This window comes from Niveispirillum fermenti, from assembly GCF_048066175.1.
Classification (GTDB): domain Bacteria; phylum Pseudomonadota; class Alphaproteobacteria; order Azospirillales; family Azospirillaceae; genus Niveispirillum; species Niveispirillum fermenti.
The window spans coordinates 282,484-340,154 of the sequence record NZ_JBLTXA010000004.1; the positions used below are offsets into that span (position 1 = coordinate 282,484).

The following is a 57,671-nucleotide window of genomic DNA, read 5'->3' on the forward strand; positions in this document are numbered from 1 at the left end:
ACAGGGTCACGTTGACCATGGTGCCTTCGTTGGCCAGCGTGCGGCACACCTTCAGGCCGGCCGGGGTCAGCGGCACCTTCACGGCCACGTTCGAGGCGATCTGGGCCAGATACCGGCCTTCCTTCAGCATTGTGTCGAAATCGGTGGCGGCAACCTCGGCGCTGACCGGGCCCTGCACCACGTCGCAGATTTCGGCGATCAGTTCGACGAAGTTGCGGCCGGCCTTGGCGACCAGCGACGGGTTGGTGGTCACGCCGTCCAGCAGGCCGGTATCGGCCAGGTCACGGATATCGGCGAGGTCGGCGGTATCGACGAAGAACTTCATGGGTCGGGTCCTAAGGGCGCGATGAGATGGGGTGACCGGGCACAGCACCCGATCCGTGGCGGGGAAAGTAGCAACATCCCGTCCCCGTCGCCAGCGCCGCCGCCGACCATGGCGCGCATGGGTGGGCGGCGATGGGGATTCTGCCAAATCGGCCGCCCCGCTTCAAGCCCCTGCCCCGCCATCGCCGGGTCGTGATACACCCGATGTCCTCTCCCCCTGTCCGTCCGTCCGGGGCTGTCGGGAACCGTCCGGGGCCGGACGACGTTGGGGAGAGATCTTTATCAAGGGGCGTTCCGGGGGAGGGGAGAGATGGCGGAAGGCATGCGGCTGCGCGCGCGGGACGCGGAAGATCTGGCGGTGGTGTCTGCACTTTTGCAGGATGCGATCATTCCCATTGGCGATCTTGCCTTCCTGCCGCAGGAGGGGCTGTTCATCCTGATGGCCAGCCGTTTCCTGTGGGAAGGCGTGCCCGAGGATGGCGGCCCCAGCCCCGACGACGGGGAGGAGCGGTCGTATCGCATCTTGTGCGCCGTGCGTTTCCATAATGTGCGTGGCGTGCGCCGGCGCGGCCTGGACCTGGCCCGCCGGGACCAGTTCCTGTCGCTGCTGTCGGTGGAGGCGGCGGGTGACGGTGTCGTGCTGCTGCACCTTTCGGGCGGGGCCGACATCCGGCTGGAGGGTGAGGCCATCGAATGCCGGCTTGAGGATCGCGGCCAGCCATGGCCCGTCACCCTGCGCCCCGATCACGGGCTATGACGGTATCGGCCGGAGCTTCACGCAACCCGGCCTTTCGCTGCGGCGGGTGGACGAGCGGCATGCGGGCGTGCCATTTAGTCAGCCCCTTCCCCCACCTGGAGCGTCCAGGACATGATGTCGCCCGCCGCCAATGACCTGCTGGTGCTGGCCCTGCCCAAGGGCCGGATTCTGGAAGAGGTGAGGCCGCTTTTGCATCATGCCGGGATCGAGCCGGAAGCCGATTTCGACAACCCGAAATCCCGCGCCCTGCGTTTCGATACCAACCTGCCGCATGTGAAGATCATCCGTGTGCGCAGCTTCGACGTGGCCACCTTCGTGGCTTTCGGCGCGGCCCATCTGGGCGTGTGCGGCAGCGATGTCCTGATGGAATTCGACTATCCGGAGATTTACACGCCGCTGGACCTGGGCATCGGCCGGTGCCGTATCGCCGTGGCCGAGCCGGCGGACCTGTCGGGGAAGGACGATCCGTCGCGCTGGTCGCATGTGCGCGTAGCCACCAAATATCCGGAGATCACCCGGCGCCATTTCGCGGCGCGCGGCGTGCAGGCCGAATGTATCAAGCTGAACGGCGCCATGGAACTGGCCCCGACCCTGGGCCTGTGCAGCCGCATCGTCGACCTTGTGTCCACGGGCAGCACGCTGAAGGCCAACGGGCTGGTGGAGATCGAGCATATCGCCGACATCTCCTCCCGTCTGGTCGTGAACCGGGCCGCCTTCAAGACGCGCCATGGCGAGATCCAGGGCTGGATCGACCGTTTCCAGGAGGGTATCGGCAATGCCGGTTAAGTTCTCCACCCGTGATCCCGATTTCGAGGCCCGGTTCCAGGCGTTGCTGGGTGCCAAGCGGGAAGTGCAGGAAGACCTGAACAACGCCGTCGCCGCCATCCTGGCCGATGTGCGCGCCCGCGGCGATGCGGCCGTGCTGGACTATACAAGGCGTTGGGACCGGCTGGACCTGACACCGGAAGGCATGGTCGTCGGCGATGCGGAGGTGGAGGCGGCGGTCGCCCGCTGTGATGCCCGCACGCTGGACGCGCTGAAGCTGGCTGCCGACCGGATCGAGGCGTTCCATCGTAGGCAGGCCGTGGAGAACAACTTCTACACGGACGCCGCCGGGGTGCGCCTGGGCGCGCGCTGGACGCCCGTGGGGGCTGTCGGCCTCTACGTGCCGGGGGGGACGGCCTCCTACCCCTCGTCGGTGCTGATGAATGCCATCCCGGCCAAGGTGGCGGGCGTACCGCGCATCGCCATGGTCGTGCCCACGCCCGATGGCGTGGTCAATCCCCTGGTCCTGGCGGCCGCGAAGCTTTCCGGCGTCACGGAGATATACCGCATCGGCGGGGCGCAGGCCGTGGCGGCACTGGCCTATGGCACGGCGACCATTTCGCCCGTGGACAAGATCACCGGCCCCGGCAATGCCTTTGTGGCGGCCGCCAAACGTCAGGTATTCGGCACGGTGGGCATCGACATGATCGCCGGACCGTCGGAAATCCTGGTCGTTGCCGATGGCGCCAACGATCCCGCCTGGATCGCGGCCGACCTTCTGTCCCAGGCCGAGCACGACACCTCCGCCCAGAGCATCCTGGTCACCGACGATGCCGGCTTCGCCGACGCCGTCGCGGCGGCTGTGGATGCCCATCTGGCCCGCCTGCCGCGGGCGCGGATCGCGGAGGAAAGCTGGCGCACGCATGGCGCCATCATCCTGGTCGGTGCGATGGACGAGGCGGTGGCCCTGGTGGACCGCATCGCGCCGGAGCATCTGGAACTGGCCGTGGCCGATCCGGACGGTCTGGCAGGAAGGGTGCGCAATGCCGGGGCCATTTTCCTGGGACGCCACACGCCGGAAGCCATCGGTGATTATGTAGCGGGCCCCAACCATGTGCTGCCCACGGCCCGGTCGGCCCGCTTCTCCAGCGGGCTCAACGTGCTGGACTTCATGAAGCGCACGACACTGGTCGGCTGTTCCCCCGACAGCCTGGCGGCCATCGGGCCGGCCGCTGTGGCCCTGGCCGAAGCGGAGGGACTGGGCGCGCACGCATTGTCGGTTGCAATCCGGCTTGCCAATCGCACCGCATGAAAGCAGGCTGGCAGCAAGCCACGACCACGACCGGGGAGGGATGATGACCGCGCCGAACCACCGTATCGCCCATGTCGAGTTGGTGGAGAAGAATGTCATCCGCCGCAACATGGAGGTGGAGCATGAGCGCGCCGTCGCCCTGTTCGACCTTCTGGACGAGAACAGCTTCGCCCTGGTGGAGACGCCGGAGGAAGGGCCGTTCCGCCTGTTCCTGTCGACGGAGGATAATCGTCTGGTCTTCGACCTGCGGCGGGAGGATGATTGTGCGCTAACCCGCATCACCCTGCCGCTGACGCCGTTTCGCACCATCGTGCGCGATTATTTCATGATCTGCGACAGCTATTACAAGGCGATCAAGACGGCGTCGCCCTCGCAGATCGAGGCCATCGACATGGGCCGGCGCGGTCTGCACAACGAGGGGTCGGAACTGCTGCGGGAAAGGCTGGCCGGCAAGGCCGAGATGGACCTGAATACGGCCCGGCGTCTGTTCACGCTCATCTGCGTGCTGCACATCCGTAGCTGACGGCGCCGTCGATGGCAGAGACCAATCCGACCCGTATCTCCAGCGTCCTGTTCGCCTGCACCTACAATTCCATCCGCTCCCCCATGGCCGAGGGGTTGTTGAAGATGCTGATGGGCAAGTCGATCTATGTCGACAGCGCCGGCGTGCGGGAAGGGGAGATCGATCCGTTCGTGACGGCCGTCATGGCGGAACTGGGTGTGGACATGTCCCGTCACCGCTGCAAGACATTCGATCAGTTGGAGGATGACAGCTTCGATCTGGTCGTCTCCCTGTCACCGGAGGCGCAGCACCGTGCCGTGGAAATGACCCGTACCACGGCCTGTGACGTGGAATTCTGGAACACCTTCGACCCCACGCTGGTCGAAGGCAGCCGGGAGGCACGACTCGACGCCTACCGGCAGGTGCGCGATACGCTGCTGAAGCGCCTGAAGAAACGCTTCGCCGCATCGTGAACCGCAGCGATACGCACGGGAACCCACCCGTCCCGCCCCAGCCATGCCCGGCGTGGGAAACGCCCCTGCTTTCTGCTGAAAACACTTGACCGCGGGCCCTGCGGCCATCACCTATGTGCGCGTTTTAGGCTCCCGCAATCAGGAAAACATGGCCAAGGAAGATCTGATCGAGTTTTCTGGCACAGTGACTGAACTGCTGCCCAACGCGATGTTCCGCGTGAAGCTCGACAATGAGCATGAAGTGCTGGCCCACACCTCCGGCAAGATGCGCAAGAACCGCATCCGCGTGCTGGCCGGTGACCGGGTCAATGTCGAAATGACCCCCTACGACCTGACCAAGGGTCGGATCACCTTCCGCTTCAAGTGAGCGGCAGGGATTGGGCATGAATATACGCGCGGCGGCGTCGCCCGATATCTCCGGCAAGGACCGGCCGCGCTTGATTCTGGCTTCCGGGTCGCCCCGGCGGCGGGAATTGCTGGCTCAGATCGGGCTGGTGCCGGACATGATCGATCCGGCCGACATCGATGAAACACCCCTGAAGGATGAACTGCCCCCCGCCCATGCCACGCGGTTGTCGCGGGAGAAGGCGGCCATCGTGGCCGCCCGCCATGCGGGGGCGGTCGTGCTGGCGGCCGACACCGTGGTGGGATTGGGGCGCCGCATCCTGCCCAAGGCCGACGATGCCGACACGGCACGCCGCTGTCTGGCCCTTCTGCAGGGCCGGCGGCACCGGGTCTATACCGGTGTGGCCCTTGTCGGGGCCGACGGGCGGTGCTGGAACCGGGTGGTGGAAAGCCAGGTGATTTTCCGCACCCTGTCGCCCGCCGAGATCGATCAGTATATCGCCACCGGCGACTGGAAGGGCAAGGCCGGCGGCTATGCCATCCAGGGGCTTGCCAGCCTGTTCGTGCGGCAGATGGGCGGCAGCTACAGCAATGTTGTGGGTTTGCCCCTGACCGAGGTGTCGGGGATGTTGCGCGCGGCCGGCATTGATGCGCTTGCCCTGGCCGCCGCCGCGGTCCGGACCAGCGTCGCAGATTGATGCGCCGCCGGCTGCTGATCGACCGGCGCGGCCCCTTGCGGCGCTGTGCGCTGCTGTCCGATGGCGTGCTGACCGATCTGGCCATCGACAATGTCGATCGGCCCGTCTGGCAGGGTGCCATCGTGCAGGGGCGTGTCGGGCGGCTGGTTTCCGGGCTGGACGCCGCCTTTGTGGAGTTCGGGGACAGCCTTGCAGGCTTCCTGGCCGCAGGCGATGTGCGGCCCGGCCGGCGTGATGCACGGATCGGGCAATTGCTGCGCACGGGGCAGACCATTACCGTGCAGGTCAAGGCTGACGCCCATGACGGCAAGGGAGCGGTCCTGACCATGGACCTGTCTTTGCCCGGCCGTTTCCTGGTCTACAACCCGCTTGGCGACGGCCTGCATATCTCCCGACGCCTGGGCAAGGGGCCGGTCGTCGCATCCCTGCGCCAGCGTTTGTCGCAGGACCTGCCCAACGGGGGCGGCTGGATCGTCCGGGCAGAGGCGTTGCACGCCGATCCCGCCCTGGTGCTGGCGGAGGCCGAAACGTTGCTGGCCGATGCGCACCGGGCCCGGCCGGCGGTGTCGGGACAGGCGCCCGCTCTCCTGTTGCCTGCCCCCGATGCCATCCGTCGCGCCCTGGTGGAACTGCCGCGCGACGGGCTGGCAGAGGTGCGGGTGGAAGGGCCGGAGACGCTGGCAGCTGTCAGAACGGCCTGCCTGGGCCTGGCGCCCGACCTGCTGCCCCTGGTGACCTTGCACAAGGGTCCCGATGCGCTGTTCGATCAGGGCGACCTGGACGGCGCCATCGCCGCCCTGGCCGATCGGCATGTGCCCCTGGCACAGGGGGGTTCCCTGGTCATCGACCGGACGGAGGCGCTGACCGTCATCGATGTGAATGGCGGGGAACGCGGCAATCCCCTGGCAACCAACCTGGATGCCTGCCGGGAAATCGCGCGGCAATTGCGCTTGCGCAATATCGGCGGCATCGTGGTGGTCGATTTCGTGAACATGGCGCGGGCTGGTGACCGGGAGGCGGTGATCCAGTGCCTGTCCACGGCGGTGGCGGACGACGCCGTGGCGACCCATGTCTATGGCATGTCGCGTCTGGGCCTGGTGGAGGTGACACGCGCGCGCCGCGGCCCACCCCTGGCCGATCTGGTCGGCGGAAGCCGGGCTGAACAAGGAACAAGACATGAGTGACGACCCTATCGACCTGTCCAGCGCCCGGCGCCCCCGCAAGGCTGCCGGCTGTCCTATATGCGGCAAGCCGCCGGTGCCGGACTTTCGCCCTTTCTGTTCCAAGCGCTGTGCCGACGTGGATCTGTCCCGCTGGCTGGGCGAGGTTTACCGCGTCCCGGTGGAGGACGAGGCGGGGGAGCAGGAACCTTGAGAAAAATTTTCGGGAAAATTTCCCGGGCGCCGTAATTCAATGCTTTACAGCCCCGAACGGCTTGTCTATAAGGCGCTCCACACCGGGCGGCGGTGAACAAAAGACGCTCTGGTGCTTGATGTGCGGTGTGCCCAGGTAGCTCAGTCGGTAGAGCAGGGGATTGAAAATCCCCGTGTCGGCGGTTCGATTCCGTCCCTGGGCACCACTTCAGAAAGTCATATTCTTTAATTTGCCAAACCTCTCCAGTAAAATCGGAGGGGTTTTTTGTTTTCTTAGTTTATTTTTAGCGTCACGTGCCGATTTCCCAGTCCTGGTTACTTGGTAGGGCGGGCCGGCATTGTCATGGCTATGACGGCGGCCAATACGCAGGCCAGACCGATCCAGGCCGTGGGCGATAGGGTTTCGCCCAGCACGATAAGGCTGATACCGACACCGACGGGCACGCGCAGGTAGGCCTGGGCCGTGGTGCCGACAGACCCCAATGTCTGGACCAGCCGGAAATAGATGGTGAAGGCCAGCGCGGTGGAGAAGACAGACAGGCACAAGAGCGCCAGGATCGACTGGCCGGACGGTGTCAGCGTCCAGGGCCTTTCCACCGCCAGGCTGACAGGCACCAGCAGCATGGCCCCGCACAGCATGGACCCCGCTGCCGGAACCAGGGGCGAGAGGCCCTTGAAATTCCGGCTGTAGACAGCGGCCCCGGCATAGCTGACGGTGGCTGCCACGATGGCCAGCTGTGCGCCCAGTTCCCGGCCCAGCCCGTCCAGCGCCTGCACCCCGATGATCAGGCAGATACCCAGCATGCCCGCGGCCACGCCGAACAGCTTGGGCGCTGTCACCGCTTCATGCCGCGTGACGAAGGCTGTCAGCAGGAAGGTGAAGATGGGTGTCGTGGAATTCAGGATGGCCGTCAGGCCGGCATCGGTGCTTTGTTCCGCCCAGGCCACCAGGGTGAAGGGCAGGGCACTGTTCATGCAGGCCTGGAACAGGAAGCGCCGCCAGATCACCGGATCGCGCGGCAGGGTCAGGCGGCGCCAGGCCATGACTGCGACCAGAAGGCCTCCGGCGATCAGGGTGCGCACGGCGATCAGGGTGACGGGCGGAATGGTTTCCACCCCGATCTTGATGAAGGTATAGGATGCCCCCCAAAGGCAGGCCAGGACCAGCAGCAGCCCCAGTTCCACGATCATGTTCGGCCGCGTACCCATCACCCTGTCCTCATCGGTTCGGCGCCCCATTTGCTGCCAACCCAAGGGGCGCCGTCCAGCGGTTTCAATGGGCTGGGGTCTGCCCTGCGGGCCGTTCATATGGCCGGCCCGACCTGTCCTTTCGTATGCTCGTCGCCGATAAGGGGCGATAGGGATGGTGCCGGGGGGTGCGGGCAGGCAATATGGCGGCGTCTGGTCCCTGTTACCGACTGGTCCCATGTCGCGTTCCTGCCTTTCCTGGCTGCTTGCCCTGTGTCTGCTTGTGCCTGCCGGCCCCTCCTGGGCGGAGCGGCCGGCGGCAGCGCGACCGGAGCAGGGCGGCGGGATGGGCAAGCTGCCCTGGCAGAGCTGGATCGATCCGGGCCGCCTGCCGCCGCGGCCCGTGCCGCAGCGCCGCGACCGCATCGTCTATGCGTTCGACCAGGCGGGCCGGACCCAGCTCACCGCCAACCCGGAATTATCGAAACTGTGCCGGGCCGGCCGGTTCATGCAGTTGATCGACCTGCATTACCGTGCGTTCGGCCCGCGGGAACGGGCTTTCGGCGTGGCCTATGGCCGCATGGCCGTCAATCTTTACGACCCGTTGCACAGGCGACAAGACGATACGGTCTATTTTTTCCGCGATCAGGACACGACGCGCTGCGCCGTCTTCACGGCCCGGCAGGAGGATCTGCGCCGCTTCTATATCGGTCCGTGACGGGCCACGTCCCCCCTGCATCCCGCAACACGCATCCCAGCGCCCCAAGCTGGGCACTTCAATTCGGAAGGCGACCTCTCTATATAGGCCCCTCAGCCGGGCGCCCCCCGCACCCATTGTGGAGCGGGGGGCGTTTTGGCGCGACCACATCGCCCTTCCCGCCCGAAAAAGACGGTCCGATTGATCATGCCGAAACGCACCGACATCAAATCCATCTGCATCATCGGCGCGGGTCCGATCATCATCGGACAGGCCTGCGAATTCGATTATTCCGGCGTCCAGGCTTGCAAGGCCCTGAAGGAGGAAGGCTACCGCGTCATCCTCGTCAACTCCAATCCGGCCACCATCATGACCGATCCCGGTCTGGCCGATGCGACCTATATCGAGCCGATCACGCCGGCCATGGTCGCCAAGATCCTGGAAAAGGAGCGGCCTGACGCGCTGCTGCCCACCATGGGCGGGCAGACGGCGCTGAACACGGCCCTGTCGCTGTTCCGCGACGGAACCCTGGACCGGCTGGGGATCGAGATGATCGGCGCCAAGGCCGATGTCATCGAAAAGGCCGAGGACCGGCTGAAGTTCCGCGACGCCATGGACAAGATCGGGCTGGAAAGCCCGCGGTCGCGCGTCGTGAAGAATTATGACGAGGCCCTGGACGCGCTGGCCTTCGTGGGCCTGCCCGCCATCATCCGCCCGTCCTTCACGCTGGCCGGCACCGGCGGCGGCATCGCCTTCAACCGCGCGGAGTTCGAAGACATCGTGCGCGGCGGCCTGCGCGCCAGCCCCGTGAACGAGGTGCTGATCGAGGAGTCGGTCCTGGGCTGGAAAGAGTATGAGATGGAGGTTGTCCGCGACAGCAAGGACAATTGCATCATCATCTGCTCGATCGAGAATATCGATGCCATGGGCGTGCATACGGGCGACAGCATGACGGTCGCCCCGGCCCTGACGCTGACCGACAAAGAATACCAGATCATGCGCAATGCCAGCCTGACGGTGCTGCGCGAGATCGGCGTGGATACGGGCGGGTCGAACGTGCAGTTCGGCATCCATCCCGACACCGGCCGCATGGTCGTGATCGAGATGAACCCCCGGGTCTCCCGTTCCTCCGCGCTGGCATCGAAGGCCACGGGCTTCCCCATCGCCAAGATCGCCGCGAAGCTGGCCGTCGGCTACACGCTGGATGAACTGGACAACGACATCACCGGTTCCACGCCGGCCAGCTTCGAGCCGACGATCGACTATGTCGTCACGAAGATCCCGCGCTTCGCGTTCGAGAAGTTCCCCGGCGCCGACAATACGCTGACCACTTCGATGAAGTCGGTCGGTGAGGTGATGGCCATCGGCCGCACCTTCGCCGAAAGCATGCAGAAGGCCCTGCGCGGGATGGAAACCGGTCTGACCGGCTTCGACGAGATCGACCTGCGCGATGCCAGCGGCAATGTCGACGATGCCCGCCTGCGCCACATGCTGAGTCGCCCGACGCCGGAGCGTCTGCTGATGGTGGCCCAGGCCATGCGCCATGGCTGGACCATCGAGCAGATTTATGAGGAGTGCAAGTACGACCCCTGGTTCATGCGCCAGATCCAGGCGATCGTGCAGGAGGAGGAGGCCATCCGGGCCACGGGCGTGCAAGGCCTGGACGCGCAGGCGATGGCCCGCATCAAGGCCATGGGCTTCAGCGATGCCCGTATCGCCACGCTGACGGGCCAGCCGGAATCGGCCGTGTCGGCCCATCGCCGCGCGCTGGACGTGCGCCCGGTCTTCAAGCGCATCGACACCTGTGCGGCGGAGTTCGCCAGCCGCACGCCCTATATGTATTCCACCTACGAAGGCAACGGCCTGGAGCCGGCGGAATGCGAAAGCGCGCCGACCGACAGGAAGAAGGTCGTCATCCTGGGCGGCGGTCCCAACCGCATCGGTCAGGGCATCGAGTTCGACTATTGCTGCGTCCACGCCGTCTATGCACTCCAGGAGGCGGGCTATGAGACGATCATGGTCAACTGCAACCCGGAAACCGTTTCCACCGACTATGACACGGCCGACCGCCTCTATTTCGAGCCGCTGACGGCGGAGGATGTGATCGAGCTGGTGGAGAAGGAAAACCAGAACGGCGAGGTCAAGGGACTGATCGTGCAGTTCGGCGGCCAGACGCCGCTGAAGCTGGCCACCGCCCTGGAACAGGCCGGCCTGCCCATCCTGGGCACCACGCCCGACGCCATCGACCTGGCCGAGGATCGCGAGCGTTTCCAGCAGCTTCTGCACAAGCTGGAACTGCGCCAGCCCGCCAATGGCCTGGCCCGTTCGCTGGAAGAGGCGGAGAAGGTCGCCGGCCAGATCGGCTTCCCCGTGGTCATCCGCCCGTCCTACGTGCTGGGCGGCCGCGCCATGGAGATCGTGCATGACATGGCCGGCCTGCGCCGTTACATCGCCACCGCGGTGAAGGTGTCGGGCAAGAACCCTGTGCTGATCGACAGCTACCTTCAGGACGCGATCGAGGTGGATGTGGATGCCGTGGCCGATGCCGACGGCCAAGTCTATGTCGCCGGCATCATGGAGCATATCGAGGAGGCCGGCATCCATTCCGGCGACAGCGCCTGTGCCCTGCCACCCTATACGCTGTCCAAGGCCGTGGTGGATGAATTGTCGGTCCAGGCCGTGAAGCTGGCCAAGGGGCTCAACGTTGTCGGCCTGATGAACATCCAGTTCGCGGTCAAGCAGTCGGCCGACGGGTCGGGCACCGACGGTTTCGACATCTACATCCTGGAGGTCAATCCGCGCGCCAGCCGCACGGTGCCCTTCGTGGCCAAGGCGACGGGCACGCCCATCGCCAAGATCGCGGCCCGGATCATGGCCGGCGAGAAGCTTGGCCAGTTCAAGCTGTCCGGTCCGTTCCCGCCGCACACGGCCGTGAAGGAAGCCGTCTTCCCGTTCAACCGTTTCCCCGGCGTGGATATCCTGCTGGGGCCGGAAATGCGGTCGACGGGCGAGGTGATGGGCCTGGACCGCAACTTCGCCATGGCCTTCGCCAAGAGCCAGATGGGCGCCGGCGTCACCCTGCCCAAGGAAGGGACGGTGTTCATTTCCGTGCGCGAGCGCGACAAACCCGCCATGGTGCCGGTGGCCGCCAAGCTGCTGGAACTGGGCTTCAAGGTGGTTGCCACGCGCGGGACGGCCAGGCACCTGGCCGAAAACGGCGTGAAGGTCGCGGCCATCAACAAGGTGGTCGAGGGCCAGCCCCATATCGTCGATGCCATGATCAATGGCGATGTTCAGCTCATCTTCAACACGACCGAAGGGTCGCAGGCGGTGTCCGACAGCTTCAGCTTGCGCCGCACCGCGCTGACCAATAACATCCCCTATTACACCACGGTGGCCGGGGCCGAGGCGGCGGTCGAAGCCATCTCGGCGCTGAAAGCCGGCGGTCTTGACGTGGCTCCGCTCCAGTCCTACTTGAGCGGTTCGTACTGAGGACAGGCGGATCTCGGCGGGGCGGGCGACCGCTCCGGCGGGCTTTTGTTTTTCTGGGCTACCTTACTTGGGATAGGGCACGATGGAAAAAGTTCCCATGACGGCCAGGGGGTATAACCGGCTGCAAGATGAGTTGAAGCATCTGAAGAGCGTCGAGCGTCCGGCCGTGATCAAGGCGATCGCAGAGGCCCGTGAGCATGGCGACCTGTCCGAAAACGCGGAATATCACGCGGCGCGGGAGCGCCAGAGCTTCATCGAAGGCCGTGTGATGGAGCTGGAGGACAAGATCAGCCGGGCCGAGGTGATCGAGCCGACGAAGCTGTCCGGCAATGCCGTCAAGTTCGGTGCCACCATCACCCTGGCTGATGAGGACACCGATGAGGAGGTGACCTATCAGGTCGTCGGCCAGGATGAGAGCGACATCAAGCAGGGCATGATCAGCATCACCAGCCCGCTGGCCCGCGCGCTGATCGGCAAGTCGGTCGGCGACAGCGTCGAGGTGACGACCCCAGGCGGCTCCAAGAGCTATGAGGTCGTGGGCATCGCCTTCAAGTAAACGGTATCGACCAGATGCCGCATGTCCAGAACCCGCCCGGCCCCGGCCGTGGCGGGTTCTGGCTTTTGATGGTGGCGCCCGTGCGGCAATGCTTTCGCCGGGCAGGTACTTCGATCTATAATCATTGGCCCGGCGGGGGCTCCCGTCATTGCGGCCCGGTGCCTTTCCCATGCTGGAAAAACTTGCCCAAGCGGCGATTGCCTTCTTCATCATCGCCGGCATCTCCTATCTGCTGGGCACCGGAATCGCGCATTCGGTCGAAAGCGCCCTGCGCAAGCGCCAGCAGGGCGTCGGCCTTGAAGCGCGCATGCAGCGGCTGGGCGCGCTGTCGCAGCGTCTGCAGGCCCGGCGCCAGACCCTGCTGCCCGTGCTGGTGAAGCTGGACGCCAAGGTGAAATCGGCCCGCCGCCGCCATTACATGGTCAACAAGAAGATCACGGACATGAAGATCGCCCGTTCGCAATTGCTGCGGGTGCAGGGGGAGGAGGATGCTTTCCTGCGGACGGAGCGGCCGGCGCGCAAATTCATCGCCCATGTCGTGAACCGCCATGTTCAGCGCGCGCAGATGGACCAGAAGGAACATCCTTTCCTGTCCAAGGGCTGGGCGCGTACCCAGCAGGTCGTGATCTGGGCCTCCACCATCGGCGATGCCAAGATTCTGGCCGAGCGCGCCTTTCCCCCTGCCACGGGCTTCTTCGTGGCCGAGATTTCCGAGCCGCAGAGCGAGGGGGATGACATGACCGCCCTGGAGAATGCCGAACTGGCCGCGGCCTTGAGCGAGCGGGTGACGGGATGATGGATCGGCTGTTCGATGCGCTGCCCCTGTGGTTCGGCATCCTGGGCGGCGGTGTGGTGGCGCTGCAGGTCATGACCAATGTGCGCCAGCGCCTGCGGCGCGCCGAACGGCAGCACCAGGGCCATCAGGGCCGCGTCCATAACGCCAGCCAGGCCGTGCGAGAGCATGCCAGGGCCACGCTGGCCCTGAAACGCGAGCAGCGGCAGATGGAAGTGGAACTGGCCGAACTGGAGCAGATCATCGAGGAATGCGAACAGCAGGCCGAGCGTGAGAAGGTGGCCGATACGCAGATCTATGTCTTCGATGAACGCAAGAATATCGGTGACACGGCCTTTGTCTCCATGATCACCCACCCCGATTTCAACAACCTGGCCCGCAACGCCCCGGACGAGGTCGTGCAGTCATGGAAGGCCGGTCGGCGCTATCTGATCTGGGCCGCCAGCGACAAGATGGCCCACGCCAAGGTCAGCATGCGCTTCAACCAGGACAAGGGATACCGCGTGGGTCAGCCGGCCCCCTATGAGGGCAATCAGGATAATTTCTAGAATGTGCGTTTCGTAACCGCATTACGAAATCGGCCGGCCTGTTTCTTTTGCCGGATTACGTTCTGCCCGGATGTCAAAATCACTGTTCCCGGTGGATTTGCAGCAGTTTGCGCGCTTGTGGCGCGCGGGCTTCATGCTATCAATCGCATGAAATCCCCTGCATTCCGGCCGGAGAGAGAACCCATGTCCGCCCTGACCCGATCCCCCGCCTGGAAGGCGCTGGCCGCTCATCGTGCCAGCCTGGAAGGCACTGCGCTGCGTGACCTGTTCGCGGCCGATGCCGGCCGGTTCGACCGTTACCGCATCGCGCTGGACGGGATGCTGCTGGACTATGCCAAGAACCGCATCACGGATGAGACGCTGGCGCTGCTGACCGGTCTGGCGCTGCAGCAGAAGCTGGAGCCGATGCGCGATGCGATGTTCGGCGGCCAGCGCATCAATATCACGGAGGACCGGGCCGTCCTGCATGTGGCCCTGCGCAACCGCGTGGACCGGCCCATCCTGGTCGATGGTGAGGATGTGATGCCGGGGGTGCAGGAGGTGCTGGCCCGGATGTACGCCTTCTGCCACAAGGTGCGCGACGGTGAGTGGCGGGGCTATGACGGCCAGCCCATCACCGATATCGTCAATATCGGCATCGGCGGGTCCGACCTGGGCCCCGTCATGGTGACACAGGCGCTGACGCCCTGGCATCACCCACATCTGGCCGCGCATTTCGTCTCCAACGTCGATGGCACCCATATTGCCGAGGTGCTGCGCCGCGTGGACCCCGCCACGACCCTGTTCATCATCGCGTCCAAGACCTTCACCACCCAGGAAACGCTGGCCAACGCCCACACGGCCCGCGACTGGTTCCTGGCCAATGGCGGCACGCCGGAGACGGTGGCGCGGCATTTCGTGGCCGTGTCCACCAACAGCACGGAGGTGGCGAAGTTCGGTATCGATACCAACAATATGTTCGGCTTCTGGGACTGGGTCGGTGGCCGCTACAGCCTCTGGTCGGCCATTGGCCTGCCCATCGCCCTGATGGTGGGGCCGGAACGGTTCGGGGAACTGCTGGCCGGCGCCCACGCGATGGATGAGCATTTCCGCACGGCACCGCTGGACGCCAACATGCCGGTGATCCTGGGCCTGCTGGGCGTGTGGTACGGCAATTTCTGGGGGGCAGCGGCCCATGCCGTGCTGCCCTATGACCAGTATCTGGCCCGCTTGCCGGCCTATCTCCAGCAACTGGACATGGAAAGCAACGGCAAGTCGGTGGACCGTGACGGGGCGCCGGTGGACTATGCCACCGGCCCCATCATCTTCGGGGAACCGGGTACGAACGGCCAGCACGCCTTCTATCAGTTGATCCACCAGGGCACGCACCTGATCCCCTGCGATTTCATCGCCCCCATCACCAGCCAGAACCCCACGGGCCGGCATCATGCCATGCTGCTTTCCAACACGCTGGCCCAGACAGAGGCGCTGATGCGTGGCAAGAACGAGGCGGAGGTGCGTGCCGAACTGGAAAGGGAAGGCAGGTCGGGTGCCGCGCTGGAAGCCCTGCTGCCGCACAAGGTCTTCGCGGGCAACCGCCCGACCAATACCATCCTGGTGGATCAACTGGACCCCTGCCGCCTGGGCATGCTGATCGCGCTTTATGAGCACAAGGTATTCGTCCAGGGCGTGATCTGGAACATTAACAGTTTTGATCAGTGGGGCGTGGAACTGGGCAAGCAGTTGGCCAAGGTGATCCTGCCGGAACTGGAAGGGCAGGGGACGAAGCCCCACGATGCCAGCACGGTCGGGCTGGTCGGGCTGGTGAATGGGGGGAAGGTCGCCTGATCCGCACCCCGTCCGGTCCGTGGCGCTATCCTGATGCGTTGTCGTACGGTGGTGGATTTTAATGAAATTCTCCACCGTGCGGGGCCATGATGGCGTGTCCGCAGATGGGGAGTGCCAGATTGGGCGACAATCGTCCGCATCACAGGATAACGCAGGAACAGCTCGACGCCGTCGTGAAGCGGCATGAGATGTTCCGCAATGCCCGCATGGGCGGTGCGCGCGCCATCCTGACCAATTTCGACCTGACGGGCCTGGACCTGGGCGGTCGCGATCTGGCGCACGCCGACCTGACGGGCAGCGTGCTGCGGCGAGCCAATCTGGCCGGCGCCAATCTGGATTGCTGCACCCTGTTCGCGGCCGATATCAGGGAGGCGAACCTGACCGGTGCCTCGCTGGTGAAGGCCGACCTGCGCGGCGCCAGCCTGCGCGGCGCCGACCTGACCGGGGCCAATCTGGTCAGCGCCGATCTGCGCGACGGGTCGCTGGCCGAACGGGCGTCCGATGGCAGCCTGCGCATTGTGGTCGTGGAAAGCGACGCCAGCCCCGCTGACATGCAGGGCGCCCGGCTGGCCAATGCCAACCTGTCCCAGGCCAAGCTGTCGGGTGCGGTCGCCATGCATACCGACTTTACCGATGCCGTGATGCGGGGCACCAAGCTGGTGCGTGCCAACCTGCGCAACGCCACGCTGGACGGGGCCATCCTGGAAGGCGCCGACATGTCGGGGGCCGATGTGCGCGGCGCCAGCCTGAAGGGGGCGGTGCTGACCGGTGCCGTCCTGGTCCTGACCGAACTGGGCGGAGCCGACATGGACGGGGCGCTGACGGACAAGCCGGCCGGCCGGCCCCTTGCCGATCTGCCGCGCCCGCTGGAAGAGATGGTCAAGCTGCATGCCGATTGGGTGGGCAGCGCCGGACAGGCTGGCATGGCGCTGGATCTGAAGGGATATGACCTGCGCGGGGCGACCTGCCTGTCGCATGCCTGTCTGACGCGGTTGCACGCGCCGGGTGCCATTCTCTATGGCGTGGACCTGTCGGCGGCACAGATGCAGGTGGGCAATCTGGCCGGTGCCGATCTGCGGGGTGCCAATCTGGCCGGTTGCGACCTGCGCGGCATCAACCTGACCGATGCCCAGTTGGGCAATGCCGACCTGTCGGGAGCCAATCTGGGCTATCTGCGAATCGATGACACGCGCATCGTGCGGGCCGAACTGGCGGGTGCCCGGCTGCGCTATGCCCGGTTGACGGGCGCCCGGCTGGTGAAGGTGAATTTCGCTGGCGCCGACCTTTCCTTCGCCAATCTGTCCCAGGCCGATCTGAAAGGGGCCGACATGACGGGGGCGCGCCTGGCCGGCGCCCGGCTGCGCCGTGAACAACTGGCCGAGGTCGAAGGGCTGAAACTGCCCTGATACCATGTGTGGGCGGCGTTCGGAGAATCTGCTTAGGGTCCCATAACTTGTGGCTGGCTTGGCCACAGGCCGCAATCGGTGCTATGACCATGCCATGCCGATCATCCGTCGCCTGCCCGATACGCTCGTCAACCAGATCGCCGCCGGCGAGGTGGTTGAACGCCCTGCCGCCGCCGTCAAGGAACTTGTGGAAAACGCGCTCGATGCCGGTGCGCGTCGCATCGACGTGACCCTGCGTGATGGGGGCAAGGCGCTGCTTGCGGTGGCTGATGATGGCTGCGGCATGGACCCGGACCAGTTGGCGTTGGCGGTGGAACGGCATGCCACCTCCAAGCTGCCCGATGGCGACCTGACCGATATCCGCACCCTGGGGTTCCGGGGCGAAGCGTTGCCCAGCATCGGGGCCGTCAGCCGCCTGGCCATCACCAGCCGCACGGTCGATGCCGATCATGCCAGCGCCATCCTGGTCGAAGGTGGCGCCGTACATCCCGTGGGGCCGGCCCCTGGTGGTCCCGGTACGCGGGTGGAGGTGCGGGACCTGTTCTTCGCCACGCCGGCCCGGCTGAAATTCCTGAAGACCAGCCGCACGGAAAGCCAGCACGCCATCGATATCGTGGAACGTCTGGCCATGGCGCATCCGCATGTCGCCTTCACCGTCACCGACGAGGGGCGGACGCCGCTGCGGCTGGCGGCCAGCACGGGTGGCGATGGCAGCGCGCACCTGTCGCGCCTGGGGGCCGTGCTGGGGCGGGAGTTCCAGGAGAATGCGATCCCGGTGGAGGCCGAGCGGGCCGGCGTGCGCCTGGTGGGCCATATCGGCCTGCCAACCTTCAACAAGCCGACGGCCGCGGGCCAGTACCTGTTCGTGAACGGGCGCCCTGTGAAGGACCGGCTGATGGTTGGCGCCGTGCGCGGCGCCTATGCCGATTTCCTGGCCCGGGATCGTCACGCCGTGCTGGCCCTGTTCCTGACGCTGGATCCGCAGGATGTGGATGTGAATGTCCATCCCGCCAAGACGGAGGTGCGGTTCCGCGATCAGGCCCTGATCCGTGGCCTGATCGTGGGCGCGCTGAAACACGCGCTGGCGGCGGCCGGCCACCGGGCCAGCACGACGGTTGCCGCCGATACGCTGGCCAGCCTGACCCCGCGCGTGGCACCGCAGACGGCACTGTTCTGGGAACCGCAGCCCGCCCCGCCGCTGCCGTCCGTGCAGCAGGCCAACAGCTTCGCCCCGCATCACCAGGCACCGCCCCCCGTGGCGCGTGAAATGGCGGAGGCGGCGTTTCGTTTCCAGGCGCCCCAGCCCGTCGGTGTCCCGCCCGCCGGCTTCGCCCCCGCAGCGCGGAACGAGGCAGGAGAGGCCGGTGCCGCGCCACCGGCCAGCTTCCCCCTGGGTGCGGCGCGGGCGCAGGTCCATGCCACCTATATCGTGGCCCAGACCGGTGACGGTATCGTGATCGTGGATCAGCATGCCGCGCATGAAAGGCTGGTCTATGAGCGCATGAAGCGGGAAATGCTGGGTGAGGGCGTGAAGCGCCAGATGCTGCTGATCCCGGAGGTCGTGGAACTGGACCCCGCCGATGCGGAAAGGGTGGGGGAGCGTTCCGACGAACTGGCTGAAATGGGGCTGGTGCTGGAGACATTCGGGTCGGGTGCCGTGGTGGTGCGCGAGGTGCCGGCCATGCTGGGCGGCCGGGCCGATGTGCGCGGGCTGGTCCGGGATATTGCCGACGAATTGGCGGAACTGGGTGATGCCCTTGCCTTGAAGGAAAGGCTGGAGGCGATCTGTTCCCGCATGGCCTGCCATGGCAGCGTGCGGGCCGGCCGCGCCATGAATGTGGACGAGATGAATGCCCTTCTGCGCCAGATGGAGGCCACGCCCCATAGCGGACAGTGCAACCATGGCCGCCCCACCTATGTCGAATTGAAGCTGGGCGATATCGAACGGCTGTTCGGCCGGCGCTGAAGGCGCATGGGGCGCGGCACGGGCTTTGCTTTGCTGGACTATCCGTTTCTCCGGGAGGGTCCGAATGCAAGACCGATTGAACCGCCCCCATGCCGGCAAATCGCCCGGCAGCCCCGCCCGATTACGGGAACCCAAGGGTTCCGGCGGGTTCGACGGGTTGCCAGCCGGGCTGCGCATCCTGGACGATGCCTCGAACGATGTCGGCCTGTCGGAAATTCTTGCCGCCCTGGCGGCAGAACCTGCCGGGCCGGATATGCGCCTGCGCGAGGTGGAGGACAGCATTCGCCGCCATTGGGCCGTGCTGCGCAATCTGGTGCGCGAGCATGCCGAACTGTCCCGTCAGGCCCGGGAACAGGTCGGAGCTGTGGAGGGGGAAACCGGGGTGGAGGCGCTGCAGGCCGCCCGGCCCCTGCCCAAGGTCGCCATTTTCACCCCGCCCATGCGCCGTGCGGTGGCGGCGGAGTGATGGCGGTCCCATGATCCCAAGTCCCGGTGATCGCAACTCACCGGGATCTGTTATTCTCCGTTGTGACAAGTGATGGCGGCGGGTCGCGGGCCATGGCAAGACCCAGGCGCCGCCCCGCCGCCGCCCGCCCCATGTCCGGCTTTCGCCGTAATCTGCCCCCATCCTTTGATCTATGACCGCGATGGGTGCGGTCGGGATCGAAGGTATCGGTGCGATGACGGCGATGACAAAAATTCTGCTGCTTTCCGGCTTGGCCGCCCTGCTGGGCGCCTGTGCCGGATTGTGGGACCTGACGGCCGACACGCTGACCGGCACCCTGGCGATCCTGGCCGCCTCCGCCTTTCTGCTGGCCCTGTTCGTGCCGCGACTGGCCGCCATCGGCGTGATCGGTCTGGCGGCCGGCGTGCTGTTGGCTCATCTGATGGCGATCCCGCCGCCGGGCAGTTCCATGCCGGGCCTGGAACGTGGTTTGATTGCGGCGGCCGTGGCCACCCTGCCATCCGCGCTTGGGGCGCTGGCCGGTATCCTGGTCGCCCGCACTGCCACCCTCCTGGGCTGGTGGTCGGTGCCGGCGGACGGGACAGGCTATCGAAATGCAGCGCGATCTTCAGTTGCACAATGCAATCATGGTCGTCGTTACGGTCATAATCCCGGTCCGAAAGGCATAGTCCCTTCGACTGGTCTGCGGGATCGTCACATATAATGTCCCAGTGACATGAAATTTTCCCGCGTCGTCTCATCGACCGGCAGGTTCCGTTCAACCACGAGGGCCGCCACGCGGGCCGCGATGCCGTCAAATCCGGTCAACTGGCTTTCGATACTGTGCCGCCGCCGGCCGGCGCGCAGCGTCAGTTGCATCCATCCACCCGACCGGTCTTTCTTCACGGCGTAATAGCGCAGCTTCACATCCGTGATCCGGTCCCAGGCCAGCAGGCCGGCGAACAGCCCGCCTTCCACTGCCAGCCCATCGGGCAACAGTAAATACCGTACCCGTCCGCGCAGCAGCGTGCGGCCACCCAGCCAGATGAACAGGGCGGCCCCCGCCGCCAGCGGCACGGCGACAAGCGGGTGCGCCTGACCACCTGCCAGCGCCAGCGGTCCCGCCGTGGCGGCCAGACCGAGCGCCGTGCGCAGGTAGTCGGCCTTCAGCGTTTCGGGTGGATAGCGGCTGGCGGGAGCGGTCATGCCGGCCCGCCCCGCCGGCCGGCCGTGGGGGTCATTTCGACAGTCCGTGGGCACGCAGGATGAAGGCCTGCGACAGCGCCACCTCCTTCAGCTTGTCGAATCGGCCGGTGGAGCCGCCATGACCGGCGCTCATCTCCGTCTTCAGCAGCAGTACATTGTCGTCGGTCTTGTGGGTGCGCAGCTTTGCCGCCCACTTCGCCGGCTCCCAGTAGGTCACGCGATAATCGTTCAGCCCGGCCGTGATCAGGATCGGCGGATAGGGGCGGCGGGCCACATTGTCATAAGGGCTGTAGGTCTTCATCACCTGATAGATCTCCGGGATATTGGGGTTGCCCCATTCCGGATAATCACCCGTCGTCAAGGGCAGCGTCTCGTCGAACAGGGTGTTCAGCACATCGACGAAGGGTACATGGGCCACGGCGCCGGCGAACATGCCGTCCGGCCCCATGTTCAGCACGGCCCCCATCAGCGTGCCGCCGGCCGAGCCGCCTTCGATGCTGATCTGGCCGGGGCTTGTATATCCCTGGTTGACCAGGAACTGGGCCACATCCAGGAAATCGTTGAAAGTGTTCGGCTTGTTGGTCAGGCGCCCGGCATCGTGCCAGGGGCGGCCCATCTCCTCCCCCCCGCGGATATGGGCGATGGCATAGGCGAAGCCGCGGTCCAGCAGGCCGATGCGGGCCGTGGAGAAGCCGGGTTCCATGGCGATGGAATAGGAACCATAGCCGTAGAGATGCAGCGGTGCCTTGCCGTCCTTCTTGAAATCCTTGCGATAGACGATGGACACGGGGATGGGCGTGCCGTCGCGCGCGGGCGCCATCAGTCGTTCGGAGGTGTAGAGAGACGGGTCGTACCCGCTTGGGATTTCCTGCACCTTGCGTGCGGTCAGGGTGCGCCCGGCAAGGTCGTAATCGAAGACGGTCGGCGGCGTGACCAGCGAATGGTAGCGCACGCGCAAGGTACCCGTCTCATATTCCTCGTTGTTCAGCGGGGAGACGGCGAAGGCGGCGTCGGGGAAGGCGATGGTGTGCGATTGCCCGTCCGTTCCGCGCACCCAGACCTGCTGCGTTCCGTCCTGGCGGCCGAAGACGACCAGCCAGTCTTTCAGCGCCAGCAGGCCCGTCAGATACTGGCGGTCACTGCCGGCCATCACCTCCGTCCAGTTCCCTTCCGACCAGTCGGCCAGCGGCGCCTGGACGAGGCGAAAATTCAGATGCTTGTCGTTGATGAGAATCCAAAGATTCTCGCCCTGGTCGGCCACGGAATAAAGCCGGTCGTCCTGGCGTGGAATGACCACGCGGGCGGCTGCCGTGGGGTCATCGGTGGGGATCAGGCGTGTTTCATTGGCGATCAGCGTGCCGCTGCCGATCTCCACGAAGCGGCCGGACTGGCTTTCACCGATCCCGACCCACCAGGACGGGTCCGCTTCCTCATAGACCAGGGTCGCCGCGGCCGGGGCAGCGCCCAGGCTGTTGCGCATCACCTGCTTGGGCCGCTGGCTTTCATCCTTCAGGACATAGAACAGGGTGCGGTTGTCCGCAGCCCAGACGACGGAACCCGAGGTGCCGGGAATCGGCTCACCGACCAGCTCCCCGCTCTGCATGTCCTTCACGACGATCGTGAAATTCTCCGACCCGTTATCGTCGAAGCTGTAGGCCAGGTAACGGCCGTCAGGGCTGGGTTCCAGCGCCTCCACGTCATAGAAATCCTTGCCCTCGGCCAGGGTGTTGACGTCCAGCACCACTTGCTCGCCGTTGCTGGCACCGTCCTTGGGCCACCGCACGAAGACGGGGTGGTCCTGGCCGGCGGAAAAGCGCGACTGGTAGACATAGGCGCCGCGCGGGTAGGGGACGCCGGTGTCGTCCTCCTTCACCCGTGCCTTCAATTCGGCAAACAGGGCGGCGCGCAGCCCGTCCTCCTCACCGCCCATCACCTGGTCGGTATAGGCGTTCTCCGCCTTCAGATAATCCAGCACGTCGGCATCGTCGACCTTGGGATAATCCTTGTCCCGCAGCCAGTCATAGGGGTCGGTCCAGGTCTCCCCATGGCGGACATGGTCCACGGGCACCTGCCTGGCCACGGGCGGGGCGGCGAACAGGCTTTGCCGCAGGGGGGGCAGGGGCGCTTCGGCGACGGGTTCGGCAGGCTTTTCCACAGGCTTCCTCGGCATCATCACATAGGCCAGCGTCGTGGCACCGACCAGGGCGGCGAACAGGATCAGGATGCCGGGCCGGCGTGGCCCGCCGGCTGGTTTACCGCTACTGGACATTTCCGCCTCTTCGCTGGCCTGGGAATTGCGCAACAGGATAGGCAAGCGCGGGGCGGGCGCCAATGGCGTTTTCTGGCATGGTCATCATTTATAACGGGAATTCAGGCGCAAAAGGGTTTATGATCACACTTAATTGACCGGTTTCGCCGTCCCGCACGTCAAGGGTGGGGCGGTCGTTTTGCTGATATTGTTAGTTTCCTGTCTTTTGCATTATTTGGTTGGATTGGTTGCCCACGTGGCAATCGGGGAAATGGGGTGTCGCTGTGGATCAGGACGATTTCCTGTTTGCGGAGGATGGCACGCTGAAGGGCGCGCCCCAACCGCTGCCGGAACGCCGCCTGCCGGAGGGGCCGCCCTGGCGCATCCTGATCGTCGATGATGATGAGGAGGTGCATTCGGTCACCCGCTATGCCTTGCGCAAGGTGTGCTTCCGCGACCGCCCGCTGGAATTGCTGTCCGCCTATTCCGCGGCCCAGGCGCAGACCATGTTGTCGGCGGAAAAGGATATCGCGCTCGTCCTGCTGGACGTGGTCATGGAAACCGACGATGCCGGCCTGCGGCTGGTCCGCGCCATCCGGGAGGATCTGGCTGATAGTGCCGTGCGCATCATCCTGCGCACGGGCCAGCCGGGTCAGGCACCGGAAGAACGGGTGATCGCCGATTACGACGTGAATGATTACAAGGCGAAGACGGAATTGACGGCGCAGAAGCTGTTCACCACCGTCATCGCGGCGCTGCGCGCCTATGACAGCATCGTCACGATAGAGGCGAACCGGCGCGGCCTGCGCCGCATGATTGCCCTGGATGACCGGCTGCGTCCCGATATGGGGATCGATGCCTACGCCCAGACCATGCTGGAACAGGCCGGCCCCATCCTGGGGGCCAATGCCAGCGGGCTGGTCTGTGTGGTGGATGATCTGGCAGGGGGCGGCGGCGCCGGCGGGCGGTTCCGTCCCCTGGCCGTGACCGGCAGTCTCGCACCCCTGATGCCCCCGGCTCCGGGATCGGCATTGCATGACAGGCTGGAAGCTGCGCTGGCCGTCCGTCGCACCGGTGTATCGGGCCGGTCGGCCACGCTGCATATGCCGGGGCCGGACGGCACCATCTTCCTCGCCCTTCTGGATTGCGACCGCCCGCTGCTGCCGGCCGATGCGGAGATGCTGGGCGTGCTGACGGCGAAGTTCGCCGCCGGCCTTGTCAATCTGGTGCTCTATGAACGGTTGAGCCAGGCCAATACCGACCTGCGCGCCCTGACGCAGACCCTGGAACACCGGGTGGCGGAGCGCACGGCCGCCCTGCTGGATGCCAACGCCAAGCTGGAGCAACTGGCCAGCACGGACGGCCTGACTGGCATTCTCAACCGCCGCTGCTTCATGGAACTGGCCCAGGCGGAGCGGGAACGGGCGGGGCGCTATGGCCGGACCTTCGCCGTCCTGCTGCTGGACATGGACCAGTTCAAGCGCATCAATGACGGGTTCGGCCATGCGGCGGGCGATATGGCCATCCGCAGCGCGGCCAGCCGCACCGCCGCCGCATTGCGCACCAGTGACAGCCTTGCCCGCTATGGCGGGGAGGAATTGGTGGTGCTGCTGCCGGAAACGGACCTTGCCGCGGCGACGCAGGTGGCCGAGCGCGTGCGCAGTGCCATCGCCGCCCATCCCGTGGAGCATGAGGGGCGGTTCATTCCCCTTTCGGCCAGCATCGGCGTGGCCGAATGGCGCGGGGAGAGTGAAAGCCTGGACAAGCTGCTGGACCGGGCCGATCAGGCGCTGTATCTGGCCAAGCAGAATGGGCGCGACCGGGTGGAGGCGTCCGCGCTTCCCCCAACCTGAAGGCCGCCGCGTCCCGTGACCCTCCTGTCCTTTCCCGCTTTTCCCCGCACCGTCCAGGCCGTGATCTTCGACATGGACGGGCTGCTGATCGACACCGAACGGCATGTCCGCGTCGCCACGCTGGGGGCCGCCGACGAGATCGGCCAGCCCATTGATGACGATTTCTATGCCGGCATCATCGGTACGCCCTGGCCGGAAACCTATGCCATGCTGCGGGCTTTTTTCGGCGGTGACGAAGGCTTTGGCCGGTTCCGCACGGCGTTCCAGACCCGGATTGCCCTGTTGCGCACGGCCATCGCCCTGATGCCGGGGGTGGTGGAGATCATCGACCATCTGGAGGTGCTGGGCCTGCCCCTGGCGGTCGCCACCTCCACGGGCCGGGACAAGGCGGAGGAACATCTGCATCAGGCCGGCATCCGCCACCGGTTCGCCGCTCTGGTCACCCGTGACGATGTGGAGCGGGGCAAGCCGCATCCGGAACCCTATCTGACGGCTGCGGCCCGGCTTGATGCCGATCCGTCCCTGTGCGTTGCGCTGGAGGATAGCCATAATGGCATCCGGTCCGCCCATGCCGCCGGACTGATGCCCGTCATGGTGCCGGACCTGCTGCCGGCGACGGCGGAGATGCACCGTCTGGCCTTGCATGTGGCCGATGACCTGCACGGCGTGCGGGCCCTGTTCGCCTGACGCCGCGAACCAGGGGCCGCTTGCGCCGGCGGGTTCAGGTCTGATATGGTCTTCCCTACGGCAAGTAGCTGATTTTAATTGTTTATCGGGGGCAGGCCCAGCCGCCCCCCGAACTGTCCCGCCCCTGCCGGCGGGCCATCCGGGGACAGAATCCGCGAATGTCCGAAAAGAAAGCCATGCTGGGCCACAAGGTCCGCCGCCTGCGCCGCGACCTGAAGATGACTCAGGCGCAGATGGCGGAGGAGATCGGCGTCTCCCCCAGCTATCTGAACCTGATCGAGGCGAACCAGCGGCCCCTGACGGTGCCGCTGCTGCTGAAGATCGCGTCGGTCTATGGCATAGACATGGCGAGCTTTGCGGAGGATGACGAGACGCGGCTGGTGGCCAGCATGCGTGAGGTCTTCGCCGACCCCCTGTTCGAGACGGGTGACATCAAGGGCCAGGACATGAAGGAGGTGGCCGCCGCCGCCCCCAATCTGGGCCATGCCATCGTCTCGCTCTATCGCGCCTATCGGGAGGCGCGGGAGGATCTGGGTGCCCTGGCGGAAAAGGTGGCCGACCGCGACAAGTTGCAGGTGATGGGTGCCCAGGCCTTCCCGCAGGAGGAAGTGTCGGAATTCTTCCAGGGGGAGCAGAATCATTTCCCCGACCTGGAAACGGCTGCGGAAACCCTGTGGATCGATGGTGATCTGGAGGGGGGCAACCTGTACGGGTCGCTGTCGGCGTACCTGCTGAAGAAGCACGGGGTGCGGGTGCGGCTTATGCCGACCGAGGTGATGGGCGGCGCCATCTGCCGGTTCGACCGGCATTCCCGTCGTGTGCTGATCTCTGAAATGCTGGACCCGGCGGGCCGCACGTTCCAGCTCGCCAGCCAGGCGGCGCTGCTGGGCCATGCGCCGCTGCTGGAGGCGGCGGTGGCCCGTGGCAGCTTCAGCCATGATGAATCCCGCAAGCTGGCGCGGGTCGGGCTGGCGAACTACGTCGCTTCGGCCATCATGATGCCTTATGGCCGGTTCCTGATGGCAGCCAAGGAGGTCCGGTACGATATCGAAATATTGTCCCGGCGCTTCGTGGCCAGTTTCGAGCAGGTCTGCCACCGGCTGACCTCGTTGCAGCGGCCGGGGGCGAAGGGCGTGCCCTTCTTCTTCGCGCGGGTCGATCCGGCCGGCAACATGTCGAAGCGATTCAGTGCCGCGCCGGGTTTTCACTTCGCGCGGTTCGGCGGGGCCTGCCCGCGCTGGCATGTGCATGATGCCTTCCGCCATCCCGGCGAAATCCAGACACAGTTGGCACGCCTGCCGGACGGCACCACCTATTTTTCCATAACGCGCACGGTCACCAAGCCGGGCGGCGGCTGGAAGCAGCCGGCCCGGCAGTTCGCCATCGCCATCGGGTCCGACCTGGCCCATGCGGGGCAACTCGTTTATGCCGATGGGCTGGATTTGTCCGATCCGGAGACGGCGACGCCGATCGGCGTCAATTGCCGCATCTGCCCGCGCCTGGATTGCACGCAGCGCGCCTTCCCGCCCCTGTCCCACCGCCTGGCGGTGGATGAGCATATCCGCGGCGTTTCCAGCTATGTGAATGTGGGGGCGGTCTGATACTATTTTGCGGTGATCAGAGCCAATAGGCTCTGATCACCGCAAAATAGTATAAGGCATTGAAGTAAAATAAAATTTTCCGGACAGACATATAGGGGGATAGAAGGCTATTTCTGCTATTGTCCGCAGTTGAAGTCATTGTTGTCCGGGAAGTGTCATGACAAAAGATGCGATCAAGGGGCCTGCCTCCTATTTCCCCTCCATCGAGGCAAAATACGGCCGCCCTATCGCGGAGTGGAAAGCGCTTATCCGCGGGCAGAGCGGGAAAAAGCATATGGAGCTTGTCGCCTGGCTGAAGGCAGAGCATGGCATGGGGCATGGCCATGCCAATGCGCTCGTCGCGGATACGCTACGCGAATAGTACATGCCCGGAAGCGCTTCCGGCTTCGCCCTATCGTTACCCTTTATCAGTGGCTTGCCTGCGACCGTGATAGCCCCTCACCCCGGCTTGTCGCCGGGGTGAGGGGCATACCGGGCCGTTGGGCCGGTATGGATCCGGTACGGCGGCGACCGCCATCACGCCGCTCGTGCGGCGCAGCCAAGCCAACGAATGTTGGCGCCGGCGATTGAGGCCGGTGATCGGTTGTGATCACCGGGACTTGATATAAGAGTGTTCTGACGGGCGCTCAGCTTCCGGGGGTCTGGAGTGCCCGGCTGCCCGCGCCGGTCTGGATCAATTGTGCCTGCGCATTGATGGCGTTGGCGATGGTTTCGATGTTGCTTTCACTGTCGGCCTGCTGCACCGGGTCGAAGCCTGCGGCCTGGTTGATCGCCCCATAGGCATTCTGGAGTTCGGCATAGGCCCGGTCGCGGGCCCGCTTTGCCAGCAGGGCGGAAGCGGCGGAACGGATGCGCTCGAGTTTCGTCTGGGCATCGCTGGCCGCGGCGGCGGCGATCTGGTTCTGGATACGGGTTTCTACGGCTTCCAGGCTCGCATAGCGGTCATAGAGACGCTCGGCGCGGGCATGGCGGTGCCAGGCGAGGTTGACCTGGGCCAGCACGGCCATGCGCAGGGCCTGTCTGCGGATTTCGGCCACCTTCTCCCGGGCCTCGCCGGCTTCTTCGATCTTCGACCAGTGCAGGACGTTCAGCAGGTTCCAGGAAACCTGGACGCCGGCGTCGGCCCAATCATTGTTCACCAGATAATCGTTGCTGTCATAATTGAGGCCGGCGAAGAGGGTGGCCCCCGGCAGCAGCTTCAGCAGGCTCATGCGGGTTTCGATGGCCGCATTGCGGGCAATATAGGCCTCTTCCCGGACTTCGGGCCGTTCGACCATGGCGATGGCTTCCAGATCGGCGAGCGTATATCCGGGCTTCGGTACCACCAGGCTGGCTTCATCGGGAACGGCGACCTGGACCGGCGTGGCGGGTGGCAGGTTCATCAGGCTGGCGAGTTGCGTCCTGGCGATGGCCATATCGGCTTCCAGGGCTTCGAGCTGCTGCACGATTTCCAGCAGCGCCTTTTGATAGCGCAGGGCATCCAGCGGGGGCAGCAGGCGCTGTTCCTCGGCCTGTCTGGACTGTTCCAGCGCCTGACGGGCTTCATCCAGGATGGCGGCGACCTGGGGCTTCAGGCGCTCTGCGGTCGCGGCTTCCCACCAGGCGGCGCGGACCTGTTCGATGATGTTGAGAACGACGCGGCGGCGGCGTTCCTCTGCGGCCAGCAGCTTGTTGGCCTGCGCCTTGGCGCCGTAATAGGAGAGGCCGAAATCCAGGACATTCCAGCCGAGCTGGAGGTCGACCGAAGCGCTGGTCCGTTCGGAGCTTGTCGACGGCACCAGAGAGACCTGGCCCGTTTCCACCGATTCCGAAACCGAGGCAAGGACGTTGGAGCGGGTGCGCAAACCGGCCCGCGTGGCCAGCTTGGGCAGCATATCGATGCCGCTGGTGCCCAGGATCCTGTCCTCCAGCGCCTGTTCCATCAGGGTGACGCGGTGCTGAAGATTGTATTTCAGCGCGCGGGCCATGGCCTGTTCCAGTGTCAGGGGGGCGGTAACGGCCTCCTGGCTGGCGAACATGGCCTGACGGTCAGCGGCGGCCTGGGCGATCTGCTGGTCCAGGGTGAGGGGTTCCGGCGTGACGGTGCAGCCGGTGAGGATCAGCAGGATGGCCGAGCCGGCGAGCAGGCTGACGCGGCTTTTGCGGGACATGCGGTTCATTCTTGGGCTCTCCAGGTCGGCCGGTCAGCGGGCAGCGATGGGGTGGGTGCCTGCCGGCAACCCGGACAGACTGTTCAGCAGGGCGAGGCCATCGCGATGGATGGCGGTCGTGGATGCGGCGCGGATGGCTGTGGAGACGGCCTGCTTGCCGACGGGCATGTCGGCAAGGGCGGCCTGCTGGTCGGCCAGGCGCAGGGTGAGGCGAATGGTTTCGCGCTGTCCGTCACGGGTGGTGGCGGTCAGTTCGATGATGATGCGGTCCGGTGTTCCGGGTGGCGGCCTGTCGCGCAAGGCCAGTGTCCCGGTGCGTGCGTCAAAGGCCAGCCAGGCGGGAAGCGGGCGCCCGCCCGCCAGACCGGCCGAAATCGCCAGGCCGCTGTCGTTCGTGGCGAAAGTGCCGGCCGGCAGGGTGTAGTGCCCCTGTCCCGTGGCGGGATCGATGCTGATGCGCCCGGTGATCCGGGGTTCCGGCGTGCGCAGATAGGGGCGCTCGCCGGGTTCGGGCAGGCGTGTGGCGACGAAGCCCGACGGCTCGCTGATCCGGAATTGGATACCATCGATACGGGCGGGGTCCAGCGGGTCGGTGCCGAGCGCCCGGCCGGTGATGAAGCCGGCCATGACGATCGGCTGCGCGCCCGCCTGCAGGGAGGCGGCGCCCATGTCGATGGCCGGCGCCACCATGAGAGGCGGTTCGATGCCTGTGTCATAATCCGCACCCGGCCCGCTATACGGCATGACCGGGGTGGGCAGAATGGCGACCGCATCCTGCGTGATGGTCAGCGTGACCGTGCGGCTGGCCGTGGCGCCCGCCGCATCGGTGGCCGTCACGGTGATGGTCCGCTGGCCGACACCGCCGAAATCGGGGATGCCGCGGATCGTGCCGGTTGCCGCGTCATAGGCCAGGCCGGGCGGCAGTCCGGTGATGGACAGCGTCAGACTGTCACCCAGATCGGGGTCGGTGAACAGGCCGGCGGGCAGGGTGTAGGCATAGGCTGCACCGGCCCGGCCGGCAGGCAGGGTCAGGGGCGTCGTGGTCGCGGTGGGCGCGTCGTTGCGACCTTCGATGGTGATGGTGAAGCTGGCGCTGTCCATGGCGCCATTGCTGTCGGTGATGGTGTAGCGGACGGTTTCGGTATAGGCGGCGCCTTCCGGCATTTCGCCATAGGCGCCGCTGGTATCGATGCTGTAGGTGCCGTCGGCCTGGATGGTGACGCGGGCCCCGGTCTGCAAGGTGATGGTGCGCCCGACCAGGGTGCTGTCGCCATTGATGGCCGTGATGCGGATGGTATCCCCGGCATCCGGATCGGTATCGTTGGCCAGCAGGCCCGTGGCGGCATTCGCGGTGACGGTGGTTCCCGCCGGTACACGGACGCTGTCATTGCCCGTCTGGGGAGCCTGATTGGCGATGACGGGCAGGTCGAGGGTCCGCGTCACGGCCGGTGTCGTTCCGTCGGTGACGGTGACGCTGAGACGTGCAGCCGTCGTTCCGGCCGGCGTGGTGGCGGTGAGGCCGGCCAGCGCCTGATTGACGGCACTGGTGGCGCCGGCCAGCACGACGGAACCATCGGCGTTGCGGGTGACAGTCAACCCCGCGACGGCGGGGACATCCAGAAGGGTGGCGCTGCCGGCCGACAGGCTGACGGTGAGGGTGGCGCTATCGCGGTCGGCGACGCTGATGCCGGTGATGCTGCCTGTCTGGCCGGCCCGCAGCGGATCGGGCTGGGCCGGAAGGCTGACGGTCGGCTGCGCCGCGACGGACAGGGTGAGCGTCCGGGTCGGATCGGGGCTGAGCGGATCGCTGTCGCCGGCCTGGATGGTGATGCTGGCGCTGGAGGCGTTCGCATCGGCGGTGATGGAAAGCCCCGCCAGGGTGGCGTTGATGTCGGCGACGGAACCCGTGATGCGCAGGGCACCGTTGCCGGCATCTGCGACATTGGCGCCGCCGACCGCCGATAGTGCAAGGGTGGCCCCGGCAGGGGTGAGGGTGACGGAGAGCGTGTCGCTGTCGGCATCACCGACCGTGATGCCGGCAAGCGGCTGCGAAATGCCTGCCGTGATGCGCCCGCTGTCAGGCAGGGTGATGGTGGGAGACTGCACGACGCGGATGAAGATCAGGTCGCTGTCATCGGGTGTGACGGCGTCCTGATCGCTGCTGGTGATGCGCAGGCTGGCCTCACGCACCGTGGTCAGCGCCGTGAAGTCGATGGTCGCCAGGCTGGCATTGACATCGGCGGTGCTGCCGGTGATGTGCAGGGTTCCGTCCGCATCGCGGGTCACCGTGGCGGTACCGAAGGTGCGCAGGGAAACCTGACCATTGGTGGGCTTCAACGTGACGGCCAGGGTCGGGCTGTCACTGTCGCGCACACCGACGCCGATGATCTCGGTCGCCACGCCGCCGACGATGGTCGGCTGCACGGGCAGGCGGTTCTCCGGTGCGGATGCAACGCGGATGGACAGGGTGCGGTCCAGGTCGGCCGTGGCGGGGTCGCCATCGCTGGCCTGGATGCGCAGGCTGCCCGTCCTGGCGCCCGCCTCGGGCGTGAGGACCAGCGTCGCCAGCGTGGCGTTGACGGCTTCCACGCTGCCGGTAAGGGTCGTGACACCGTTGATGCTGGTGATGCTGGCCGGTCCGATCAGCGCGATGAAGCCACCGGTGGGTGTCAGGGTGACGGTGATGCTGTCGCTGTCGCCGTCCAGGATGGCGATGGTCGGGACACGGGTACTGACCCCGGCCAGGACGGCCAGGCTGTCGGGTCCGCGATAGGTTGGCGTGGTGGGATCGTTGTCGATGATGAGTGCGCTGGCCGCGGCGGTGCGGATATCGGCGCCGTTGCTGGCATTGGACAGGGTCAGGGTGAAGCGTTCGTCGGCCTCGACGCTGTCGTCGCCGGAAACTTCGACGGTGATGGTCTTGACGCTTTCACCATCGGCGAAGGTGATGGTGCCGGACGGCAGGGTGCCGCCGAAATCAGCGGCGTTCAGCCCGCCATCGCCGGACACCGACCAGTCGACACTGGTCTGACCTGCCAGGCTGCCTGAACGGGTGACCTGGAAGCTGTAGCTGGTGGACTGGCCGCTGTCGCCTTCCCGTGCCGACGGGGTCAGCGCGGTGACGGCGATACGGGCCGGAACGATGGTGCCGACCTGTGCGGCGGCGATGGCCTGGTCCAGCGTCTGGCCGGTATAGGCGGTCAGGGCCGTGTCCAGGCTGCCTGCCGCGACGCCGGCCTTGATGGCCAGGGCCGCGTCGCCCTGTGCCACGACCTGGACCTTTGCCATGCTGGACAGACGGTCCAGCGCCGTGCCGGCCGCATCGCGGGCATCCATGATGCGGGCATTGGCCTGTGCCGCCAGGGTGGCCGTGCCGGCCGACATGCCATCGGAGAGGGCAAGGCCCAGCCGCTGTGCCGCATTGTCCAGGATGGCCTGCAACGTGGGCTGATGCGTCAGGTCGAGCCGCTCGCCGGTTCCAAGGGCGTTGATGGCATCACCCAGGGCGGCCGTGATGGCGTTGCCGGCGGCCCCGGCGGCCAGGGTCGTCCCGTCTGCCCCCGCGGTGGCGGTAAGCAGGCTGGCCCCCTGCACGAGCAGGATGGAAATGCCGTTGGCCTGCGCCTGGGCGTTCAGGGCGGCGGCAATGGTATCCGCGCTGGCGCCGGTGGCGGTGGCGGCGTCGATCGGGTCGGTATTGAACAGGTCGATACCCGGATCGATGCCCAGTGCGGCCCGGACGCTGTCCTGTGCCGCCGCGAAGGCATCGTTGTCGGCGGCCAGACCGGCCGTGCCGGCGATGGCGGTGGTCAGGGGGTTGATCACCGTGGCGCGTGGCGGCGCAACATAGATGCCGTCGAACGCGATCCCGGTGGAGATGTCGCGCCCGCCGACCATGATGTAGGGGCCGTCGCCGCCGCTGATCTCGTAATTGCCGGCGGCGTCTGTGGTGGCGCTCACCTCGCCGGCATCCAGGATGCCGTTGCGGTTGGCGTCGGCGAAGACCAGGGCGCCCTGGATATAGCCGTCGATGGTCTTGCCGCGGACGGTATTGACCAGGATGTCGGCAAGACCCAGCAGGTTCCCGCCACTGTCGCGGACCTGGAAGCTGTCGGCCGCCCGGTTGCCGGCGGCATCGCTGACGATACCGTCCAGGGTGCCGGCGATGGTGATGCCGTCGCGGTCGACATCACCCGGTTGGACCTCATAGGTGAAGGTCAGGCGATTGGTCCCGCTGCCGCCGGCAAGCGTGGCCGTCCGCGTGGTATCCCCGACCAGCAGGGTGATGCTGGCACCCTGGGACGCGGTGACCGCCTCGCTGAACAGCAGGGTGACGGACAGGTCGTCGCCGGGGAAATAGGTGCCGGCCGCCGGGACCTCCACGCCGGTGACGGCGGGGGGCGTGCGATCGGTGTCGCGGTCCAGGATCGTGGCGCTGGCGCTGGCCGGGTCGTTGACCCGGGGCGACAGGCTCAGCCCGTCATGGCGCAGGTTGTCCAGCGAGACGGTGAAGGTCTCGTCTCCTTCCGCGATGCCGTCGGCCATGACGTCGATGGTGATGATCCGGCTGCTTTCGCCGGCGGCCAGGGTGACGGTGCCGCTGGGCAGGATGCCGCCGAAATCATTGGCATCGATGCCGTTTCCGGCCTCTACCCGGTAATCGACGGTGATGGTGCCATTCGTGGCGGCATCGGTACCGGCGGTGCGGAATATCTCGAACGTGAACCGTGTGATGCCGCCTTCCAGGGGTTCGGCCTGGATGGAGGCCGTGCCGGGGGCGTTGCGGATCGCGACGATCTGCTCCTCGGCGATGACCACCTCGACCGCGCCGTTCAGTTCGCTCTGCCCGTCGGAGATGGTGTAGGTCAGGATCCCGGCATTGCCGGAGAAGCCGGTATCGACATCGAACTGAAGCAGGGTCAGTTCCTGCGGGGTGAGCGTGTCACCGACATTGACGATGCTGCCATCGCCCCGCAGGGTCGCGCCGTTGCCCGGCAGGCTGGTGATGGTGATGGTGAGCGGATCGCCATCCGGATCGACGGGCATGTCGATGGAAAGGCCGACCGCACCCGCATTGCGGGCGATGACCACCTGCTTGGGCTGTTCGACGATGGGGTCGTTGTTGATGCCGTCGATGGTGATGGTGACCGTGGCGGTCGCGCTGGCGCCGGCCGCGTCGGTGACGGTGTAGGTGAAGCTGTCGGTGGCTGTCTGCCCGCCCGACAGATAGTTGAAGGCACCATTGGGATCATAGCGATAGGTGCCATCGGGATTGACGGTCAGCCGTGCGCCGGAAGACAGGGTGATGGCGGTGCCGACCGCCACGTCGCTGCCATTGACGGCTGTGACGCGCAGGCTGTCGGTCTGGTCGGGGTCGGTATCGTTGGCCAGGACGGACGGACCCGCCAGGACGGACAGTTCGTTGGTGCGGCCCGTGTCGGCATTGGCAACGGGACCCTGGTTGGCGCCCAGGACGGCGATGTCCAGCACATAGGTCGCCGACAGGCCGGAGGCGTTGGCGATGCGTAGGGTCACCGCCACATTGCCCGCGTCGCTGGCGTCCGGCATGCCCGTCAGGGTGCCGGTCGCGGCATCGATGGCCAGCCAGGCGGGTGCGCCTTCCAGGCTGTAGCGGAGCTGGCTGGTGTCACCGGTCGGGGCATCGGGATCGCGGATGCTGCCCGCCGGGGGAGTATAGGTGAAGGCCGTCCCGGCCGTGGCCGTGGCGTTGTCGCGGATGATGCTGGTGACGGGTGCATCGGCGACGGGGGCAATGGTGATGTCGATGACGCGGCTGATCACCGTGCCGTCGGGGGCGGCGATGGTCAGGGTCACGCTGGTCTGACCGAAGGCGTCGGGCTGCGGCGTGACACGCAGGACGGGGCTGCCATCCACCAGATCGACGCCGGCCGAGGCGACAAGGGCGGGGTCCAGCCCCGACAGGCCGAAGGTGAACCGGTCCAGCGGCAGGCCCGCGCTGTCCAGTGGCAGGGGCAGGCCGGCCCCGGCCTCGTCCTCGGCCATGGTCAGCGGGCCCGTCTCTCCCAGCACGGGCGGGTTGGGGGCGACGATCAGATCCAGCTCGGTGGTAGCGGTCAGCGGGGCGGCACTGTTGCCGGCCGCGTCGGTGAGGGTCAGTGTAACGGTCAGGATGCCATCATTCAGGCCGGCCAGGGACGGCAGGGTGATGGTGCCGTCGGCGGCCAGGGTGCCGGCGCCCGTCACGGGGGCACCGCCGGCGGCGGACGTGACGGTGTAGGTGTAGGTTGCCCCCGTCTCCCCGCCGGTGATGGTCAGGGTCGGCTGGTCAGCCGCCGTAATGCGTTGCAGCGGGATGGACAGGGCGCCCGTGGGCGGGGTCGTGTCCAGTACCGCCGTCGCAGTGACGGGCTGGCTGATATTCCCGGCTGCGTCCGTCTGCTGGATGGTCAGGGTCAGCGTACCGTCGGCCAGCCCCGCCAGGGAGCCGGGTACCAGGGTCTGGCTGGTCGCGGTCCAGATGCCCGAGCCGGTGATGGGCGTCCCGCCGCCAGACGAGGTGATGGTGTAGCTGTAGCTGTCACCGATGGTCAGGCCGGTCAGGCCCACAGTGGTGGTGCCGGCCTGCGCGCCGCCGATGAGGTTGGTGGAGAAGCTGGCGTTGCCGCCGGGCGGGGTCGTGTCCAGCAGCGTGGTGGCCGTGACCTCCATACCCTTGTTGCCGTCCGCATCGGTCAGGCTGAAGGTCAGGGTCAGGGTGCCGTCGGCCAGGGCCGCCAGGGTGCCGGGGCTGATGGTCATGCCGGCATCCGTGACGGTGCCGGTACCGGTGACGCTGCCACCGCCGCTGGAGGTGATGGTATAGCTGTAGGTGGCACCGACTTCCGCGCCGGTCAGGCCGATGGTCAGGCTGTCGCGGCCCGCGGCATTGACCAGCGGGCTGGACAGGCCGACGGCATAACCGGCGGGCGCCTGATCGTCGATGATGGTGATGGTGACATCGCCGGTCCGGCTGAGATCGGGGGTACCGCCATCATAGCCGGTGATGGTCAGCGTATAGCTGCCGGGGGGTACATTGCCGGTGGCGACCACCCGGCCGTCGGTGATCGTGAAATAGCCGTCATTGTTGCCGCTGTCGATGGTGTAGCGGAACGGGCCCGGCCCGTCCGGATCGACCATGGTCAGGGTGCCGATGGTGCCGCCGTTGCCGGCCTCGCTCTGCGTGATCTGGCCGCCCGTCAGGGAAAGGCTGGTGGGCGCGTCATTGACGGGGGTGATGGTGACCGTGGTCAGGCCGGTGGCCGACAAGGCGCCACCGGTGCCCTGCGCGCCGGTATTGCCGTCGTTGAAGCTGGTGACCAGGGTGACGCTGGCCGGGGGTGCGCTGGAGCCGTTGTCGTAGGTGACGGCGCGCAGCACCTCCTGAACATTGCTGGCCGTGGCATTGGCGTTGAAGGAAAGGCTGAGCACCCCGCCCTCGTTCAGCAGCACGGTGCCGATGGTGGTGGAGCCCAGCACAAGCGCCTGACCCGACACCATGGTCGCAAGGCTGCCACTGGCGGCGAACCGGTCATCGGCGTTGGCGCCGCCTGCACGCTGCACTGTCAGCGTGGTGCCGGCGAAGCTGCCGGAACCCAGGTCGGCATCACTGATGGTGGCCGTCATGTTGATCGTGACGGCGGTCCCCTTCTCCGTGAAGTCGATAATATTGGCATAATTGCCCAGGACGGGAGCATCGTTGACGGGCGTGACGGTCAGGCTGAAGCTCTGGTTGCTCAGCGTGACGCCGTCCTTGTCCCCCAGGGTGAAGATGAAGCTGTCGCTGGCCTGTTCGGCGCCGTTCTGACGATACTTGACGCGCCCGGCATCGATATCGGCCTGGGTGAAGCTGTTCCCCAGCCCCAGCGCCTCGCCGTCATCGACAAGACCGTTGGCATTGCTGTCAACGAACAGGGTGCCGTGCGCGGGGAGGGTTGTCAGCGTGTAGCTGAGCTGGGCGGCCGTCGAGCCGTCCGGATCGCTGGACGACAGCACGGCCGTACCGATCGTGACGGTACCGTTCTCGGCAACCGTCGTGCCGGCATTGGTGTTCACGACGGGCGGGCGGTTGCCCATGATGGTGATATCGTTGCTGTCGCTGCCGCCGGCCATGTTCAGCAGGAAATTGCCCGTCAGCAGCGCGTTGGTGACCAGCGTGGTGGAATTGTTCACCACGGGATCGGCATCACCATTCGCGATCAGGGCGATGACATTGGCCTGCAGGCCATAACCGCCCAGCGCTGTGACGGTCAGCGACGCATCGGCACCGATGGTCACCGTTCCGGCCACATCCACCTGGTCATAGTCGGCGCCGGCGGTATCCTTGCCCTTGTGTTCGAACAGGGCAGCTCCGTTCAGCGTCAGGTTGCCGCCGACGGTCAGCTTGCCGACCCCGTCATTGGTACCAGCGACACCGGGCGCCAGCGTGGCGCCGTTGGCGATGGTCAGGTCGCCGGTGATGGTGCCGGTGCCGGCCAAGGTGGCGCCGCTGGACACGCTGGCGTTCCCGGCTACCGACCCGGTGATGGACAGGGTGCCGGCCGACACCGTGGTGTCACCCGCATAGCTGTTGCTGCCGGCCAGGGTCAGCGTGCCGGTGCCGGTCTTGGTCAGGTTGCCGCTGCCGGCGATGGTGCCGGACAGGGCAACGGTGTCGGCATTTTCGATGGTGCCGCCCTGATAGCCCAGCGTGATGCTGTTGCCGATGGTGGCGGTGCTGCCCGTCACGGCCAGCGTGCTGCCGGTCAGGGTCAGCTCGCCGCTGCCCAGGTTGGTTCCGTCGGTGATTGAAAGGGTGCCGGCCGACACCGTGGTGCCGCCCGTATAGCTGTTGGTGCCGGCCAGGGTCAGGTTGCCGCTGCCGGTCTTGGTCAGGTTGCCGCTGCCGGCGATGGTGCCGGACAGGGTAACGGCATTGGTATTGCTGACGGTACCGGTGCCGGCGCCCAGGATGATGGCATTGTCGATGGTGACGCCCGACCCCGTGATGGTCAGGCTGGCGCCATCCAGCGTCACGTCCCCGGCCAGCAGGTTTCCGTCACCCGCCACCGACAGGGTGCCGCCATCGATCATTGTGGCGCCGGTGCCGGTGTTGGTGCCCGACAGGGTCAGGGTGCCGGCGCCGGTCTTGGTCAGGTCGCCCGTGCCGGTGATGTTGCCCGACAGCGTGACGCTATCGGCATTGCTGATCCTGCCGCCATTGCTGCCCAGGGTGATGGCATTGTCGATGGTGACATTGCTGCCCGTCACCGTCAGGCTGCTGCCATCCAGCGTCAGTGTGCCGCCCACCATATTGGCCGCAGTAGCAATCGTCACCGTCCCTTCACTTGCGCTCAGCCCGCCGGTGGCAGTCTGTGTCCCCGCCAGGGTCAGCACACCCTCCGCGACCTTGCTCAACAAGCCGCTGCCTGAAATCACCCCCGACAGGGTGACGGCGGCGCTGTTGCTGATGGTGCTGTCGGAGGACAGGGTGATCGCGTTGTCGATGGTGGTGGCACCGGTGACGGCCAGCGTGCCGCCGCTCAGCGTCAGCGCGCCGCCGCCCAAGTTGCCATCGCCGGCGATCGACAATGTGCCGGCCGTCACCGACGTCGTGCCGGTATAGGTATTGCTGCCCGACAGGGTCAGATTGCCGGCGCCGGCCTTGGTCAGGTTGCCGCTGTCGGAGATGATGCCCGACAGTGTGAGGCTGGCGGCATTGCTGATGGTGCCGCCGCCGCTGCCCAGGGTGATGGCGTTGGCAAGCGTGCTGCTGTTGCCGGTAACGGCCAGCGTGCCGCCATTCAGCGTGATCTGCCCGCTGCCGATATTGCTTGCATCGGTGATGGAGAAGGTGCCGGTGTGCCCGGCGGTTGTCGCGATGCCACCGGTCCAGTTGCTGGCGGTGCCCGACAGCTTGACCGTCCCGTTCCAGGCGTTGGTCAGGGTATGGCCGTTGCCGCCATCGCTGATGCCGCCGGAGAATTCCAGCGTGATGTTGCCCGGATCGACCAGGGTATTGCCATCCAGCGTGACGGCACCGGTGAAGGTGATGTTGCTGGAGGCATAGGTGCCCATGATGGCGCCATACCCGTCACCGACGCCACTGACGACCACGTCGTTGGCGATGTCGACCGCATAGTTGAAGATCAACTGCGCGCCATCGCTGATGGTGAGCGTGCCATACACATTGCCGTTGCCGGCATCGGGCCCGCCCAGCGTGGCGGTGCTGCTCTGGATGACGATACCGCCTTCGTTGATGTTGGTGTCGCCGGTATAGGTATTGGCCGCCGTCACGTGCAAACGGCCGCTGCCGGTCTTGGTCAGCGATCCGTCGCCGCTGATGACGCCATTGAACACGACGATGGACGTTTCTATCTCGATCGTGCTGTCGCTGGCCAGGATCACATTGTTGGTGATCGGCGCGGAGAAGCTCAGATTGCCGCCGCTCAGCAGCCGCAGGCTGCCGCCATCCAGCGTGATGGCGCCGGTGCCCAGATGCGATGTGCGGGAAATGCCAAGCGTGCCACCGGTGATGCTGGTGCCGCCGCCATAGGTGTTGGCGCCATCGCCGGCCGACAGGATCAGTTCACCCGACCCGGTCTTGGTCAGGGCGCCCGCGCCGGTGATGGCGCCCGACAGGGTGACGGTGTGGGTATTGCCGACGGTGCCGCCATTGCTGCCCAGGGTGATAGCATTGTCGATGGTGGCGTCGCTGCCCGTCACGGTCAGCGTGCCATTGTTCAGGGTCAGCGTGCCGCTGCCCAGATTGCCATCGCCCGCCACCGACAGGGTGCCGCCGGTGATGGTGGTCGCGCCGGTATAGCTGTTGGTGCCCGACAGGATCAGCGTGCCGCCGCTCTGCTTGGTCAGGCTGCCGCTGCCGGTGATGTTGCCGGACAGGGTCGTCGTCAGTGTGGCACTAAGCGCCGCCGAGCCGTTCAGGACGATGGCGTTGTCGATCGTGCCGCCATTGTTGACGATGGACCAGGTCGTCCCATCCTCCAGCGTGACCGCATCGGAACCCAGATTGGAATCCAGCCCCGCCGACAGGCTGCCGGCACTGATGGTCAGGGTGGTGAAGCCCTGGCTGTTGCCGCCCAGCGACAAGGTGCCGGCCCCGTCCTTGGTCAGGCCGAAGGCACCGCCGATATTGTTCGACAGCGACAGGGTGGTATCGGCATCCGCTGCCGAAACCGTCGCTGCCGCATCCAGGGTGATGGCCCCCGTGATCGAGACGGTGCCGTTGCCCGACGCGACCAGCGCGCCGGCATTGTCCACCCCCGTGCCGCTCAGCGTCAGCGCCTCGGCGATGCTGATCCCGGCAGAAATCTGCAAGGTGGCGCCCGATGTGACGACCGTGCCGCCTGCGCTGGTGCCCAAAGCAGCGTCATTGCCCACCACCAGCGTGCCCTCCGACACCGTGGTGGTGCCGGAGTACGTGTTGGTGCCCGACAAGGTCAGCGTGCCTGCACCGGTCTTTACCAACGTGCCGCTGCCGATGGATTGGGAAAGTACACCAGAGAAGGTCGCCGAATTGTCTACCTGGATCGTTCCACCAGGGGCCGTGGCGGCCAGAATAACATTGTTAGTAATGGTGACGCCCGTGCCTGTGACCTGCAGGGTGGTGCCGGTGGCGATGGCAATATGGCCAGTGCCCAGATTAGCGCCACTTGTCACGCTGAGTGTACCGCCCTGGATCTGGGTGTTGCCAGTATAGGTATTGTTGCCTGACAGGGTAAAGGTGCCGGTACCCGCCTTGGTCAGCCCGCCGCTGCCCCCGGCACCATCCTGGATCACGCCGGAGAAACTGTTGGAGGTATCACCGCCCACCGTCAGCGTGCCGTCATTCAACGAGACAGTGCCCGCGCCCGACAATCCGCCCACGGTCTCGTTGTCCAGATACAGCAGCAGTTCGGCGCCCGCCGCCACCGTCACCGCGCTGGTATCGGCGATGGCAGCGCCGCCCTCAATCTGCAGCGTCCCAGCAGAAATCGTGGTTGTGCCAGTATAGGTATTGGCCCCGGTCAGGGTCAGGGTGCCCGTGCCCGTCTTGGTGATGCCGGCACCGGTGCCCGCGATCACGCCGGAGAAGACCGAATTGCTGTTGTCGCCGCCGACCGTCAGCTGGTAGGTCGGCGATTGGCTGGGATCCAACCCCAGATTGACCGTGCCCGCCCCCGCCAGGGACCCGATGGTTTCACCGCCGCCAGCGAGCGCCAGGATCGCCCCGGACGCCACCGTCACCGCGCTGGTGTCGCCGATCGACGCGCCGCCCGATACGGCCAGGGTGCCGGTCGAAACAGTGACCGCCCCGGTGTGGGTGTTGGTGCCCGACAGGGTCAGCACGCCCGCGCCCGATTTGGTCAGACCGCCGGTGCCGGAAACCACGCCGGACAGGGTCGCCTCATTGGCGTTGCTGATCGTGCCGCCATTGCTGCCGATAGCAATGGCATTGTCGATGGTCACGCCGCTGCCGGTCAGGCTCAGCGTACCGCCATTCAGCGTCAGCGTGCCGCTGCCCAGATTGCCATCGCCCGCCACCGACAGCGTGCCGCCGGTGATGGTGGTGGTGCCGGTATAGCTGTTGGTGCCCGACAGGATCAGCGTGCCGCCGCTCTGCTTGGTCAGGCTGCCACTGCCGGTGATGTTGCCGGACAGGGTCGTCGTCAGTGTGGCACTGAGCGCCGCCGAGCCGTTCAGGACGATGGCGTTGTCGATCGTGCCGCCATTGTTGACGATGGACCAGGTCGTCCCATCCTCCAGTGTGACCGCATCGGAGCCGAGATTGGCATCCAGCCCCGCCGACAGGCTGCCGGCGCTGATGGTCAGGGTGGTGAAGCCCTGGCTGTTGCCGCCCAGCGACAAGGTGCCGGCCCCGGCCTTGGTCAGGCCGAAGGCACCGCCGATATTGTTCGACAGCGACAGGGTGGTATCGGCATCCGCTGCCGAAACCGTCGCTGCCGCATCCAGGGTGATGGCCCCCGTGATCGAGACGGTGCCATTGCCCGACGCGACCAGCGCGCCGGCATTGTCCACCCCCGTGCCGCTCAGCGTCAGCGCCTCGGCGATGCTGATCCCGGCGGCGACCTGCAGGGTGGCGCCAGAGGATACGGTGGTGCCGCCGGCCGTGGTGCCCAGGGCCCCATCATCACCGGCCACCAGCGTACCCGCGGATACAGTGGTCGTTCCGGTATAGGTGTTGGTGCCGGACAAGGTGATGGTGCCGGCCCCGGTCTTGGTCAGATCTGCGGCACCCGTGATGGTGCTGCTGATGATGGCGGTGTCGGCGCTGCCATTGCTGAGGGTGAAGGCGCCTTCCATGGTGATGGTGCTGCCGCTGATGGTCAGCCCGTTGGCGCTGTCCAGATCCAGCGTATCACCCGCACCAACCGTCGCGCCGCTGCTCAGCGTCACGGTTGAATTGTCGGCCAGCTTGACCTTGATCGTATCTGCGCCGCCCTGTGCCACGCTGCGCGCCATGGCTTCGCGCAGCGAGAAGCCATCCGCCGCGTCGCCGTCGCCGTCGTCGCTGTCACTGTCCACATAGATGACATTGCTGGCGACTGTCACGTCGATGGTCGATGCGCCCCCATCGTTGCTATCGCGCAGCGTGAAGCGGATGATTGCATCGCCATAAGGGGTTTCGTTCGCATAGCCGATGGCGCGGGCCAGGGCTTGTACCCCTGCATCGGTCGCATTGTCGTTGAAGGTGAAGGTGAGCGTCCCGGTCACCGTATCATAGGACCAGGAGGCGAAACCGGTCCCGCCATCGGACACGCTGCCGCTGGAATCCTGGCCCTGTGTGATGCTGCCGGTGAAGGTCAGGCCATTGCCTGCCACAAAACTGAACAGGTCGTTCGGGCTGCCATCGGCTGTGCCGCCGGTGGTGACGCGCTGCAGGGTGAGGGTGCCGTCGTTCCAGTTGCCGTCACTGCTGCTGATGGTGGTCGCCGACAGCAGGCCGTCATCGGCATCGTCCAGCGCGACGCTCCCGTCTCCGTTGAGCTCCACGACGGGACCTGGACTGTCGAAGAGGGTCACATCATTGCCGCTGCCGCCGGCATAACCGACCAAATAACGCTTTCCGTTGCTGGTCAGCACCTCACCTTCGGCGACGCCGTCCACCACGCCGCTGACGGTGCCGCTGCCCTGCTGGTCGATGACCACGAAGGTGTTGCTGCCGGAGGTCGAATGAGTGGTGTCGAAGCTGCTGTCGGCCCCCAGCGTCACGCTGCCCGATTTGACCACCACCTGGTCATAGCCCGTGCCCGCCGTTGCCCCGGCCAGATCAAGCTTCAGCGTGCCGTTCAGGATCAGGTTGGCCCCGGTATCCAGGGTCAGCGTTCCAGCGCCGTTATTGATACCATCCACCCCCGGCGCCAGCGTGCCGCCGCTGTCGATGGTGACAGAGGCTGCGAGGGTGCCGTTACCCGACAGGGTGCCGCCGTTCTTGACGGTCAACCCGTTGGTGGCGCTCACGGTGGCGCCGCTGCCGACCTGCAGGGTGCCTGCGTCGACCGTAAGGGAGATGAGGCTGGTATTACCGCCGTTCAGGATAAGCGTGCCGGTGCCCGACTTGCCCAGCGTGCTGTTGCTGCCGGCGATCCCCTGCATCAGTGTGACGACGACGCCAGTATCGGCTGTAATCGTGCCGTTGTTGACACCCAGAATGATCTCGTTGTCGATCGTGGTGCTGGATGTGACCGTCAGCGTCCCGTCATTCAGTGTCAGGCTGCCGTTGCCGAGGTTGCTGTCGCTGGCCACTGACAGGGTGCCGCCGCCCTTCACGTGGGTCGCGCCATCATGGCCGGTGCCGGACAGGGTCAAGGTACCCGACCCTTCCATGATCAGGGTGCCAGTACCCTGGAGGCTGCCGGAGAAGGTGGTGGATGTGTTGTTGATGCCGATGGTGAGTTCGCTTGTTCCGAGCGAAACCGTGCCTGCGCCTGCCAGGGATGCCAGGGTCTCGTCCTGTGTCAGCGTCAATGTACCGGCGGCCCCCACGGTCACCGCGCTGTTGTCGCTGATCGCGCCGCCGGCGCGGTTCAGCGTGAGGCCGCCACCATTGACGGTGGTGGTGCCGGTATAGCTGTTGTTGCCGCTCAGCGTGAGAGTGCCGGTGCCGGTCTTGATCAGGCCGCTGCCGCCATTGCCCCCGCCGATCACCCCGCTGAATGTCGTAATGGTCGATTGATTGACCGTCAGCGTGACATTGTTGCCCAGCGACACGTCCGTACCGGCCGTGCCGTTACCCGAAAGGGCGCCGATGGTCTCGCTGCTGTTGACCTGCAGCACGCCGGAACCGGACAGGGTGACGGCGCTGTTGTCGCCGATGGCGGAGCCACCCGATGCGATCAGGGTGCCGGCTTCGATATCGATGGCGCCGCTATGCGTGTTGGTGCCCGACAGGGTCAAAGACCCCGCACCGGCCTTGGTCAGACTGCCGGTGCCGGAAATCACGCCCGACAGAGTGACGGCGTTGGCGTTGCTGACGGTGCCGCCGCCATTGCCCAGGGTGACGGCGTTGCTGATGGTGGCATTGCTGCCCGTCACGGTCAGCGTGCCGTTGTTCAGCGTCAGCGTGCCGGAACCCAGATTGTCGCCGTCCACCACGCTGAGAACGCCCTTGGTGACAGAGACGGCGCTCATGCTGTTGGTGCCGGACAGGATGACCTTGCCAGTACCGTTCGAATTGATGGTCAGGCTGCCATTGCTGACGGCGCCGCCGAAGGTCAGGTCGACAGTGAGGCCGTTATCGACGGAACGGCTGGCATTGCCCAGATCGACCGAGCCGGACAGGGTGAGGGCGTAGGAACCCGCCAGGGTCATGTTGCCGCCCAGCACCACGGCGTTGGTCAGTGTGCGGGCGGCCAGACCGGCGCGGACCTTGCCGCCATTGATGGTCAGGGTGCCGGTGCCGGCGGCGCTGTCGGTATTGAACTGCAGAATGCCGCTGTCCAGCGTGGTGCCGCCGGTATGGGTGTTGCTGCCGGAAAGCGTCAGGGCCTTGCCGGCATTGGTGCTGGTCGCGGTCAGCTTGCCGCTGCCGCTGATGGTACCCGACAGGTTTGCGCTGCCCGATGACAGATCCACTGTACCACCGCCGGTGCCCAGCGAGATGGCCTTGGAATAGCTGATGTCTGTCGTGCCGGCCAGCGTGCCGCCATCCAGGGTCAGGCCCGAGGTGGTCGAGATGGAGGACGCGCCGACCGCCAGCGTACCACCTGTGATACTGAGCGCGCCGGTCAGCGTGTTGGTCGCCGACAGGGTGATGGTGCCCGCACCCGTCTTGGTCAGACTACCCGAGCCGGCAATGACGCTGCTGATCGTCGCCGTGTCGCTGGTTCCGTTCGAGAGGGTCAGCGTATTGCCCGCAACGATGGTCAGTGTGCTGCCCGCGATGGTCGCCCCGCTGGCGGCGTCGGCATCGATGGTCAGGCTTTCGCCGAGCGACAGATTACCGGCCAGAGTCAGGGTGGTGCCGGCCAAGGAACCGGCGAGCACAATGGTCTGTGTGCCGGTTGTATCCGCGGCGGCAATCGCCACGGCTTCGCTGAAGCTGACACCGTCGGTCACGTCGATGGTGGCGGTGTCAGTGGCGTTTGTTACAAAGATCGTGTCGCTGGTGACGGTCACATCGGCCGTGGACGATTCCCCGCGACCATCGCTGAGCGTGAAGCGAATGATTGTATCGCCGGTCGGCGTGTCGTTGCGATAGGTGACGCGACCCGTGATTTCCTGCACCAGGGCAGTCGTGGCATTGGCGTTGAAGGTGATGGTCAGCACGCCGTTGCTGTTGGTGTAGCTGCCAATTGTCTGGCTGTTGGACACCAGATCGGTGCCGCTGGTGCTGATGCCGGACCCTTCCAGGTCGAAGCCGAAAACATCGCTGGTCAGCGCATTGTCCTTGCGCTGAATGGTGAGAGTGGCCGCGTCCCAGTTGCCGGCCAGATCATTTTCCACGTCACTGATGGTCACATCGTTGGACGCATCCAACCCGATGGTGCCCCCGACACCGGCCCAGGCGACGCTGTCACCCGCAAGGTTGGTAATCACCGGCGCATTGTTTGCCGGCGCTGTCAGGGTGAAATTATTCCCGGTACCGCCGGGCCCCGTGTAAGAGGCCGTCAGTACAGTGCCATTACCGCCTGCGGTAACAGTGCCGCCTTCGGCTACGCCGGTAAAGGTGCCGGTGATGGCATCGATGGTCGGCATGGCGTCATCATTGCTGATGATCACATATTGGTCCAGGCTGTCGGCAGCGTAAGAATGCGTGGCGGAAATCACCGCATTGGTCACCGATACCGTGCCATTGACCACCACCTGGTCATAGCCCGTACCAGCCGTGGCGCCGGCGATGTCAACGGCCAGGGTGGCGCTGGTCTGTATCTCCAGATTGCCATTGATGGTCAGTGTGCCGACGCCATTATTGGTGCCGGCGACACCCGGCGACAGGGTGGCGTTGCTGCCGATTGTCACCTGATTGGTTGAGTTGGCGGCAAAAATGGTGCCGGTGCCACCCAGCGTCGCACCGCTCGACAAGGAAACGGCCGATGTGCCACCCAGCGAACCGGTGACCAGCAGGGTGCCGCCAGTGATATTTGTGTTGCCTGTATAGGTGTTGACCCCGCCGAGTGTCAGCGTGCCGGCGCTGACCTTGGTGAGGCTAAAGGCACCGCTGACGGCCCCGCTGAGGGTCAGGCTGGCATCCGAGGCCGCGCCGATCTGGCTGGCGGCGGACATGGTGACAGTGCCGCTGAGCGTGGCACTGCCGCTATCGACCCGCAATGCCCCGGTGTTGGAAATCCCGGTGCCGGCAATGGTGATATTTTCAGCCACCGTGACGCCATCGGCCAGGGCGAGGGCGCCACCGCTGCCTATGGTCGTGGTGCCGGTGGTGTTGCCCAGCGCATTATTGTGACCGGCGACCAGCGTACCGGCGTTAATGGTGATCCCGCCACCATGGTTGCTGTTGTCGCCGGTCAGGGTCAGCGTGCCCGTGTTCATCTTGACCAGTAGAAAATCACCACTGATGACGCCGCTGAGCGTCAGGTTGGCGCTTGGTCCGGCTGCGATAATTGTATTGCCCGTCAGCGTGACAGTGCCGCTGACCGTTGCGGTGCCGCTGCCGATCAGTGCGCCGGTAGTGCTGATGCCGGTGCCGGTCAAAGTCAGGTTTTCCGCCAGGGTGACGCCATCGGCCACATTCAGCGTGGCGCCGCTGGTAACCGTGGTGCCGGCGCCGCTGCTGCCCAGCGCCGTGCTGTGGCCTGCCACCAATGTGCCGGCTGAAACACTGGTTTCCCCGGTATAGGTGTTGGCACCGGTCAGAGTCTGGGTGCCACCACCGGCCTTAATCAGTCCGCCCGAGCCGGAAATGACGCCCGAGAAGGTGCCGGAGCCACCACCCGAACCCAGGGCCAGTATGTAACTGCCCAGCGTGACACTGCCAGCACCGCTCAACACACCGATGGTCTCGGTGGCATCCAACGCAAACGTGGCGCCGCTTTCCACGTTCACAGCGCCATTATTGAAAAGGGCTTCCCCACCGCTGATGGCAAGCGTGCCGGCGGAAATGGTGGTGGCGCCGGTGTAGGTGTTGGTGCCCGACAGGGTGATCGTGCCGGCCCCGGTCTTGGTCAGCCCCAGATTGTTGCCGGCAATCACCGTGGAAATGATTGCCGTGTCGCCGGTGCCGTTGCTGATGCTCAGCGTGCCGCCCAGGGTCAGCGTGCTGCCGGCGATGGTCAGTCCATTGGCCCCGTCCAGGTCCAGCGTATCGTCCACGCCGCTGGTCACACCGCTGCCCAGCGTGATGGTGGAATTATCGGCGAGGACCACCTTGATCGTATCCGCCCCGGCTTGCGTCACACCGCGGGCCAGTGCTTCCCGCAGACTGAAGCCGTCGGCGGCATTGCCGGTTGCATCGTCGCTGCTGCTATCGACATAGATCAGGTTGCTGGTCACCGTCACATCGGCGGTGGCGCTATTGCCGGTTCCATTGTCGACGGTCACGCGCAGGGTGGCATCGCCATAGGGTGTGTCATTGGCATAGGTGATGCGCTGCACCACCTGCTGCACCAGCGCCGTGGTGGCGGCATTGGTGCCGGTGAACGTGACCGTCAGTACGCCGCCAGCATTGGTGACGGTGGCGAATTCCGTGTCACCATTGACAGTGCGCAGCTTGCCATCGGTCAGGATGAAATCGGCGCCCGTGGTGTCGAACGCGAACACATCATTCACCGTTGCGTCCGCCGTGCCCCCGGTTACCCGCTGCACTGAAACGCTGGCGCCGGCCCAATCGCCGGCCCCGCCATTAAGCGCATCCAGCGTCGCTTCATTGACCATCGCAGCAGTGCCGCTATCCAGCCGCACCGGCGTACCCACCGTCAGCGCCACGCTGTCACCCGACAGGTCGGTCAGGGTGGGGGCGGTGCCCAGATAGGTCAGCACCACATCATTACCATCGCCGCCGGTATAGCTGATGCTGAACTGGCCCGCGTCGCCGGTGAAGGTTGCCCCTTCTGCCAGGCCGGCGAAGGTCCCGACAACCGCGTCATTGTCGGTTTTGTTGATGATCGTATAGGTCGTGCCGGCGGAAAGCGTCGGCGAACCGATGACGGACACATTCAGCGTTACGCCATCAATGACTGTAAAGCCTGCGGCTGTAATTTGGTCGAAATCCGTGCCCGGGACAGTATCGGAGCTGGCAATTTCAACATTGAAAGCTGAGCCGCTGGAAAAAATTACTGAACTGTTAGCCGTTATCAAGCCGGGGCTGTTGCCTGGTGACAATATGCCGTCACTATACACCGTGATGGCACCCGTGATCTGGGCTGAGCCGCCCAGCGTTCCGCTGTTGACGATGATGCTGTATGCCTGAAAGCTTGCATCATTGATCAGCACGGTTCCGGCGTCAATTTGCAGGCTTTGGCTGATGTTGGAACCGCTGGTGGCCAGTGTAAGGGTGCCAGCGCCGATCTTGTTGAAGCCCCCACTCGTGGAGGAGATACTACCCGACAGCGTTGCTGCATCGCCGGTCGCCACCGAAATGGTGGCCAAACCGGTTAGAACCACGGCATTGTCGATATTGATGGTTGTGCCCGTCAGCGTCAGGGTCGTGCCGCCGGCCAAATTGAGTTGGCCAGTACCGATATTGGCATCCGCACCGATGCTGAGCGTGCCGCTGCTCAAGGTGGTTTCAATGTGGCTGTTGGTACCGCTCAACACCACCGTGCCGGCGCCGACCTTGGTCAGATCGAAGTTGCCGGAAATATCGCCGGTAATGGTCAACACATCGCCGCCGACATAGGCGCCGATATCCGCATCGCCCGCCAGGGTGATGTTGCCGCTGATCGTGGCGCTGCCGGTATTCACCTTCACCGCGCCAATGCCGTTACTGACACCGCCACCGCTGATGGTCAGGTCTTCGGCAATTGTCAGCCCATCAAGAATGCGCATGGTTGCACCGTCGGCCACGGTGGTGCCAGCGTCATTGGTGCCCAGCGCATTGTTATGCCCAACAATCAGCACACCGGTAGAAACCGTTGTGGCCCCTTGATAGGTGTTGTTGCCTGACAGGGTCAGGGAACTGGTGCCGGTCTTGGTCAGGTTGCCTGCGCCGCTGATCACACCGGACAGGGTCAAGGTGCCGGCGGTGTTGATCGTGCTGTCCGCCGCGATGGTGATGTCCTTGGTCAGCGTGGTGGCGCTGGTCACGCCCAACGCGCCGCCATTCAGCACCAGCCCGCCCGCACCCAGATTGGCATCGGCGGAAACCCCCAGGGTACCATCATCCACCACAATGCCGCCGGTCAGGGTGTTGGTGTTGCCCAGCACCAACGTGCCCGATCCCACCTTGTGGAAAGGGCCACTGCCCGAAATAACCCCACCAAGGGTCAAGGTGCCGGAACCGGTTACGCGAATGGCCAGCGGCGTGCTGTCGATGCTGGAATCAGAGACGGAGATATTGTTTGCCAGGGTAAAGTTGGAGGATGAAGCTGTGGTCAGGGTGCTCGCAAGGTCAGAATGCGTATCTTCAATGGTCAAAGCGCCGGTGCCCAAACTATTGGCGCCGGCAATTTGCAATGTACTGCGGCGAATCGTGGTGCCGCCGCTATAGGTGTTATCACCGGTCAATGATACTGCGCCGGCACCGTTTTTGACCAGAATTCCATCACCTGAAATAATGCCGGATAACGTCAAAATATTTGAAGATGCGTTACCCGTCACGGAGAAGATATTTTGTCCACTATTGAGCACTATCGAATTGTCAATAGTTGTCATGCCACTGCTGGAAAGGGTGGCGCCTTCCAGCGTCAGCGTGCCGGCGCTCAACTGATCATCATTGGTGATGATCAGTGTGCCTGCCGTTACGGTTATGCCGCCGCTCATCGCGGCTTCGTTGCCGGTATTGGATAAGGTTAGAGTCCCGTTGCCGGTCTTTGTCAGCGTGCCAGCCCCCGACAACAGGCCCGAAATGGTTAAGTTATTCGTGTGCGAGAGGGTGCCATTTTGATTGGTCGTGGCAACCGCATTAGCCAGAGTGGCGTTAGAGCCGGTATAAGTCAGCGTACCGTCGTTCAGCGTAATTGTACCGGTACCCAGGCTGCCGACATTGGCAACACTAACCGTACCGCCGGAAATCGTTAACCCGCCATCGAAGCTATTGCTGGCCGCCGAGAGTACCAGCGTGCCATCGTCAACTTTGGTCAGCCGATAGCTGTTCGTGCCATCGGAAATTGTACCGCTGATGGTGAAGGTCGCGCCCGTTCCTACGCCGATTGAAGCATCCGCCGACAGGGTGATGCTGCCGGACACGCTTGCCCCCGCGCCCCCAACCAATGCGCCCCCGCTGCCAACGCCCGTGCCAATGAGGACCAGGCTTTCAGCAATCGAGATCGAATCCGCCACCCGCAGCGTTGCGCCGTTGCGGACCTCGGTAACGCCATCAGTGGTGCCCAGGGCATTGGCATGCGCAACAACCAGGGTGCCGGCCTCAACGATGGTGGCGTCGTTGTGCGTGTTGTTGCCGGACAATATGACCGTACCGGCATCGAATTTGCTCAAGGCGTTGTCGGTGCCGCTGATCTCGCCGCTGATGGTGAAGGTGTTGCCCGAGGTGGCGGCGATCGATGCGCCCCCGGCGCCCAGGGTGACGTTGCCGGCCATCACCGCGCCATCGCCACCCACCAGCGCGCCCTGGTCATCGACCCCGGTACCGGTGATGTTCACCGCCTCTGACAGGGTGATGCCGGCATCGATCTTCAGCGTAGCGCTATCCTGAACCGTGTTGGTGCCGCTGGCTGAACCCAAAGCATTGGCATGGGCCAAAACCACAATGCCCGTACTGACGGTGAAATTGCCGTCAAACGTATTATTGCCGCTAATAATAACCGTGCCGTCACCGCTCGCCATCAGGCCGAAGCTCGAGCTGCCATCGCTGATAATGCCAGACAGGGTCAGGCTGCTGTCGCTGCCAAACGGAAGCAGTTGAGAATGGCCGGTCAGCGTTATGCTGCCGCTGGCCGTGGCGGTTCCATCTTGGACAACCCCCAAACCACCGCCGGCAAGGATCAGGTCTTCGGCCAGCGTGATGCCATCGGCCAATAGCAGTTCGGCGTTCAGGTTGACACTGGTGCCGCCATCCAGGTTCGCGATGTTGTCGCCCAGCGCGTTGGCATGACCAGCGATCAGCGTGCCGGCGGAAACCGTCGTGTGGCCGTAATAGCTGTTGTCACCCGTCAGGGTCAGTTGACCAGAACCGGCTTTAATCAGCGAGCCGATGCCAGAAACAGCGCCCGACAGTGTGACCGCTGTGCCGCTGCCAACATTGACCGTTGAGGCAGCGCTCACGCTGAAATCATTTGTCAAGCTGGCGTTGCCAGTAATCTCCAGCGTCGATGTATCCATCGTCCAGATGGCACCAGTGCCGACATTGCTGCTGCCGGCGATGCTCACCGTGCCGCCATACAGCGTCAAGCGGCCTGAATAGCTGCTGTTGGTGCCACTGAGGGTCAGTTTGCCGCTGCCCTCTTTGGTCAGACCGCCGCTGCCCGACAGGGTACCGGCAAAGGCGAAATCACTGGAGTTGTTGCGGCCAACTGTGGTGGTGGTGTCCAGCACAACGCTGCCGTCACCGGTCAGCGACTTCAGCGCGTTGGCGCTGTTCAGTGTCAGGGTGCTACCGGTCGCCACGGAAACATCATTTGCGCCATCGGCCAGAGAGCCCGTGCTGGCCAGGGTCAGCCCGCCGGCCGACAGGGTAACGGCACCGGTAAAGCTGTTCTGGCCGGCAAGCGTCAGCGTGCTGCTGCCCGTCTTGGTCAGCCCGCCCGTGCCGCTCATCACGCCGGAGAAGGTGGTGTCGGTGCTGCCGGCGGTGGTCAGGGTGTAGCTGCCCAGCCCGACATTTCCGTCCCCCGACAGGCCCTCCAGGAGGGACAAGGCGCCCGTCAGGGTCAATGTGGCCCCCGACGCGACGCTGACCGCGCCGCCATCCAGACTGCCTTGGGCCGCGACCGTGCCCGCCAAAATCGAGAAGGGCCCCGACAAGGCACCGTTATTGCCGGCGTTGGTCAGCGCCAGCGTGCCGGCCCCCGCCTTTGTTAGACCGACGCCGCCATTCTCCAAGCCCACCACGTTGAATGTGACACCCGTGGCGACATCAAGAGTGCCGCCACCGGCTTCCATTTTGATGCCTCGATCAGCCGAGACATTGGCCGTGACCGACAGTGTGCTATCGGTCCTCAAAACCATTGTGGTATCGGTGCCGAGCGCGCCGGCCGAACCCGCCGTCAGCGTCCCAGCCTCGATATCCACCAGATAGATCAACGAGTTGGTGCCCGTCAGCACCAGATTGCCCGCGCCGGTTTTGATCAGCTTATTGTTGTTGTCTGTGAGCACGCCGGAAATGGTCAGGCTCGCCCCGCTGGCGGCACCGATTGATGTGCCATCGTAAGTGACAGCGACGTTACCCGTAACCACGGAATCGACGCCGCCAATCAGCGCGCCGGCATCGCCAACCCCGGTGCCGCTCAGATTGATGTTTTGTCCAACCGTCACATTATCGGCCAGCTTCAGCGATGCGCCGCTGTTGACGGTTGTGGTGCCAGAACCGCCGCCCAGGGCGTTATTGTGCCCCGCCACCAGCGTACCGGCGGAAACGGTAATCGCACCTTCAAGATCAAGATTACTGGCGGACAGGGTCAGTTGTGCCGTGCCCGCCTTGGTCAGGCTGGCAGAAGACCCCCCCATAAAGTAGCCCGAAATGGTGGCGTCGCCAGTGGTGGTGATGGTGGCGCTGGCGTTCAGTGAGACGTCGCCGGTCAGCGTGCCGCCCGCCAGCGACAGGTTGCCGCCGGACAGGGTCAGAATGCTGCTGATCATGCCGCCATCAGCCAGGGCCAGCGTGCCCGCCGCAACGTCAAAAAAAGCAGTGGGGTGGGCCGTGGTCATGCCCAACGCCAGCGTGCCGGCACCCGTTTTGGTCAGGGTACCACCGCCGCCACCCAGGCTGGCGGCCGACAGGGTCAGGGTCACCCCGGTACCGACATTGATGGTGCCATTGCCATCAGCCATGGCGGTGGGGCCCATCCAAATGTCATTGTCGACGGTGGTCGTGTCCGTGGCGATCAGGGTGCCGCCATTGAACTTCAAGGTGCCGCTGGACAGCGCATCATCATCGGCAATCGACAGCGCGCCTGCGCTCAGCGTGATGGCGCCCGACCAGGCCGCTTCGTTGCCGGTATTGCTCAGGGTCAGGGTTGCAGACCCGGACTTGACCAGATTGCCGGTGCCGCTGATCAAACCAGACAGGGTAACATCGGCACCGGCATTGACCGTGGCCCCATTGCTGCCCAGGGTGATGGCGTTGTCGATGGTGGTTGCACCGGTGACGGCCAAGGTCGCGGTGCTGCCATTAAGGGTCAGCGCGCCCGACAGCAGATTGGCATCGCTGGCCACCGACAGGGTGCCGCCGGTGACATTCATGGTACCGGTGCCGGTCTGTGTGCCCGACAGGACCAGTGTGCCCGGCGAGCCCTTGTTTAAGCCGCCGCTGCCGCCCAGGGCGCTGGCAATGGTCAGCGTCGTGTCCGACGCGATATAGAAACCCTGCGTGGTGCCGGCGCCGAGCGTAATGGTGCTACCGGTCAGGGTCACGCTGCCAGCAGTCTGGGCCGCAAAGTCCAAATTCTCATTGATGGTGATATCGCCGGCCAGGGTAATCGATGTACCGCTCATCAGGGCGCTGTCGAACATCAGCGTTTGCAAGCCACTTGTATCAGCCGCCGCAATAGCAATCGCTTCACTGAAACTGACGCCATCGCTCAGGTCGATGGTCGCCGTATCGGTGGCATTATCGATATAGATGGTATCGATGTTGACCGTGGTCGTAACGGTGGTGCTGTTATTGGCAGCATCGGTCAGCGTGATGGTAAGCGGCGTATCGCCATAGGATTTAGTGCTGCTATAGCTTATGCTTCTTAAAACCTGACCGATTAAATCCGCATCAGCACTACCATTGAAGGTAATGGACATCTTGTTCCCGATAGTGGAATAAGTGCCGAAATCACCCCCACCGTTTTTGGACAATGTACCATTGCTTGCGACAAAAAGGATCGTACTGAAGTCGAAATTATCAATGCTCAACGCACCGCCGGTGCGCTCCACAACCAGCGTGGCGCCATCCCAATCATTCTGCGCGTCACTGACGGTGGCACCCGTGCCAGGATTGAAATCATCAATGAAGGCAAATCCACCCAGATTGGTGACATCGCCATCCAGATCGTGGATGACGGGGGCGTCGGGGTTGACGGGTGTGTGAATATCCTCAAGTGTCACATCGTCGAACGCAAGATTGACGGCATTCCCGTCGGTTGCCGTAATCCGGACCCATGAAACATTGTCAAACGCCGCTCCATCAGCCGGTGTAAAGGTGGCTGTTTCAGTGTCGATGACATCTACTGTCTCACTGGCTCCCTTGTCCGTAGTGATCGTCAGGCTTCTCGCTGTCGAATCGGTCGAAATAATCCCCATCGACACGAGATCGAATATTTTCCCCCCGGTAACGGTAAACTCGTAAGTCTTGAGGGCATCGACATCGACACCGGCATCGAATGTTGCGTAAGCAGTTCCGTTTCCGTTGCCTGCAGCTCCCCAACCCACAGCGTCCACGAGTTGCGCCGCGACCAAAACAGAGGAATTATCGGCTCCGCTTGTATCGCCGCTGGAGGACGCGACAAGCTGGATCGTGTTGTTTTTTGTACCGTCCGACAATGTTTGCTGAACGGTACTTGCCGATGCATAGGTATTTGCATCAACAGTTATCGTGGGAGACGTGGCCAAATCGAAATCGAATACCGTGTTTTGCTCGCCGGCATCATCGGCGAGAATGTGGGTATAGGCTGCAATCGAAAGGCTTGCGGTTTCAAAAGTGCCAAATTGCTTCTCCAGCGTCCAGTTGCCGCCCAGGCTGGAAGCGCCGGTCGGATCACTCGACGCCGCGATATCGGCACCAGTCAAACCGGCCAAGAGGTGCACGAAAGCCGCCCCGTCGCCCGAAGCCACCCCGCACCCATAAAACAGCAGATCACCTTCCGCGCTCAGCGCCGCACCCAGCGTCGCCAGATCGGCGGCCCGTGCCTCGGTCGCCGCAGCGTTCAACGCCAGCGTGCCCAGAGTCACTTGGCCTTCAGTGCCATGGCTCAACACATGGATGGCATCATACCCGCTTTTGCCCTCGGCCCAGGCGGCCATCTGGGCAAGGCCATCCTTGCTGCCATCCAGCAGGACGATCTCCACCCCGTCCTTTATCCCATCCCGCAGGGTCTGCCAGTCGGCCACGCCGGTATCGATAAACGCCACTTCGCGGCGGACGGGTTCCGATATGGCGGTCGGGGTGGGGGCAACGTCACTGAGTCCAGCCAGCAAACTGGCCACGCCCAGATCATCCGCCGGATGGTCGGGCAGTGGCTTGGCCGCCACATCCTGCGCGACATCGGCGGCCGTGGCGACGGCCGCCGCGTCAAACATCATGCGCGGTTCAAGGGCCAGGGGGGCCGAAAGTCCACGATTGCCCTTGCGACCCTTGCGGCCCGTTTGCACCGAACGCGACATTTATTACCCCCGAATGGACTACCCCGTTCCGGGGCATCAAGACCCAACCAAAGGTATATCTCTCGTTCAGCGCAAAAGTAAATGCGTTAGCGGGGCGCTTATCGTAATGAAATTGCTTCGATCTTCCCGCTATCGGCCGGCGGCGCTCACCAGCATGCCCGGTCACGGCGCTGATACCGTCGTCGCCACTCAATTTATTGCAATCGCACATCAATCGAGCAGCAGCAAAAGAAGCCTGAACGTGTTTCGGGCCCGACGGCGGTCACCGTCGGGCCTGTTCCATGATGAAGAAGGTTTAGAACCTGTTCGGAAAATCTCTCTTGTTTTGCAGCGTGTTAACGTTTCATTCCGTTGCCCCGGTCTTCGCTGGGGTGACGGTGATGGGATGAAGCCATCTGAAACTTGCCGGACGGACACCTAGAATCGGGCGCCGACGGACAGGTAGAATGTACGGCCGGGCATGAAGTCCAACGTTGCCGGCTGGCCCATCGCATCCGCGGTGGCGGCGGGCACGGCAAGCGATTGCGATGCCCCCTGCAGGTTGCGCTCATCCGTGACGTTCAGGACCTGAAGATTGAGCGTGTAGCGTGTATCCAGGTCCACCCCGGCCCGCAGATCCAGGAAGGTGGTTTCAGGCAGCTTGTAGTAACGCGACCCGGTATCGCCGGGGAATGTCGTGGTGGAACTGCTGCGATACCGCACGCCGCCGCCGACATTGGCTTCCACCCTGTTGGTCAGGGGAAAATAGTAATCAGCCCTGACGGCACCGGCCCATTTGGCGCTGTAGGGCAGCGTATTGCCGATGGCGGCACCGCCGACGGCCCCCGGCAACAGACCCGTGATCTCCGCATCGGTGTAGGTGAGATTGCCGGCGAAGGTCAGGCCGTAGAACGGCGTGAAGCTGGTTTCCAGCTCCACGCCCTTGCTGCGGGCATCGCCGGCATTGCCGATAACGGTGTTGGTGCCGTTGAAATAGTTGAGCTGGATGTTCGTCCAGTCGATGTAGAAGGCGGCGATGTTGGTGGTCAGCCGGCTGCCCAGCAGCGTGGATTTCAGGCCCAGCTCATAGTTCCAGGTTGTGTCGGGGTCGAACGTGCCGCCGCTGGTGTTGGGCCCGCCGGGGCGGTAACCGCGCGCCACGCGCCCGTAAAGCATCGTGTCAGGCTGGAAACGCCAGCGTGCATCGACCGTCTGTGTCCAGACGCCGTCATCGGAATCGGCCACCGCCAGCCGCGGCGAAGCGCCGATATTGACCAGATAGCCCGATGCCACGCGCGTCAGCTTCTGGTCATTGTAGCTGTAGCGAAGGCCGGCGCCGAGATCGAATTCGGGCGTGATGCTG

The 57,671-nt window shown here is 65.0% G+C and carries 30 protein-coding genes and 1 tRNA gene (2 of these 31 only partly in view); 24 read left to right on the forward strand and 7 right to left on the reverse strand.

The features are described 5' to 3' along the window. Positions 1–325: the 5' portion of a fructose-6-phosphate aldolase gene (gene fsa, locus ACM9LZ_RS06390; protein WP_416618515.1), read on the reverse strand. The gene continues 356 nt to the left of window position 1, outside the view; 325 of the gene's 681 nt are visible here — the first part of the coding sequence; the start codon lies at positions 323–325; its stop codon lies beyond the left edge, outside the window. 309 nt (positions 326–634) lie between these two features. On the opposite strand from fsa, the gene ACM9LZ_RS06395 reads away from it, so the two are divergent. The 10 genes from ACM9LZ_RS06395 (at position 635) to ACM9LZ_RS06440 (ending at position 6,755) form a co-directional block, all read left to right on the forward strand. Next, on the forward strand, positions 635–1,081 hold the full coding sequence (locus tag ACM9LZ_RS06395; RefSeq protein ID WP_416618516.1) for a DUF2948 family protein: 447 nt from the start codon (positions 635–637) through the stop codon (positions 1,079–1,081). Positions 1,082–1,195: 114 nt separating this feature from the next. Then, positions 1,196–1,867, forward strand: coding sequence for an ATP phosphoribosyltransferase (gene hisG, locus ACM9LZ_RS06400; RefSeq protein WP_416618553.1), 672 nt, complete (start codon positions 1,196–1,198; stop codon positions 1,865–1,867). Next, positions 1,857–3,158, forward strand: a complete 1,302-nt coding sequence (gene hisD / locus ACM9LZ_RS06405; protein ID WP_416618517.1) for a histidinol dehydrogenase — start codon at positions 1,857–1,859, stop codon at positions 3,156–3,158. The genes hisG and hisD overlap by 11 nt, the downstream gene beginning before the upstream one ends. 40 nt (positions 3,159–3,198) lie before the next feature. After that, a complete protein-coding gene (locus ACM9LZ_RS06410) occupies positions 3,199–3,681 on the forward strand; it encodes a UPF0262 family protein (RefSeq protein ID WP_416618518.1) in 483 nt (160 codons plus the stop codon). An 11-nt stretch (positions 3,682–3,692) separates the two neighbouring features. Continuing rightward, a complete protein-coding gene (locus tag ACM9LZ_RS06415) occupies positions 3,693–4,133 on the forward strand; it encodes an arsenate reductase ArsC (RefSeq protein ID WP_416618519.1) in 441 nt (146 codons plus the stop codon). Between the two features lie 148 nt (positions 4,134–4,281). Then, positions 4,282–4,500, forward strand: a complete 219-nt coding sequence (gene infA, locus ACM9LZ_RS06420) for a translation initiation factor IF-1 (RefSeq protein ID WP_028097283.1) — start codon at positions 4,282–4,284, stop codon at positions 4,498–4,500. 16 nt (positions 4,501–4,516) lie between these two features. Beyond that, the gene (locus ACM9LZ_RS06425; RefSeq protein WP_416618520.1) at positions 4,517–5,176 is read left to right on the forward strand and encodes a Maf family protein; all 660 of its coding nucleotides are present in this window, start codon (positions 4,517–4,519) and stop codon (positions 5,174–5,176) included. After that, entirely contained in the window at positions 5,176–6,360 is a 1,185-nt protein-coding gene (locus ACM9LZ_RS06430) for a ribonuclease E/G (RefSeq protein ID WP_416618554.1), read from the forward strand. Before ACM9LZ_RS06425 ends, ACM9LZ_RS06430 begins: the two co-directional genes overlap by 1 nt. Continuing rightward, a complete protein-coding gene (locus ACM9LZ_RS06435; RefSeq protein ID WP_416618521.1) occupies positions 6,353–6,550 on the forward strand; it encodes a DNA gyrase inhibitor YacG in 198 nt (65 codons plus the stop codon). The genes ACM9LZ_RS06430 and ACM9LZ_RS06435 overlap by 8 nt, the downstream gene beginning before the upstream one ends. Positions 6,551–6,679: 129 nt before the next feature. Beyond that, a tRNA-Phe gene (locus tag ACM9LZ_RS06440) sits at positions 6,680–6,755 on the forward strand. A 109-nt stretch (positions 6,756–6,864) separates the two neighbouring features. Here ACM9LZ_RS06440 and ACM9LZ_RS06445 read toward each other — a convergent pair. Then, the gene (locus tag ACM9LZ_RS06445) at positions 6,865–7,758 is read right to left on the reverse strand and encodes a DMT family transporter (RefSeq protein WP_416618522.1); all 894 of its coding nucleotides are present in this window, start codon (positions 7,756–7,758) and stop codon (positions 6,865–6,867) included. 217 nt (positions 7,759–7,975) lie between these two features. On the opposite strand from ACM9LZ_RS06445, the gene ACM9LZ_RS06450 reads away from it, so the two are divergent. The 10 genes from ACM9LZ_RS06450 (at position 7,976) to ACM9LZ_RS06495 (ending at position 20,191) form a co-directional block, all read left to right on the forward strand. After that, positions 7,976–8,455, forward strand: coding sequence for a hypothetical protein (locus tag ACM9LZ_RS06450; RefSeq protein ID WP_416618523.1), 480 nt, complete (start codon positions 7,976–7,978; stop codon positions 8,453–8,455). A 186-nt stretch (positions 8,456–8,641) separates the two neighbouring features. Beyond that, positions 8,642–11,926 (forward strand): carbamoyl-phosphate synthase large subunit, encoded by a 3,285-nt coding sequence (gene carB, locus ACM9LZ_RS06455; RefSeq protein ID WP_416618524.1) that lies wholly within the window; start codon positions 8,642–8,644, stop codon positions 11,924–11,926. Positions 11,927–12,008: 82 nt separating this feature from the next. After that, the gene (gene greA / locus ACM9LZ_RS06460) at positions 12,009–12,482 is read left to right on the forward strand and encodes a transcription elongation factor GreA (RefSeq protein WP_416618525.1); all 474 of its coding nucleotides are present in this window, start codon (positions 12,009–12,011) and stop codon (positions 12,480–12,482) included. Between the two features lie 169 nt (positions 12,483–12,651). Further along, positions 12,652–13,278, forward strand: a complete 627-nt coding sequence (locus ACM9LZ_RS06465) for a hypothetical protein (RefSeq protein WP_416618526.1) — start codon at positions 12,652–12,654, stop codon at positions 13,276–13,278. Beyond that, a complete protein-coding gene (locus ACM9LZ_RS06470; protein ID WP_416618527.1) occupies positions 13,275–13,823 on the forward strand; it encodes a hypothetical protein in 549 nt (182 codons plus the stop codon). The genes ACM9LZ_RS06465 and ACM9LZ_RS06470 overlap by 4 nt, the downstream gene beginning before the upstream one ends. Positions 13,824–14,006: 183 nt before the next feature. Further along, positions 14,007–15,650: a glucose-6-phosphate isomerase gene (pgi, locus tag ACM9LZ_RS06475; RefSeq protein WP_416618528.1), complete on the forward strand. Its 1,644-nt coding sequence runs from the start codon at positions 14,007–14,009 to the stop codon at positions 15,648–15,650. Positions 15,651–15,769: 119 nt separating this feature from the next. After that, positions 15,770–17,056 (forward strand): pentapeptide repeat-containing protein, encoded by a 1,287-nt coding sequence (locus tag ACM9LZ_RS06480; protein ID WP_416618529.1) that lies wholly within the window; start codon positions 15,770–15,772, stop codon positions 17,054–17,056. Positions 17,057–17,150: 94 nt separating this feature from the next. Continuing rightward, positions 17,151–19,022 (forward strand): DNA mismatch repair endonuclease MutL, encoded by a 1,872-nt coding sequence (mutL, locus tag ACM9LZ_RS06485; RefSeq protein ID WP_416618530.1) that lies wholly within the window; start codon positions 17,151–17,153, stop codon positions 19,020–19,022. Positions 19,023–19,086: 64 nt separating this feature from the next. Beyond that, positions 19,087–19,488 carry a hypothetical protein gene (locus ACM9LZ_RS06490; RefSeq protein ID WP_416618531.1) on the forward strand — a complete coding sequence of 134 codons (402 nt, stop codon included), beginning with the start codon at positions 19,087–19,089 and terminating at the stop codon, positions 19,486–19,488. Between the two features lie 223 nt (positions 19,489–19,711). Further along, complete coding sequence (locus ACM9LZ_RS06495; RefSeq protein WP_416618532.1) at positions 19,712–20,191, forward strand: hypothetical protein; 480 nt, start codon at positions 19,712–19,714, stop codon at positions 20,189–20,191. On the opposite strand, the gene ACM9LZ_RS06500 is transcribed toward ACM9LZ_RS06495, so the two are convergent. Next, positions 20,182–20,673: a hypothetical protein gene (locus ACM9LZ_RS06500; protein ID WP_416618533.1), complete on the reverse strand. Its 492-nt coding sequence runs from the start codon at positions 20,671–20,673 to the stop codon at positions 20,182–20,184. The genes ACM9LZ_RS06495 and ACM9LZ_RS06500 overlap by 10 nt on opposite strands. Before the next feature lie 31 nt (positions 20,674–20,704). Then, positions 20,705–22,942, reverse strand: a complete 2,238-nt coding sequence (locus ACM9LZ_RS06505) for a S9 family peptidase (protein ID WP_416618534.1) — start codon at positions 22,940–22,942, stop codon at positions 20,705–20,707. Between the two features lie 263 nt (positions 22,943–23,205). On the opposite strand from ACM9LZ_RS06505, the gene ACM9LZ_RS06510 reads away from it, so the two are divergent. From ACM9LZ_RS06510 to ACM9LZ_RS06525, 4 genes are all read left to right on the forward strand, one after another. Further along, a complete protein-coding gene (locus ACM9LZ_RS06510) occupies positions 23,206–24,774 on the forward strand; it encodes a diguanylate cyclase (protein WP_416618535.1) in 1,569 nt (522 codons plus the stop codon). Between the two features lie 15 nt (positions 24,775–24,789). Then, positions 24,790–25,461 (forward strand): HAD family hydrolase, encoded by a 672-nt coding sequence (locus ACM9LZ_RS06515; protein WP_416618536.1) that lies wholly within the window; start codon positions 24,790–24,792, stop codon positions 25,459–25,461. A gap of 158 nt (positions 25,462–25,619) precedes the next feature. Then, on the forward strand, positions 25,620–27,062 hold the full coding sequence (locus ACM9LZ_RS06520) for a helix-turn-helix domain-containing protein (RefSeq protein ID WP_416618537.1): 1,443 nt from the start codon (positions 25,620–25,622) through the stop codon (positions 27,060–27,062). 157 nt (positions 27,063–27,219) lie between these two features. Then, positions 27,220–27,423 carry a DUF4287 domain-containing protein gene (locus tag ACM9LZ_RS06525; RefSeq protein WP_416618538.1) on the forward strand — a complete coding sequence of 68 codons (204 nt, stop codon included), beginning with the start codon at positions 27,220–27,222 and terminating at the stop codon, positions 27,421–27,423. Positions 27,424–27,688: 265 nt separating this feature from the next. Here the strand turns inward: ACM9LZ_RS06525 and ACM9LZ_RS06530 are convergent, their stop codons facing one another. The 3 genes from ACM9LZ_RS06530 to ACM9LZ_RS06540 form a co-directional block, all read right to left on the reverse strand. Next, the gene (locus ACM9LZ_RS06530; protein WP_416618539.1) at positions 27,689–29,221 is read right to left on the reverse strand and encodes a TolC family protein; all 1,533 of its coding nucleotides are present in this window, start codon (positions 29,219–29,221) and stop codon (positions 27,689–27,691) included. A 24-nt stretch (positions 29,222–29,245) separates the two neighbouring features. Next, positions 29,246–56,329: an autotransporter-associated beta strand repeat-containing protein gene (locus ACM9LZ_RS06535; RefSeq protein ID WP_416618540.1), complete on the reverse strand. Its 27,084-nt coding sequence runs from the start codon at positions 56,327–56,329 to the stop codon at positions 29,246–29,248. A gap of 417 nt (positions 56,330–56,746) precedes the next feature. Further along, positions 56,747–57,671: the 3' portion of a TonB-dependent receptor gene (locus tag ACM9LZ_RS06540; RefSeq protein ID WP_416618541.1), read on the reverse strand. The gene runs 1,325 nt beyond the window's last position; only the last 925 of its 2,250 coding nucleotides appear in the window; its start codon lies beyond the right edge, outside the window; its stop codon occupies positions 56,747–56,749.

Bases quoted from the DNA above. Each gene is read 5' to 3' on its own strand.
- ACM9LZ_RS06395 (WP_416618516.1), top strand. From the start codon at position 635: ATGGCGGAAGGCATGCGGCTGCGCGCGCGGGACGCGGAAGATCTGGCG.
- hisG (WP_416618553.1), top strand. From the start codon at position 1,196: ATGTCGCCCGCCGCCAATGACCTGCTGGTGCTGGCCCTGCCCAAGGGC.
- hisD (WP_416618517.1), top strand. From the start codon at position 1,857: ATGCCGGTTAAGTTCTCCACCCGTGATCCCGATTTCGAGGCCCGGTTC.
- ACM9LZ_RS06410 (WP_416618518.1), top strand. From the start codon at position 3,199: ATGATGACCGCGCCGAACCACCGTATCGCCCATGTCGAGTTGGTGGAG.
- ACM9LZ_RS06415 (WP_416618519.1), top strand. From the start codon at position 3,693: ATGGCAGAGACCAATCCGACCCGTATCTCCAGCGTCCTGTTCGCCTGC.
- infA (WP_028097283.1), top strand. From the start codon at position 4,282: ATGGCCAAGGAAGATCTGATCGAGTTTTCTGGCACAGTGACTGAACTG.
- ACM9LZ_RS06425 (WP_416618520.1), top strand. From the start codon at position 4,517: ATGAATATACGCGCGGCGGCGTCGCCCGATATCTCCGGCAAGGACCGG.
- ACM9LZ_RS06430 (WP_416618554.1), top strand. From the start codon at position 5,176: ATGCGCCGCCGGCTGCTGATCGACCGGCGCGGCCCCTTGCGGCGCTGT.
- ACM9LZ_RS06435 (WP_416618521.1), top strand. From the start codon at position 6,353: ATGAGTGACGACCCTATCGACCTGTCCAGCGCCCGGCGCCCCCGCAAG.
- ACM9LZ_RS06445 (WP_416618522.1), bottom strand. From the start codon at position 7,758: ATGGGTACGCGGCCGAACATGATCGTGGAACTGGGGCTGCTGCTGGTC.
- ACM9LZ_RS06450 (WP_416618523.1), top strand. From the start codon at position 7,976: ATGTCGCGTTCCTGCCTTTCCTGGCTGCTTGCCCTGTGTCTGCTTGTG.
- carB (WP_416618524.1), top strand. From the start codon at position 8,642: ATGCCGAAACGCACCGACATCAAATCCATCTGCATCATCGGCGCGGGT.
- greA (WP_416618525.1), top strand. From the start codon at position 12,009: ATGGAAAAAGTTCCCATGACGGCCAGGGGGTATAACCGGCTGCAAGAT.
- ACM9LZ_RS06465 (WP_416618526.1), top strand. From the start codon at position 12,652: ATGCTGGAAAAACTTGCCCAAGCGGCGATTGCCTTCTTCATCATCGCC.
- ACM9LZ_RS06470 (WP_416618527.1), top strand. From the start codon at position 13,275: ATGATGGATCGGCTGTTCGATGCGCTGCCCCTGTGGTTCGGCATCCTG.
- pgi (WP_416618528.1), top strand. From the start codon at position 14,007: ATGTCCGCCCTGACCCGATCCCCCGCCTGGAAGGCGCTGGCCGCTCAT.
- mutL (WP_416618530.1), top strand. From the start codon at position 17,151: ATGCCGATCATCCGTCGCCTGCCCGATACGCTCGTCAACCAGATCGCC.
- ACM9LZ_RS06490 (WP_416618531.1), top strand. From the start codon at position 19,087: ATGCAAGACCGATTGAACCGCCCCCATGCCGGCAAATCGCCCGGCAGC.
- ACM9LZ_RS06495 (WP_416618532.1), top strand. From the start codon at position 19,712: ATGACAAAAATTCTGCTGCTTTCCGGCTTGGCCGCCCTGCTGGGCGCC.
- ACM9LZ_RS06500 (WP_416618533.1), bottom strand. From the start codon at position 20,673: ATGACCGCTCCCGCCAGCCGCTATCCACCCGAAACGCTGAAGGCCGAC.
- ACM9LZ_RS06505 (WP_416618534.1), bottom strand. From the start codon at position 22,942: ATGTCCAGTAGCGGTAAACCAGCCGGCGGGCCACGCCGGCCCGGCATC.
- ACM9LZ_RS06520 (WP_416618537.1), top strand. From the start codon at position 25,620: ATGTCCGAAAAGAAAGCCATGCTGGGCCACAAGGTCCGCCGCCTGCGC.
- ACM9LZ_RS06525 (WP_416618538.1), top strand. From the start codon at position 27,220: ATGACAAAAGATGCGATCAAGGGGCCTGCCTCCTATTTCCCCTCCATC.
- ACM9LZ_RS06530 (WP_416618539.1), bottom strand. From the start codon at position 29,221: ATGAACCGCATGTCCCGCAAAAGCCGCGTCAGCCTGCTCGCCGGCTCG.
- ACM9LZ_RS06535 (WP_416618540.1), bottom strand. From the start codon at position 56,329: ATGTCGCGTTCGGTGCAAACGGGCCGCAAGGGTCGCAAGGGCAATCGT.